Annotated in this window: 54 protein-coding genes, 1 tRNA gene, 1 other RNA gene and 1 pseudogene (1 of these 57 only partly in view); 32 read left to right on the forward strand and 25 right to left on the reverse strand. The window is 66.9% G+C overall.

The window, feature by feature from the left end:
• The 7 genes and pseudogenes from AC1DF4_RS15610 to AC1DF4_RS15640 form a co-directional block, all read left to right on the forward strand.
• Window positions 1–149: pseudogene (locus AC1DF4_RS15610) on the forward strand (bifunctional D-altronate/D-mannonate dehydratase); the annotation flags it as partial.
• Window positions 150–216: 67 nt separating this feature from the next.
• Window positions 217–2,502 (forward strand): gluconokinase, GntK/IdnK-type, encoded by a 2,286-nt coding sequence (locus AC1DF4_RS15615; RefSeq protein WP_476913825.1) that lies wholly within the window; start codon window positions 217–219, stop codon window positions 2,500–2,502.
• A gap of 166 nt (window positions 2,503–2,668) precedes the next feature.
• Window positions 2,669–3,910 (forward strand): FAD-dependent oxidoreductase, encoded by a 1,242-nt coding sequence (locus tag AC1DF4_RS15620; protein WP_476913737.1) that lies wholly within the window; start codon window positions 2,669–2,671, stop codon window positions 3,908–3,910.
• A 73-nt stretch (window positions 3,911–3,983) separates the two neighbouring features.
• Window positions 3,984–4,568, forward strand: a complete 585-nt coding sequence (pyrE, locus tag AC1DF4_RS15625; RefSeq protein WP_476913738.1) for an orotate phosphoribosyltransferase — start codon at window positions 3,984–3,986, stop codon at window positions 4,566–4,568.
• Window positions 4,569–4,663: 95 nt separating this feature from the next.
• Window positions 4,664–5,437 carry a GAF and ANTAR domain-containing protein gene (locus AC1DF4_RS15630; RefSeq protein WP_476913739.1) on the forward strand — a complete coding sequence of 258 codons (774 nt, stop codon included), beginning with the start codon at window positions 4,664–4,666 and terminating at the stop codon, window positions 5,435–5,437.
• 97 nt (window positions 5,438–5,534) lie between these two features.
• Window positions 5,535–6,086 (forward strand): hypothetical protein, encoded by a 552-nt coding sequence (locus AC1DF4_RS15635; protein ID WP_476913740.1) that lies wholly within the window; start codon window positions 5,535–5,537, stop codon window positions 6,084–6,086.
• Between the two features lie 82 nt (window positions 6,087–6,168).
• The gene (locus tag AC1DF4_RS15640) at window positions 6,169–7,209 is read left to right on the forward strand and encodes a thioesterase domain-containing protein (RefSeq protein ID WP_476913741.1); all 1,041 of its coding nucleotides are present in this window, start codon (window positions 6,169–6,171) and stop codon (window positions 7,207–7,209) included.
• Between the two features lie 16 nt (window positions 7,210–7,225).
• Here the strand turns inward: AC1DF4_RS15640 and AC1DF4_RS15645 are convergent, their stop codons facing one another.
• Window positions 7,226–8,080: an HAD-IIA family hydrolase gene (locus tag AC1DF4_RS15645; RefSeq protein ID WP_476913742.1), complete on the reverse strand. Its 855-nt coding sequence runs from the start codon at window positions 8,078–8,080 to the stop codon at window positions 7,226–7,228.
• 172 nt (window positions 8,081–8,252) lie between these two features.
• Here AC1DF4_RS15645 and AC1DF4_RS15650 point away from each other — a divergent pair, with 172 nt between their 5' ends.
• The 3 genes from AC1DF4_RS15650 (at window position 8,253) to AC1DF4_RS15660 (ending at window position 10,435) form a co-directional block, all read left to right on the forward strand.
• Complete coding sequence (locus AC1DF4_RS15650; RefSeq protein WP_476913826.1) at window positions 8,253–8,831, forward strand: TrmH family RNA methyltransferase; 579 nt, start codon at window positions 8,253–8,255, stop codon at window positions 8,829–8,831.
• Between the two features lie 153 nt (window positions 8,832–8,984).
• Complete coding sequence (gene fbaA, locus AC1DF4_RS15655; protein ID WP_224048407.1) at window positions 8,985–10,004, forward strand: class II fructose-bisphosphate aldolase; 1,020 nt, start codon at window positions 8,985–8,987, stop codon at window positions 10,002–10,004.
• A gap of 2 nt (window positions 10,005–10,006) precedes the next feature.
• The gene (locus AC1DF4_RS15660) at window positions 10,007–10,435 is read left to right on the forward strand and encodes a DUF3151 domain-containing protein (protein WP_476913743.1); all 429 of its coding nucleotides are present in this window, start codon (window positions 10,007–10,009) and stop codon (window positions 10,433–10,435) included.
• Window positions 10,436–10,568: 133 nt separating this feature from the next.
• Here AC1DF4_RS15660 and AC1DF4_RS15665 read toward each other — a convergent pair whose 3' ends face one another.
• Complete coding sequence (locus AC1DF4_RS15665) at window positions 10,569–11,201, reverse strand: uracil-DNA glycosylase family protein (RefSeq protein ID WP_441406982.1); 633 nt, start codon at window positions 11,199–11,201, stop codon at window positions 10,569–10,571.
• A gap of 492 nt (window positions 11,202–11,693) precedes the next feature.
• Here AC1DF4_RS15665 and AC1DF4_RS15670 point away from each other — a divergent pair, with 492 nt between their 5' ends.
• Window positions 11,694–12,983, forward strand: a complete 1,290-nt coding sequence (locus AC1DF4_RS15670) for an adenylosuccinate synthase (protein WP_224048410.1) — start codon at window positions 11,694–11,696, stop codon at window positions 12,981–12,983.
• An 85-nt stretch (window positions 12,984–13,068) separates the two neighbouring features.
• Here the strand turns inward: AC1DF4_RS15670 and AC1DF4_RS15675 are convergent, their stop codons facing one another.
• Complete coding sequence (locus AC1DF4_RS15675; protein ID WP_476913744.1) at window positions 13,069–13,323, reverse strand: FCD domain-containing protein; 255 nt, start codon at window positions 13,321–13,323, stop codon at window positions 13,069–13,071.
• Between the two features lie 46 nt (window positions 13,324–13,369).
• Between AC1DF4_RS15675 and AC1DF4_RS15680 the strand changes: the two genes are divergently transcribed.
• The 4 genes from AC1DF4_RS15680 to AC1DF4_RS15695 all read left to right on the forward strand — a co-directional run bounded on the left by AC1DF4_RS15680 (window position 13,370) and on the right by AC1DF4_RS15695 (window position 16,609).
• The gene (locus tag AC1DF4_RS15680; RefSeq protein WP_476913745.1) at window positions 13,370–14,380 is read left to right on the forward strand and encodes a 1-aminocyclopropane-1-carboxylate deaminase; all 1,011 of its coding nucleotides are present in this window, start codon (window positions 13,370–13,372) and stop codon (window positions 14,378–14,380) included.
• A 325-nt stretch (window positions 14,381–14,705) separates the two neighbouring features.
• Window positions 14,706–15,191, forward strand: a complete 486-nt coding sequence (locus tag AC1DF4_RS15685) for a hypothetical protein (RefSeq protein WP_476913746.1) — start codon at window positions 14,706–14,708, stop codon at window positions 15,189–15,191.
• A gap of 87 nt (window positions 15,192–15,278) precedes the next feature.
• Window positions 15,279–15,827 carry an RNA polymerase sigma factor gene (locus tag AC1DF4_RS15690; protein ID WP_476913747.1) on the forward strand — a complete coding sequence of 183 codons (549 nt, stop codon included), beginning with the start codon at window positions 15,279–15,281 and terminating at the stop codon, window positions 15,825–15,827.
• Entirely contained in the window at window positions 15,824–16,609 is a 786-nt protein-coding gene (locus AC1DF4_RS15695) for a hypothetical protein (protein WP_476913748.1), read from the forward strand. Before AC1DF4_RS15690 ends, AC1DF4_RS15695 begins: the two co-directional genes overlap by 4 nt.
• Before the next feature lie 82 nt (window positions 16,610–16,691).
• Here the strand turns inward: AC1DF4_RS15695 and AC1DF4_RS15700 are convergent, their stop codons facing one another.
• The 7 genes from AC1DF4_RS15700 to AC1DF4_RS15730 all read right to left on the reverse strand — a co-directional run bounded on the left by AC1DF4_RS15700 (window position 16,692) and on the right by AC1DF4_RS15730 (window position 24,655).
• The gene (locus AC1DF4_RS15700) at window positions 16,692–17,189 is read right to left on the reverse strand and encodes a CoA-binding protein (protein ID WP_476913749.1); all 498 of its coding nucleotides are present in this window, start codon (window positions 17,187–17,189) and stop codon (window positions 16,692–16,694) included.
• A complete protein-coding gene (locus tag AC1DF4_RS15705; RefSeq protein WP_476913750.1) occupies window positions 17,186–18,550 on the reverse strand; it encodes an O-acetylhomoserine aminocarboxypropyltransferase/cysteine synthase family protein in 1,365 nt (454 codons plus the stop codon). Before AC1DF4_RS15705 ends, AC1DF4_RS15700 begins: the two co-directional genes overlap by 4 nt.
• On the reverse strand, window positions 18,550–19,743 hold the full coding sequence (sfnG, locus tag AC1DF4_RS15710) for a dimethylsulfone monooxygenase SfnG (protein ID WP_476913751.1): 1,194 nt from the start codon (window positions 19,741–19,743) through the stop codon (window positions 18,550–18,552). Before sfnG ends, AC1DF4_RS15705 begins: the two co-directional genes overlap by 1 nt.
• Window positions 19,744–19,752: 9 nt before the next feature.
• Window positions 19,753–21,717: an acetate--CoA ligase gene (gene acs, locus AC1DF4_RS15715; RefSeq protein ID WP_476913752.1), complete on the reverse strand. Its 1,965-nt coding sequence runs from the start codon at window positions 21,715–21,717 to the stop codon at window positions 19,753–19,755.
• Window positions 21,708–22,619 (reverse strand): ABC transporter permease, encoded by a 912-nt coding sequence (locus tag AC1DF4_RS15720; RefSeq protein WP_476913753.1) that lies wholly within the window; start codon window positions 22,617–22,619, stop codon window positions 21,708–21,710. Before AC1DF4_RS15720 ends, acs begins: the two co-directional genes overlap by 10 nt.
• Window positions 22,619–23,662 carry an aliphatic sulfonate ABC transporter substrate-binding protein gene (locus tag AC1DF4_RS15725; RefSeq protein WP_476913754.1) on the reverse strand — a complete coding sequence of 348 codons (1,044 nt, stop codon included), beginning with the start codon at window positions 23,660–23,662 and terminating at the stop codon, window positions 22,619–22,621. The genes AC1DF4_RS15720 and AC1DF4_RS15725 overlap by 1 nt, the downstream gene beginning before the upstream one ends.
• 132 nt (window positions 23,663–23,794) lie before the next feature.
• Window positions 23,795–24,655 carry an ABC transporter ATP-binding protein gene (locus AC1DF4_RS15730; RefSeq protein WP_476913755.1) on the reverse strand — a complete coding sequence of 287 codons (861 nt, stop codon included), beginning with the start codon at window positions 24,653–24,655 and terminating at the stop codon, window positions 23,795–23,797.
• Between the two features lie 387 nt (window positions 24,656–25,042).
• Between AC1DF4_RS15730 and AC1DF4_RS15735 the strand changes: the two genes are divergently transcribed.
• The 6 genes from AC1DF4_RS15735 (at window position 25,043) to AC1DF4_RS15760 (ending at window position 27,899) form a co-directional block, all read left to right on the forward strand.
• On the forward strand, window positions 25,043–25,468 hold the full coding sequence (locus AC1DF4_RS15735) for a CoA-binding protein (RefSeq protein WP_476913756.1): 426 nt from the start codon (window positions 25,043–25,045) through the stop codon (window positions 25,466–25,468).
• Window positions 25,469–25,532: 64 nt separating this feature from the next.
• Window positions 25,533–25,940: an MmcQ/YjbR family DNA-binding protein gene (locus tag AC1DF4_RS15740; RefSeq protein WP_476913757.1), complete on the forward strand. Its 408-nt coding sequence runs from the start codon at window positions 25,533–25,535 to the stop codon at window positions 25,938–25,940.
• Complete coding sequence (locus tag AC1DF4_RS15745) at window positions 25,937–26,482, forward strand: DUF1990 family protein (protein ID WP_476913758.1); 546 nt, start codon at window positions 25,937–25,939, stop codon at window positions 26,480–26,482. Before AC1DF4_RS15740 ends, AC1DF4_RS15745 begins: the two co-directional genes overlap by 4 nt.
• 11 nt (window positions 26,483–26,493) lie before the next feature.
• Complete coding sequence (locus tag AC1DF4_RS15750; RefSeq protein WP_476913759.1) at window positions 26,494–27,096, forward strand: hypothetical protein; 603 nt, start codon at window positions 26,494–26,496, stop codon at window positions 27,094–27,096.
• Window positions 27,097–27,147: 51 nt separating this feature from the next.
• On the forward strand, window positions 27,148–27,465 hold the full coding sequence (locus tag AC1DF4_RS15755) for a putative quinol monooxygenase (RefSeq protein ID WP_476913760.1): 318 nt from the start codon (window positions 27,148–27,150) through the stop codon (window positions 27,463–27,465).
• A 140-nt stretch (window positions 27,466–27,605) separates the two neighbouring features.
• Window positions 27,606–27,899 (forward strand): DUF503 domain-containing protein, encoded by a 294-nt coding sequence (locus AC1DF4_RS15760; protein WP_224048425.1) that lies wholly within the window; start codon window positions 27,606–27,608, stop codon window positions 27,897–27,899.
• Window positions 27,900–28,235: 336 nt separating this feature from the next.
• On the opposite strand, the gene purL is transcribed toward AC1DF4_RS15760, so the two are convergent.
• The 3 genes from purL to purS are packed head-to-tail and all read right to left on the reverse strand — an operon-like array spanning window position 28,236 to window position 31,583.
• Window positions 28,236–30,575, reverse strand: coding sequence for a phosphoribosylformylglycinamidine synthase subunit PurL (gene purL, locus AC1DF4_RS15765; protein ID WP_476913761.1), 2,340 nt, complete (start codon window positions 30,573–30,575; stop codon window positions 28,236–28,238).
• A complete protein-coding gene (purQ, locus tag AC1DF4_RS15770; protein ID WP_476913762.1) occupies window positions 30,572–31,330 on the reverse strand; it encodes a phosphoribosylformylglycinamidine synthase subunit PurQ in 759 nt (252 codons plus the stop codon). Before purQ ends, purL begins: the two co-directional genes overlap by 4 nt.
• A gap of 1 nt (window position 31,331) precedes the next feature.
• Window positions 31,332–31,583, reverse strand: a complete 252-nt coding sequence (purS, locus tag AC1DF4_RS15775) for a phosphoribosylformylglycinamidine synthase subunit PurS (RefSeq protein ID WP_056427643.1) — start codon at window positions 31,581–31,583, stop codon at window positions 31,332–31,334.
• A 299-nt stretch (window positions 31,584–31,882) separates the two neighbouring features.
• Here purS and AC1DF4_RS15780 point away from each other — a divergent pair, with 299 nt between their 5' ends.
• Together AC1DF4_RS15780 and AC1DF4_RS15785 are read left to right on the forward strand one after the other, a co-directional pair.
• The gene (locus tag AC1DF4_RS15780; protein WP_476913763.1) at window positions 31,883–32,068 is read left to right on the forward strand and encodes a hypothetical protein; all 186 of its coding nucleotides are present in this window, start codon (window positions 31,883–31,885) and stop codon (window positions 32,066–32,068) included.
• Between the two features lie 350 nt (window positions 32,069–32,418).
• Entirely contained in the window at window positions 32,419–35,616 is a 3,198-nt protein-coding gene (locus AC1DF4_RS15785) for a S8 family serine peptidase (RefSeq protein WP_476913764.1), read from the forward strand.
• Between the two features lie 97 nt (window positions 35,617–35,713).
• Here AC1DF4_RS15785 and AC1DF4_RS15790 read toward each other — a convergent pair whose 3' ends face one another.
• From AC1DF4_RS15790 to AC1DF4_RS15805, 4 genes are read right to left on the reverse strand one after another with little or no spacing between them, the layout of a single operon-like run.
• The gene (locus AC1DF4_RS15790; protein ID WP_476913765.1) at window positions 35,714–36,094 is read right to left on the reverse strand and encodes a serine protease inhibitor; all 381 of its coding nucleotides are present in this window, start codon (window positions 36,092–36,094) and stop codon (window positions 35,714–35,716) included.
• Entirely contained in the window at window positions 36,091–37,071 is a 981-nt protein-coding gene (locus AC1DF4_RS15795) for a 3-methyladenine DNA glycosylase (RefSeq protein ID WP_476913766.1), read from the reverse strand. Before AC1DF4_RS15795 ends, AC1DF4_RS15790 begins: the two co-directional genes overlap by 4 nt.
• Entirely contained in the window at window positions 37,046–37,597 is a 552-nt protein-coding gene (locus AC1DF4_RS15800; protein WP_476913767.1) for an SSI family serine proteinase inhibitor, read from the reverse strand. Before AC1DF4_RS15800 ends, AC1DF4_RS15795 begins: the two co-directional genes overlap by 26 nt.
• Before the next feature lie 27 nt (window positions 37,598–37,624).
• The gene (locus AC1DF4_RS15805) at window positions 37,625–38,098 is read right to left on the reverse strand and encodes a MarR family winged helix-turn-helix transcriptional regulator (protein WP_476913768.1); all 474 of its coding nucleotides are present in this window, start codon (window positions 38,096–38,098) and stop codon (window positions 37,625–37,627) included.
• 80 nt (window positions 38,099–38,178) lie between these two features.
• On the opposite strand from AC1DF4_RS15805, the gene AC1DF4_RS15810 reads away from it, so the two are divergent.
• Both AC1DF4_RS15810 and AC1DF4_RS15815 read left to right on the forward strand, forming a co-directional pair.
• Window positions 38,179–38,412 (forward strand): hypothetical protein, encoded by a 234-nt coding sequence (locus AC1DF4_RS15810; RefSeq protein ID WP_441405693.1) that lies wholly within the window; start codon window positions 38,179–38,181, stop codon window positions 38,410–38,412.
• Between the two features lie 240 nt (window positions 38,413–38,652).
• Window positions 38,653–38,778: a hypothetical protein gene (locus AC1DF4_RS15815; RefSeq protein ID WP_476913769.1), complete on the forward strand. Its 126-nt coding sequence runs from the start codon at window positions 38,653–38,655 to the stop codon at window positions 38,776–38,778.
• 118 nt (window positions 38,779–38,896) lie between these two features.
• Here AC1DF4_RS15815 and AC1DF4_RS15820 read toward each other — a convergent pair whose 3' ends face one another.
• The 5 genes from AC1DF4_RS15820 to ffs form a co-directional block, all read right to left on the reverse strand.
• Complete coding sequence (locus AC1DF4_RS15820) at window positions 38,897–40,255, reverse strand: aspartate kinase (RefSeq protein ID WP_476913770.1); 1,359 nt, start codon at window positions 40,253–40,255, stop codon at window positions 38,897–38,899.
• Between the two features lie 284 nt (window positions 40,256–40,539).
• On the reverse strand, window positions 40,540–41,154 hold the full coding sequence (locus tag AC1DF4_RS15825) for a GNAT family N-acetyltransferase (RefSeq protein WP_476913771.1): 615 nt from the start codon (window positions 41,152–41,154) through the stop codon (window positions 40,540–40,542).
• Window positions 41,155–41,171: 17 nt separating this feature from the next.
• Window positions 41,172–41,771, reverse strand: a complete 600-nt coding sequence (recR, locus tag AC1DF4_RS15830) for a recombination mediator RecR (protein ID WP_069950546.1) — start codon at window positions 41,769–41,771, stop codon at window positions 41,172–41,174.
• Between the two features lie 51 nt (window positions 41,772–41,822).
• Window positions 41,823–44,948, reverse strand: coding sequence for a DNA polymerase III subunit gamma and tau (locus AC1DF4_RS15835; protein ID WP_476913772.1), 3,126 nt, complete (start codon window positions 44,946–44,948; stop codon window positions 41,823–41,825).
• A gap of 27 nt (window positions 44,949–44,975) precedes the next feature.
• An RNA gene (ffs, locus tag AC1DF4_RS15840) (signal recognition particle sRNA small type) lies at window positions 44,976–45,072 on the reverse strand.
• A gap of 225 nt (window positions 45,073–45,297) precedes the next feature.
• Between ffs and AC1DF4_RS15845 the strand changes: the two genes are divergently transcribed.
• Window positions 45,298–45,382, forward strand: a tRNA-Ser gene (locus AC1DF4_RS15845).
• Between the two features lie 135 nt (window positions 45,383–45,517).
• Here the strand turns inward: AC1DF4_RS15845 and AC1DF4_RS15850 are convergent.
• Window positions 45,518–46,429, reverse strand: a complete 912-nt coding sequence (locus tag AC1DF4_RS15850) for an oxygenase MpaB family protein (RefSeq protein WP_476913773.1) — start codon at window positions 46,427–46,429, stop codon at window positions 45,518–45,520.
• A 357-nt stretch (window positions 46,430–46,786) separates the two neighbouring features.
• On the opposite strand from AC1DF4_RS15850, the gene AC1DF4_RS15855 reads away from it, so the two are divergent.
• The 4 genes from AC1DF4_RS15855 to AC1DF4_RS15870 all read left to right on the forward strand — a co-directional run bounded on the left by AC1DF4_RS15855 (window position 46,787) and on the right by AC1DF4_RS15870 (window position 51,316).
• Window positions 46,787–48,148, forward strand: a complete 1,362-nt coding sequence (locus tag AC1DF4_RS15855) for a M23 family metallopeptidase (RefSeq protein WP_476913774.1) — start codon at window positions 46,787–46,789, stop codon at window positions 48,146–48,148.
• A gap of 108 nt (window positions 48,149–48,256) precedes the next feature.
• Window positions 48,257–48,742: a glutathione peroxidase gene (locus tag AC1DF4_RS15860; RefSeq protein ID WP_476913775.1), complete on the forward strand. Its 486-nt coding sequence runs from the start codon at window positions 48,257–48,259 to the stop codon at window positions 48,740–48,742.
• Between the two features lie 224 nt (window positions 48,743–48,966).
• The gene (gene fdhA, locus AC1DF4_RS15865) at window positions 48,967–50,178 is read left to right on the forward strand and encodes a formaldehyde dehydrogenase, glutathione-independent (protein WP_476913776.1); all 1,212 of its coding nucleotides are present in this window, start codon (window positions 48,967–48,969) and stop codon (window positions 50,176–50,178) included.
• Between the two features lie 196 nt (window positions 50,179–50,374).
• A complete protein-coding gene (locus AC1DF4_RS15870) occupies window positions 50,375–51,316 on the forward strand; it encodes a phosphodiesterase (protein ID WP_476913777.1) in 942 nt (313 codons plus the stop codon).
• 31 nt (window positions 51,317–51,347) lie between these two features.
• On the opposite strand, the gene AC1DF4_RS15875 is transcribed toward AC1DF4_RS15870, so the two are convergent.
• Entirely contained in the window at window positions 51,348–52,982 is a 1,635-nt protein-coding gene (locus tag AC1DF4_RS15875) for a stealth family protein (protein WP_476913778.1), read from the reverse strand.
• Between the two features lie 123 nt (window positions 52,983–53,105).
• Window positions 53,106–54,020 (reverse strand): hypothetical protein, encoded by a 915-nt coding sequence (locus tag AC1DF4_RS15880; RefSeq protein WP_476913779.1) that lies wholly within the window; start codon window positions 54,018–54,020, stop codon window positions 53,106–53,108.
• Window positions 54,021–54,199: 179 nt separating this feature from the next.
• On the opposite strand from AC1DF4_RS15880, the gene AC1DF4_RS15885 reads away from it, so the two are divergent.
• Window positions 54,200–54,499, forward strand: a complete 300-nt coding sequence (locus AC1DF4_RS15885) for a type II toxin-antitoxin system VapB family antitoxin (protein ID WP_120954228.1) — start codon at window positions 54,200–54,202, stop codon at window positions 54,497–54,499.
• Window positions 54,492–54,930: the 5' portion of a LytR C-terminal domain-containing protein gene (locus tag AC1DF4_RS15890; protein WP_476913780.1), read on the forward strand. 242 nt of this gene lie beyond the right edge of the window; only the first 439 of its 681 coding nucleotides appear in the window; it begins with the start codon at window positions 54,492–54,494; its stop codon lies beyond the right edge, outside the window. Before AC1DF4_RS15885 ends, AC1DF4_RS15890 begins: the two co-directional genes overlap by 8 nt.

Here is a 54,930-nt window from a genome sequence, read left to right on the forward strand (position 1 = left end):
CCATGACGTTCGTGGACGGGTACCTGCACCCGGGCGACAAGCCCGGCATCGGCGTCGAATTCAACGAGGAAGCGGCCGCGGCGTTCCCGTACCAGCAGGCCTACCTGCCCTACAACCGCCTCGTCGACGGCACCGTCCATGACTGGTGAGCGGGCACAACCGGTGACCCCCATCGAACCCTTCCCGGCAGGCCAGGCCGCACCACGCATTGTTGTTATGGGCGTCTCCGGGTGCGGCAAGACGACCATCGGCGACCTCGTCGCCCGCGGACTCGGCGCACCCTTCCTCGACGGCGACTCCCTCCACCCCGTGGAGAACGTCGCCAAGATGGCGGCCGGCACCCCGCTGACGGACGAGGACCGCTGGCCCTGGCTCGCCACCGTGGGCACCGAGCTCGCCAACGCCGGAGACGGCGGTCTGGTGCTCGCATGCTCCGCGCTCAAACGCTGCTACCGGGACGCCATCCGGGCCCTGGCGCCCGGCACCGTGTTCCTGCACCTGCACGGCAGCAAAGAGGTCCTGGGGTCCCGGCTCGAAGGACGCTCCGGCCACTTCATGCCGGCCGCGCTGCTTGACTCCCAGCTGGCAACGCTGGAACCGCTCGAGGCCGACGAAACCGGGATCCTGGTGGACATCGCCGGCCCGGTCAGCCAGGTGGTGACCGAAGCGCTGGCCGCCATTGCCGCCGTCGCCGGCTCCGCCGCGGCAGCCGAGACGGGCGGCGCTGACGCGTCCGGTGCCGCGGGCACCCAGCCGCGCCAGTTCGACGTCGACCTTCAGGCCGCGCCGTTCAACCTCGACGACGACGCCGTGGCGTGGGTGGATTCAACCATCGCCGGGATGAGCCTCGAGGAAAAAATCGGGCAGCTGTTCATCAACCACAACAACGACTACGCCCCGGAGTACCTCGACGGTGTGCTGGAGAACTTCCACGTCGGCGGCATGCGCTACCGGCCCGGACCCTCCGCCGCGGTGCAGGAACACATCCGCTACGCGCAGTCCAGGACCCGCATCCCGCTCCTGGTGGCCTCCAACCCGGAAATGGGCGGAGCCGGAAGCTGCGACGACGGAACGTTTGTGTCGACGCACCTGCAGGCCGGCTCGCACCCGGACAAGGCCATCGCCCGGCAGATGGGGCAGGTCGCCGGAGTGGAAACCGCGGCGCTGGGCTGCAACTGGGCGTTCGCGCCGATTATTGACATCCACTACAACTGGCGGAACACCGTCATCTCCACCCGCGCCTTCGGCAACACCCCGGAAATCGTGGTGGAGCGCGCCAAGGAATACTTCGACGGCATCAGCGAGTCACCCACTGCCTGCGCCATGAAACACTTCCCCGGCGACGGCATGGACGAACGCGACCAGCACGTGGTCACCTCCTACAACACCCTCGGTTACGAGGAGTGGAACCGGAGCTACGGGCACGTGTACCGCGAGATGATCGGGCACGGCGTGCAGTCCATCATGATCGGGCACATCGGGGCGCCTGAGCTGTCCCGGCACTTCCGCCCCGGCCTGGCGGACAAGGACATCCTGCCCGCGACCCTGGCGCCGGAACTGCTCCAGGACCTGCTCCGCGGCGAGCTCGGCTTCAACGGGCTGGTCCTCACGGACGCGTCGCAGATGATCGGGCTGACCCAGGCAATGCGGCGCAAGGACCTGGTTCCGGCCACCATCGCCGCCGGCTGCGACATGTTCCTGTTCTTCCGCAACCCGGCGGAGGATTTCCAGTACATGCTGGAGGGCTACACGTCAGGCGTCATCACCGAACAGCGCCTGCATGATGCGCTGCGCCGGATCCTGGCCCTCAAAGCAAGCCTGGGGCTGCACCGGAAGGCGCGCACCGAGCTGGTCCCGCCGGTCGAGGCTCTGCAGCTCATCGGCAGCGAAGCCCACCGTGCCGTGGCGGCGGCGGTCGCGGACAAGACCGTCACCCTGGTCAAGGACACCGCCAGCAACCTGCCCATCACCCCGGAGACGCACAAACGGATCCGGCTGTACGGCATCTCCGGAGGCTCGGACTTCACCCGCGCCGACCCGCTGGCGTACCTGGACACCGTCAAGGCCGAACTGGAGCGCGCCGGCTTCGAGGTGCACCTGTTCAAGACGGCGGACCAGCGGGAGGCGGCAGGGGAGACCGGCGTGAATTTCATGTCGGTCATCTCCGAGGAAGCCACCGGCGACTACGCGGAGAAGTACGATGCCGCCTTCGTGTTCGCCAATGTCAAGGGCTTCGCCCAGGAGGCTGCCATCCGGATCAAATGGTCCACGCCGATGGCCGCGGAAATCCCCTGGTACGTCACCGAGGTCCCCACCGTGTTCGTCTCGCTCAACCAGCCCAACCACCTGATTGACGTGCCGATGGTGAAGACCGCCATTCACGCCCACGCCGGATCCCGGGAGGCCATCCGGGCAACCATCGAGAAGATCCAGGGCAAGTCGGAATTCCAGGGCACGTTCAACGAGAACGTCTTCTGCGATTCCTTCGACACCAGGCTCTGAGCCGGCGGCGCCAGGGATGCCCGGCGCTGCGGTTTCGGACCGACGCCTCGGTTTCGGGCCGGCGCTACACGGATCCCCGCCGCGCCGGTCCGGAACGGCCGCGGGTGTCCGAAACGTGCGCATCCAAACCCTCCCGCGCCGCCGCGTGCAGGCGTAGCGTATGGCCATGGAGACGACCGGATGTGCGGTGGTGGGCGGTGGACCTGCGGGGATGATGCTCGGCTTGCTCCTGGCGCGGGCCGGGGTACGGGTGACGGTTTTGGAGAAGCACGCGGACTTCTTGCGCGACTTCCGCGGCGACACTGTGCATCCGTCCACCATCCGGCTCATTGACGAACTCGGGCTCGGCCAGGAATTCCGCCGGCTGCCGCAGAGCCGCCTGAAGAATGTCGTATTCCCGGTCCCGGGCGGGCCGCCGGTGACCATGGGCGATTTTGATGCCCTGCCGCCGCCCTACAACTACATCGCCATGATGCCGCAATGGGACTTCCTGAGCTTCCTCGCCGACGCCGCCGCCCAGGAACCTGGGTTCACGCTGCTCATGAGCCATACGGCCACCGGGCTGGTCCGAAACGGGGGCCGGGTCCGCGGAGTCCGCTTCCGGACCCCCGACGGCAGGCCGGACGAACTCCTGGCGGACCTCGTGGTTGCCACAGACGGCCGCCATTCCGCGCTGCGCACCGCCGCCGGGCTGGCCCCACAAGAGTTCCCGGTGCCCTTCGACACCTGGTGGTTCCGGTTGCCCCGCTATCCCTCCGAAACGGGTGAGGTGGCGGGGCTCGTCCCGGCGTTCGGCCCCGGCGAGGCGCTGCTGGCCCTGTTCCGCACCGACTATTACCAAATGGGCTACCTCGCTGCCAAGGGCGCCGACGCTCGGATCCGGGCGGAAGGCGTCGAGGGCTTCCGGCGGCGGGTCGCGGCGCTCCGCCCGGACCTTGCGGACCGTGTTGACGCCATCGCGTCCCTCGATGACCTCCACTGGCTGGACGTGCGCCTCAACCGGCTGCGCACCTGGCACATCAACGGGCTGCTGTGCATCGGGGACGCGGCGCATGCGATGTCCCCGGCCGGCGGCGTCGGAATCAACCTCGCCATCCAGGACGCTGCGGCCGCCGCCGAGTACCTGGCCCCCGCACTGCTCCGGGGCCAGGTGACCACCGCGGACCTGGAGAAAGTCGAACGACGGCGGCGGCTGCCCACCGTCGTCGTGCAGACCGTCCAAAGGATCATGCAACGCGCGATCTTCGGTCCGATCATGTCCGGGAAACGGACAAAGTTTCCGTCCGCGGCACTCTTCGTCGCCCGGCACGTTCCGGCATTCCGCACCATCATTCCCCGCTTCATTGCCTTCGGGCCGCGGCCCGAACACGCACCGGCCTTCGCCCGGCGTGCGCCGCAGCGTTCGTAGCCGTCCGGCCTCCCGCCGACATGTGGGGCGCCGGCGGGGAATCCTGTGCCGCCCAGCCACTAAACTGGGTCCCATGACTGCCACCAGTGCCCCTGCAGCCGACGCCGCTGCCGCCCGTGCCCGCCTGCTTGAACTGATCAAGGAGCTGGCCGTTGTCCGCGGCAAGGTCATCCTCTCCAGCGGCGCGGAAGCCGACTACTACATCGACCTTCGCCGGATCACGCTGCACCACGAGGCCTCCAAGCTGGTCGGCCAGGTCATGCTCTCATTGCTGGACGACGCCGGGATCGACTTTGAGTGTGCGGGCGGGCTCACCATGGGCGCCGACCCCGTGGGAACCGCCGTGATGCATTCCGCCGTCGACGCCGGACGTCCCGTGGACGCCTTCGTGGTCCGCAAGGCGCAGAAATCCTACGGCATGGGCCGCCAGGTGGAAGGCCCCTCCGTCGAAGGCCGCAAGGTGCTGGTGCTTGAAGACACGTCCACCACCGGCGGTTCCGCGCTGACCGCCGTCGAGGGCGTCCGCAAGGCGGGCGGCAACGTCGTCGCCGTCGCCGTGATCGTGGACCGCGACACCGGTGCCAAGGAAAAGATCGAGGCCGCGGCCGGCGTTCCCTACCTCTTCGCCTTCGGCAAGGACGAGCTCGGCCTCGCCTAGGGAGTTCATCCCTCAGCGGACACGTGTAGACGGTGCATTGGGCGTGTTTTATCATTCATAAATACCCACCAGAACAGGCCCCGGAGACCACGCGCATGCTCCTTCCCGAAGAACTTCTCGGAACTGAACCCCTCAGCACCGTCGACCAGATCCAGAACCTCATCCTGGACAGCGCCGATTTCGAGGACTTCCTCAATGAACTCGCCCGGTTCTCCGCCCACCAAGTGGCGGGAGCCGGCGACGATGCGTTGTGCGGGATCACCCTGTTGCGCGACCGGAAGGCCGCGACCATCGGCTGGAGCAGCGACTCCGCCCGCGAGGTGGACGAAATCCAATACCGGCTCTCGCAGGGCCCGTGCCTGACGGCGGCGCAGGAAGAGCGCGAAGTCTACGTTCCGGACCTGTTTGAAGAGGACAGGTGGGGTCCGGATTACGCCACTGCCGTCGCCTCCCACGGGCTGCGCTCGGTGCTCTCCGTGCCGTTCCACCTGCAAGGCGAGGCCCAGGCGGCGCTTAACCTCTACTCCGATGTGCCGCACAAGTTCGACGGCGATGTTGCCGCCCGGGCCCGCGGCTACACCCGCGAAATCTCCCAGGCGCTGCGACTGGCCGTCCGCTTCTCCCTGCACACGGACAGCGCCACGAACCTCCGCGCCACCCTTGAATCCCGCACCGTGATCGACATGGCCATCGGGATCGTTATGGCACAAAACCGCTGCAACCAGGAGAAGGCCGTCAGGATCCTCACGGACGCGTCGAGCAACGGCAACGTCAAGCTCCGTGACATCGCCACCTCCCTGGTCCAATCCGTGGGTGGCACCGCGTCCCGTACCCACTTCGAGGAGCCGGGCCGGCAAGAGGCCGGCTGAACCGGTAGCGGGATATGACTTGTGCGCCCCGCTGTTGGCCTATACGCTGGGTGAGGTTGAGCCGTCGGCCATAGATTCCTTTATTTTTGGAGTACCTATGGACCAGTCTCTTAATGCCCACGTCAAGATCGATACCGTCTCAGACACCGTCCGGATCGACGTTCTTGGCAGCCTGACGCAGGCCTCCCGCCCCTCCCTCATGCAGACCATCCAGCGCATCCGCCAGATGGGCATCACCTCACACATCCGTGTTGAACTGGGGCGTGCCTCCTTTGTCGAGTCAGCGGCGCTGGCCGGACTCCGCAACGACCTTAACTCGATCGACACCGGCGCCATCGCCGGCGACGTGGCGGGCGCGCTGGGAACCGGAAAGGGTGTTTCGCTGGAGCTTTCCGCGCATGTTTTTGATCCGACCGCCGCGCTGCAGCCCCTGGATCTGGCCGGGGAATTCACGGCCTCCATCGATGCCTCCGGTACGCGCCCGCTCGCAGGCTTCTCGGACGATGAACTGCTGGCCGCCAGCGATTCCGTGTTTGGCCTTCTGGACAACCCCGCCGATATGGCCCGTGCGGGACTTCTGGCCACCTACGACGACATTGGCCTCGAGATCAGCCGCCGCGAAGTGGGCCGCGAACCCGAACCCGTGTAGGCAGGACCGGCCGCCGGACTGTGGCTGAGCTGTTATCCGGCGCCGTTTCTGATCGGCCTGCCCCGGTGGCTACGGTAGAGATGTGCCGCATGTGCCTGAAGTTGAGGATGTAGGCGGGGCCGGCGACGTCGACGCCCGCGTGCTTCGGCACGCCGCCGAACTCACGAGGTTCTCCCGGCGGGGCTTCCTGATCGGCACGGGGGCTGCCTCCGTACTGGCGGCCGATATGTTGTTCACCCGGCGGGTGCAGGCCGAACGCCGGGTCCACAAAATCCTCACCGTGCCGGACGAGACCGCCGAGAAGTACTTCCCCCACGCCAGCTGGTTCCTCTTTCCCGGCTACAAAACGAGCTGGGAGGAAGCCCTGTGGATCCTGAACGCGCTGCGCGGGGCGCTGAACAAGCGCGGCCAGCTCGCCGCCGTCGGATACTCCAACGTGGGCCTGGACATCGACGAAATCGTGATCGCGGTGGTGGAGCACGCCCGGGCCCACCAGCTGGACCAGCTCTACTTCTACGGGCACAGCTTCGGCGGCATGGTGGCCACCCAGGTCGCCGCCCGGCTAAGGGAGCTGCACGGCATTGAGGTGGCGTTCATCCTGCTGGATTCCAGCCCGTACAGCAAGTACGACGTGCTGGACCAAAGCTGGTTTGAGGGGGTCGTGTTCCTCTACGAGAGCGGCTTCCGGTTCCCCACGGTGGTGCGCGGCGGCTATGAACTGGGCGAGCGGATGCTGCACAAGGACGAGCGCAGCTGGGGGCAGATCCTGGACCAGACACTGGAACAGCTCTCGCCGATTGCGCCGTCCAGCGTCCTGATCCAGTCCGAGTCCGCCTACATCTACCATTTTGATGCCACCCGCTTCGCGGGCAAGCTCGGCGGGACGAAGATGGCTTTTATTGGCAATCCCCGCGACCAGACCGTGGACTACGGCGCGGCCCGCGACTCCTGGTCCCTGACCTTCAAGGACAACATGGCCTCCGACTCGCAACGGACCGACGGCGCCCGGCCGGCGCACGCCAGCCCGGGCTGGAATCCGTTCGTCTACCGGCCGGTCATCGAGGGGCTGGAGGACGAACTCTTCCCGCTGCCCTCCGGCGGAGGCAAAAAGATCGCGTTCTAGGGTTCCAGTGGCGTGCCTAGATCTGGTTCTTCAGGTCCGCGACCGAGTTCAGGACCTGGTTAGGCCGGAACGGGTAGGCGGCAATGTCGTCCTTGTGGGTGATCCCGCTGAGCACCAGCACCGTGTGCAGCCCCGCTTCCATGCCGGCGATGATGTCGGTGTCCATCCGGTCACCGATCATGGCGGTGGTTTCCGAATGCGCGTCGATCTGGTTCATGGCCGAGCGGAACATCATCGGGTTCGGCTTGCCCACAATGTAGGGCTCCCGGCCGGTCGCCTTGGTGATGAGCGCCGCGATCGCGCCGGTGGCAGGCATCGGGCCGTCCTTCGACGGCCCGGTGGCGTCCGGGTTGGTGGCGATGAACCTGGCACCGCCCAGGATCAGCCGGATGGCCATGGTGATGGCCTCAAAGGAGTAGGTCCGGGTTTCGCCGAGGACCACGAAGTCCGGGTCCTGGTCGGTGAGGATAAAACCTGCCTCGTGCAGCGCCGTCGTGAGGCCCGCCTCGCCGATCGTGTAGGCGCGGTTGCCGGAATCCGAGCCCCGCACCTGGTCCTTGAGGAACTGGGCAGTGGCCAGGGCCGAGGTCCAGATGTTCTCCTCGGGGATTTCCAGGCCCGAACTCTTCAACCGTGCGGCGAGGTCCCGGGGCGTGAAGATGGAATTGTTGGTCAGGACGAGGAAGCGCTTCGAGGTGTCCACCCAGCGCTGGATGAGTTCCGAGGCGCCCGGTATGGGCTGGTTTTCGTGGACCAGGACCCCGTCCATGTCGGTCAGCCAGCACTCGATCTCCTGGCCGCTGCGGTACAGCGAATTTGAAGAATGCACGTGCTCCGAGCCGTCCCTGTGGTCTGCCTGCTGCTCCGCCATGCTGTCCTCCGCCGATAATGTGCCGATGCCAGTCCCAGTCTAATGTTGAGTCGTGACTGAACCAGAGGTACCCAGCGAAACCCTTTCCGGCTCCCCGGCCGGAAACGCCAGTGAGGCGGCGGCCGACGCCGAGCCCAAGGCGGAGGTCGGCGTCGGCCCCTGGGAAGGCGATATGCCGGAAGGCGAGCACTGGGATCCGGACCTATTGGCGGACGGGGACCGCCGCAACGTGCTGGACAAATACCGCTACTGGAAGCACGAGGCGATCGTGGCCGAGCTGGATTCGCGGCGCCACAACTTCCATATCGCGATCGAGAACTGGCAGCACGATATGAACATCGGCACCGTCGTGCGCAGCGCCAACGCGTTCCTGGCCAAGGAAGTGCACATCATCGGACGACGCCGCTGGAACCGCCGTGGCGCCATGGTCACCGACCGGTACCAGCACGTCCGCCACCACCCCACGGTCGCGGACTTCGTGAGCTGGGCGCAGGGGGAGGGCCTGGCGATCATCGGCATCGACATCTTCCCGGACTCCGTCCCGCTGGAAACTTATGAACTGCCCCGCGATTGTGTGCTGGTGTTCGGGCAGGAGGGGCCCGGGCTGAGCCCCGAGGTCCACGAAGCGGCGGTGGACACCCTTTCGATCGAGCAGTTCGGCTCCACCCGCTCCATCAACGCTGCCTCGGCCGCGGCCATCGCGATGCATGCCTGGATCCGCCGGCACGTGTTCAACCAGATCCCGGGGTAGTACAGGGCTCCGGACCCGCCAGGGGGCGAGTATGACAGGCCCGAGTGACCGGAACCACTGCCACCGGCGCGGGAATGGCTAGGATGGTTCCTAGCCGACGAGGTTCACTCCAGGGTCACCAGCCCGCAGACGAAATTCACTTTAGGAGTCAGCATGCCCATTGCAACCCCAGAGATCTACTCCGAGATGATCGACCGCGCAAAGACGGGCGGCTTCGCGTTCCCCGCCGTCAACGTCACCTCCTCCCAGACCCTCAACGCAGCCCTCCGCGGCTTCGCCGAGGCCGAGTCCGACGGGATCGTCCAGGTCTCCACCGGCGGCGCGGCCTACTGGTCCGGCGCGTCCACCAAGGACATGGTGGCCGGCTCGCTCGGCTTCGCCGCGTTCGCCCGCGAAGTCGCCAAGAACTACGGCGTCAACATCGCCCTGCACACCGACCACTGCCCCAAGGACAAGCTCGAGGGCTTCGTCCTCCCGCTGCTGGCAGCCTCCGAGGCCGAGGTCAAGGCCGGCCGCAACCCGCTCTTCAACTCGCACATGTGGGACGGTTCCGCCGAGACCCTGCAGGAAAACCTGCGCATCGCCCGTGAACTGCTGGAGCGCACCGCCGCCGCCAAGATGATCCTCGAAGTCGAGATCGGCACCGTCGGCGGCGAGGAGGACGGCGTCGAGAACGCCATCAACGACAAGCTCTACACCACCGTCGAAGACGCCCTGGCCACGATCGACGCGCTCGGCTCCGGCGAAAACGGCCGCTACATCACGGCGCTGACCTTCGGCAACGTGCACGGTGTCTACAAGCCCGGCGGCGTCAAGCTCCGCCCGGAAATCCTCAAGGACATCCAGGAGCAGGTGGGCGCCAAGATCGGCAAGGCCAACCCGTTCGACCTCGTCTTCCACGGCGGCTCCGGCTCCTCCGAGAAGGAAATCGCCGACGCCGTCTCCTACGGCGTGATCAAGATGAACATCGACACCGACACCCAGTACGCCTACACCCGCCCGGTGGTGGACCACATGTTCCGCAACTACGACGGCGTCCTGAAAGTCGACGGCGAGGTCGGCAACAAGAAGCTGTACGACCCCCGCGTCTGGGGCGCCTCCGCCGAGGCCGGCCTCGCGGCCCGTGTCGTCGAAGCTGCCCAGCAGCTCGGTTCCACCGGCAAGACGTTCTAGGCATGTCGGACGAGTTTCGCAAGAACCTGATGGGCCCCGAGCCCACGCTCCTGCCTGCCGAGACCGAGGTCTACCAGCACCTGGCGCTCGGCCAGGAGGCCCTGGACCTCGTGGCGAAGCACCCGACGTCGTCGCTGCTCTGGGCCGTGCTGGCCGAGGAAGCATGGGCTGAGGGCCGGACCATCGATTCCTACGCCTACTCGCGCGTCGGCTACCACCGTGGCCTGGATTCGCTGCGCCGCAACGGCTGGCGCGGCGTGGGGCCAATCCCGTGGGAGCACGAACCCAACCGCGGCTTCCTGCGCGCCCTGTATTCGCTGGGCCGCGCGTCCGCTGCGATCGGCGAGGCCGAGGAACCGGAGCGGATCGAGAAGTTCCTCAAGGACTCCGACCCCGCCGCCAAGGCAGCCATCGAAGCCGAGAAGCGCTAACCACAACGCGGGGTCACGTCCGGTCCATGCCACCCCTTGGGATGGGCCGGAAGTGACCCCGCGTTGCTTTCTTAAAGCACGACGGCGGGCGTCCACCGAAAGGTGGGCGCCCGCCGTCGTCGTTGCGGAATCGTCAGCTGGTCTTGGCCAGGCCCGTGCGGGCCATCGCGTCCGCGTAGACGGTGCCCATTTCATCGAGGTACTGCTCCTGGCGGGCCGGGGTGCCGGCGAAGGCGCGGCCGCTGAGCGAGCGGACCTTGTAGGTCTTGAGGCCGCGGCGCCAGATCATGGGCACCTCGGTCTTGAGGAGCAGGTTCGCGAGGCGGTTGGCTTCGGTGCCGTGGGCCACAATCACCGAGGCGCGGGGCACCAGGGCGAGGAACTTCAGCAGCGGCTTCAGGCCCGCCGAGATCTGGTCCGGCGTGAACTTGCCGTTGGGCTCGCCCGGGACGTGCCAGGGGTGGACGTTCCACGGCATCACGTACTCGGGGCGCAGGCCCAGCTTCCACTGGACGCCGAGCAGGCGGACGGCGGCTTCGTCGTCGCCAGCGGTGATGAAACCCGATTCGTCCTCGGTTCCGATGTTGGAGAAGAGGCTGATGATGCGGCACTCGTCGACGTCGTGCATCGGATCCACGTAGGGGACATTCGTGCCAGCTTTGGTTGCCTGCAGCGTGTCGCACAGCTCGTTGACGGCCGCGACGCTAGGTTCGTAGCGGCGGCTCAGAAGCTGTTCGCGGGAATTTTCAGTGGCCAAGGCTGTCATATATTGCTGAGTCTCCTGCGGGATTGGTAAAGCTGCCAGACCGTACGCGGGCACGCCCGGGCACCGGGCACGCCAAGTACGGTGTGGTTTGAAAATGTGGTGAGGACCGATTCCTGATCGATCCTTATTAGTCTATCAAGCCCTGCGAAACGAGATGTCTGCCGGAGACCCGGATCCCGGAGGAGCGCGGTGCCGCGGCGTGCGCCTCCTGCCTGGAAATCCTGCTGGGGTCAGGCGATGTGCGGGCGAGTGCGGCCGCCGGGGCCGCAGTCTGTGCAGGCAATCACATTTCTCCCGGCGATGAGTCCATTGGATGGTCAAATGACCCGCCGCCACCGCAATCGGCTAAACTTGGGTGGTAAGAGCCCCGGAACTCTGGCGTTGGGTAAGAGCACAGCGGTAGATTCGGGGCATTCTCATGAACGGCGCTGAGCTGCGGCGGCCACCTGGTGGTCAAAGGCAGTCCGGCCCGAACGAATGGGGGAGGATCCCATGCCAGCAATCGTGATCGTCGGAGCCCAATGGGGCGACGAAGGCAAAGGCAAGGCCACTGACCTGCTTGGTGGCCGCGTCGACTACGTCGTCAAGCCCAATGGCGGCAACAACGCCGGGCACACCGTCGTCGTAGGCGGTGAGAAGTATGAGCTCAAGCTCCTTCCTGCCGGCATCCTGAGCCCCAACGCGGTTCCGATTATCGGCAACGGCTGCGTGGTGAACCTCGAAGCGCTGTTCCAGGAAATCGACGGCCTCGAAGCCCGCGGCGCCGACACCTCGAAGCTGCGCGTCTCCGCCAACGCGCACCTCGTGGCGCCCTACCACCAGGTCCTGGACAAGGTCACGGAGCGTTTCCTCGGCAGCCGCGCCATCGGCACCACCGGCCGCGGCATCGGCCCTGCCTACATGGACAAGGTGGCCCGCCTCGGCATCCGCGTGCAGGACGTCTTTGACGCGTCCATCCTGCGCCAGAAGGTCGAAGGCTCGCTGCGGCAGAAGAACGAACTCTTGGTCAAGGTCTACAACCGCCGCGACATCGAGGTGGACGAGATCGTGGAGTACTTCCTGTCCTTCGCCGAGCGCCTTCGCCCGCTGGTCATCGACAGCACCTTCGTCCTGAACACGGCGCTGGATGAGGGCAAGGTGGTCCTCATGGAGGGTGGCCAGGCCACGTTCCTGGACGTCGACCACGGCACCTACCCGTTCGTGACCTCCTCGAACCCGACGGCGGGCGGCGCCTCCGTGGGCTCGGGCATCGGCCCCACCCGCATCTCGCGCTCCATCGGCATCATCAAGGCGTACACCACCCGTGTGGGCGCAGGCCCCTTCCCCACGGAACTGTTCGATGAGATGGGCCTGTACCTGCAGAAGACCGGCGGTGAGTTCGGCGTCAACACCGGCCGGCCGCGCCGCTGCGGCTGGTACGACGCCGTGCTGGCCCGTCACGCTTCCCGCGTCAACGGGTTCACGGACTACTTCGTGACCAAGCTGGACGTTCTCACCGGCATCGAGCAGATCCCGGTCTGCGTGGCCTACGACGTCGACGGCGTCCGGCACGACGAAATGCCGATGACCCAGACCGAGTTCCACCACGCCAAGCCGATCTTTGAGTTCTTCGAGGGCTGGACCGAGGACATCACCGGCGCCCGGACCCTGGACGATCTCCCGGAAAATGCCAAGAACTACGTGCTGGCGCTCGAGAAGCTCTCCGGGACACGCTTCTCGGCGATCGGCGTCGGCCCGGACCGCGACCAGACCATCGTGATCAACGACCTGATCAACGACTGACGCAAAAACTGACGCACGACGGCGGCGGGTCACCTGGAAAGGTGGCCCGCCGCCGTCGTGGTAAAAAGTAGCGGTGAGTCCGGACCTACTCCGCCGACACGAAACGCAGCGAAAGCCAGTTCTCCCGGCACGCCCTGGCGGCAGCGTCGGCGTCGCCGAGACGGGCGAGCCTGATGATTTCGGCGTGCTGGGCCACGGATCCGCGGGCGGCAAAAGAGCCGAAGCGCATCCGCTCCACGCGGCGCAGGACGGGGGTGGTCTGCTCCAGGAGGTCCCGGAGGACTGGGTTGCCGCTGACCGTGACGAAGACGGCGTTGTCGGACAATGCAATATATTGCATGTTGCCAGTGCAGAAGCAGTTTCCCACCGCGAGCAAAGGACCGTCGATGGCCATCACCGATTTTGAGCGCTACCCGCTGATGTTTGGGCCGAGTCCCATCCACCCGCTGCCGCGGCTCAGCGCGCACCTGGGCGGCGCCCGGATCTGGGCAAAGCGGGAGGACGTCAACAGCGGACTCGCCTTCGGCGGCAACAAGACCCGCAAGCTGGAGTACTTCGTCCCGGACGCCCTGGCCCAGGGCGCGGACACCCTCGTCTCCATCGGCGGCTACCAGTCCAACCACACCCGCCAGGTCGCAGCCGTGGCCGCGAAACTCGGCCTGAAGGCCCGCCTGGTCCAGGAAAACTGGGTCGACTGGCCGGACCCTCTATCTGACCGCGTGGGCAACATCCTGCTCTCGCGGATTATGGGAGCCGACGTCCGGCTGGACAGCGCAGGCTTCGACATCGGTGTCCGCAGCAGCTGGGAGAACGCCATCGAAGAAGTAAAGGCCGCCGGCGGCAAGCCCTACGCCATCCCGGCCGGCGGCTCCGACCACCGGCTGGGCGGGCTGGGCTTCGCCAACTGGGCCTACGAGGTGGAACAGCAGGAGCGCGAGCTCGGCGTCTTCTTCGACACCATCATCGTCTGCACCGTCACCGGGTCCACCCACGCCGGGATGGTCGCGGGCTTTGCCGGCCAGGACAAACCGCGCCGGGTGATCGGCATCGATGCCTCGGCCACGCTGCAAAAGACCCGCGACCAGGTGGAACGCATTGCCCGCAACACCGCCGAGCTGATCGGCCTGGGCCGGGAGCTCCGGGATGACGAAATCAACGTCATGGAGGGCTGGGCCGGGGACCTCTACGGAATTCCCGTCGAGTCCACCCTCGAAGCCATCCGCCTCGGCGCCTCGCTCGAAGCGATGATCACGGACCCTGTCTATGAGGGCAAGTCCCTCGCCGGACTGATCGACCTCGTGAAAAGCCGGGAGATCCCGGCCGGCAGCAATGTCCTCTACGCCCACCTCGGCGGCCAGATCGCCCTCAACGCCTACAGCGGACTCTTCCGATCCTGACACAGCTCCTGACGCAGCCGACGACGGCGGCGGGTCACCTGAAAAGGCGGCCCGCCGCCGTCGTCGTTAACTCGCGGAACGCGGTCCCGAAAAAACTTTTGATTGGTGCGTAACCTTTTGGCGTGCCCCGGCGATTACTCCTTTGTAAGCGCCGCCGGAGGATGGACCCCCCACCAGGAATCCGGCTGGCCTTCCACTGCAAGTGCAGGCCGGCGCCCGCCCCCATCGGGCGCTGGCCAGCCTTCCAATTGAACGAGCGGGCTGTTGACTGCCCCCATCAGGCTTCAGCCAGCCTTCACACAAAAACAAAGGATGTACGTTTCTTATGAAGAGTGTTAGCAAGACCACCAAGATTGCTGTCGGCGCCGCGATTCTCGCTGTTGGAGGATTCTCCGGCATCGGCCTGGCCAACGCGGCCCAGGTTTCGAACACCCAGCAGGCTGAAGTGAACCACGCTACGCCCGCCGTCCCGGCAACCCCCGAGGTTCCGGCGACTCCTGAACTTCCCGCAGCGCCGGCTGTTCCGGCCGTCCCCGCCGTTCCGGCTTCCCCGTCCGCTGACGGCTCGGCCGAGGGTGACGCCAGCGTTGAGGGTACCGAGGGCTCCGCAGAGGGCTCCGTCGAAGCTGATAAGGACGGTGTCTCTGTCGAGGGTGCCGCCAACGCCAAGGGCGCTGCCGAGGCCAAGGCCCACGCCGGCGTGACCGTCGCCGTTCCCGCCGTGCCGGGTGCCAAGGGCGTGCCCGCTGTTCCGGCCACGCCGGCCGTTCCGGCCCTGCCGTCGGACGAACTGCCTGAGCTCAACAAGTAGGCATTGAACGCCTCTTTGGAGGCACCGGGGGTGCGGCCGCTAGACTTGCCGGGGCCGCACCCCAGCAGTAACCGGAAGGACAGCCTCTTGGCAGAACAGCTAAGCGATGACGAATTGTCAGCAGCCTTAGCTGGCGACCCATCAGGCTTCAGCGCTGTCTATACCGTCATTTCACCCGCGGTGCTCGGATACTTCCGGGCGCGCGGCGTGGACGACGCCGAGGCGCTCACCCAGGACGTGTTCGTCGATGTCCTGCCGAAACTGGCCAAGGTCACCGGCGGCCACAGCGGCTTGCGGACCTTCATCTTCTCCATCGCCCACGCCAGGCTGGTCGATCACCACCGGCGGTCCGAACGCAGGCCCTACCTGGCCGAATACGATCCCCGGGACGACACCCGTTACGCCGCGTCCGCCGAGGACGAGGCCCTGGGTTCCTTGGGCGGCATTTCCGATTCCCTCTCCCAACTCAATGACGAGCAACGGGAAGTCCTGCTTCTGCGGATCGTCGCGGACCTCTCCATCGACCAGGTGGCCCGCATCATGGACAAGACGCCCGGGGCAATCAAACAGCTTCAACGACGCGGGCTCAGCGCCTTGCGCGAACTCGTCACCGAAAAGGACCACGCAGCATCATGACCGGAACACACGAACCCCAGCAGGATGGCAGCATCCAGGCGATGCTCCGTGATTCCGGACTCGAAGGATCCACCGAGCTCCGCAGCTCGCTGGAGGAGCTCCGCGCACTGGTGCCGGACCGGGCGCCCGCGCCCCGCGCCGACCTCGCAGGGCTGCTGTCCGCCGGCGCCCCCGGCTTCAGCGCCTCCACCTCTTCCGCCGCAGGTTCCCCCGCAACGACGACGACGGCGATGCCCACTGTCGCGTCCGCTCTGGACCACACCGACGAGGCGCTGCCGGCCGGCGTCACGAGCCTCGCCGAGCGTCGCGGCCGGAAGCGCAGGCTGGCAATCGTCGGCGGCGCCGTCGTGGGTGCCATGACCCTCGGGGCCGGCGCTGTGGCGGCCGCCAGCGGGGACTTCCGCGAAAGTATCAACCACACGGTGGGCATCATCTTCCAGCCTTCCGGCAAGACCCCCGATGTGGCCCCGGAGCCCGCCAAGCCCTCGCCGGCGGACATTCCGGCGGCTCCCGTGCCGTCGAAGCCTTCGGGCGCCACCACAACACCGACGGAAGATGGTGTCCCGCAGGCTCCCGAATCCGACGCAGCAGTTCCCGCGAAGCCCGGCGCCGCCACACCGCCTGCCGTGGGCCGCGGCGGAGTCCTTCCGGCGCCGCCGAAGCGTCCGGTCACGCCGGGGATCCCCGGGCTCCCCGGACCGGGCGGGGACCGGGGGCTTCCTTCGAATCCGCTGCCGGAGCCGACCCTTCCCGGCGTGCTTCCCACACTCCCCGCCAGCTAGTCCGTCCGGATCGCCGGTACCGTGCGGGCTCGCCGTTTCGTTACGGCGAGCCCGCACGTTTCCCGCGAGTTCGGCAGACGAACTAGGCCAGGACCTGCCGCTTGGACGAAATGACGCCGGTGTCGAAACCGGCCAGGTGCAGGCCGCCGTGGAATCGGGCATGCTCAATCTTCACGCAGCGGTCCATCACGACGTCGAGCCCGGCGGCTTCCGCTTCCTTCGCGACATCCTCATGCCACGAACCGAGCTGCAGCCACAGCGTCTTGGCGCCGGCCGCGACGGCCTCGTCCAGGACGCCCGGCAGGTCGTCGTGCCTGCGGAACACGTCCACGATGTCCGGGCTCTCCGGCAGGTCAGCGAGCGAGGCGTACGTCGGCTCGCCCAGGATCTCCTTGACCACCGGGTTCACGAAGTACACCTTGTACCGCGTGGAGGACTGCAGGTAGGTCGCCACGAAGTAGCTGGCGCGGGACGGCTTGTCAGAGGCGCCCACAATCGCGATGGACTTCGCCTGCCGCAGCAGGTTCAGCCGATCCGGCGCCGAGGGCCCGGTCCAGGTCCTGGTTTCTTCGCTGCTCATGCGTTTGCTCCGATCGTGCAGGCGGCTGCTTCATCCGACCCGGCCGGAAGTGCCTCCGCGTCGGGTTCCACGGTCTCCAGTGACGCGGCGTCCAGCGCCTGGTCGAGGTCCCAGAGGATGTCCTCGATGTCTTCGAGACCGATCGAGATGCGGACCAGGTCCTCGGGGACTCCGGCGGACTCGAGCTGTTCGGGGCTGAGCTGCTGGTGGGTGGTGGAGCCGGGGTGGATCACGAGGGTGCGTGAGTCGCCGACATTGGCCAGATGCGAGGCCAGCTGCAGTGACTCGATGAACTTCTGGCCCGCGGTACGGCCGCCCTTCACACCGAAGGAGAAGACGGATCCGGGACCCAGTGGCAGGTACTTTTGCGCCCGTTCGAAGTGCGGGTGCGAGGGCAGACCGGAGAAGTTCACATAGGCGACGCGCTCGTCCGCCTCCAGCCATTCGGCCACGGCCTGGGCATTCCGGAGGTGTTCGTCGAGGCGCTGCGGGAGGGTCTCGACGCCCTGCAGCAGCTGGAAGGCCGACTGCGGGGACAGTGCGGGGCCGATGTCGCGCAGCTGCTCGCAACGGAGCTTGGTGAGGAAGCCGTACTCGCCGAAGTTGCCCCACCAGGAGACGTTGCCGTAGGAGGCCACCGGTTCGGTCATGGTGGGGAACTTGCCGTTGCCCCAGTTGAAGCGGCCGCTTTCGACGATCACGCCGCCGAGGGTGGTGCCGTGCCCGCCGAGGAACTTGGTGGCGGAGTGGATCACAATGTCCGCCCCGTGCTCGATCGGCCGCACGAGGTACGGCGTGCTCAAGGTGGCGTCGACGACGAGCGGGATGCCGGCGTCGTGCGCCACTTTCGCCAGCCCCTCCAAGTCCTGGACTTCCGAGGACGGGTTGGCCACCACCTCGACGAAGATCGCCTTGGTGTTTTCCCGGACCGCGGCGGCGTAATCCGCAGGGTCGGTGCCGGGAACGAACGTGGTGTCCACGCCGAAGCGGCGCAGCGTGACGTCGAGCTGGGTCACCGTGCCGCCGTACAGCTGGGAGGCCGCGACGATGTGGTCGCCGGCCTGGGTGAGCGCGGCGAACGTGATGAATTCCGCGGCCATGCCCGAGGACGTGGCCACCGCGCCGATGCCGCCCTCGAGGGAGGCGATGCGCTCCTCGAACGCGGCCACCGTGGGGTTGCCGATCCGGGAGTAGATGTTGCCGTACTTCTGCAACGCGAAGAGGTTGGCGGCGTCCTGGGTGTCCTTGAACACGAAGGACGTCGTCTGGTAGATCGGCACGGCGCGGGCGCCGTGCTCGGCGTCGGGAGTGCCGCCGGCGTGCAGGGCGCGGGTGCGGAAACCGAACTTGCGGTCAGCCATTATGCCGCCACCCCTACGTTTGCCGCCGGCGTGCCGGACAGGTCAAGTTCTGTGCCGTGTTTGCGGGCCAGGTCCCCTTCGAGTTCGCGGACGATCGGCAGGATGTCCTGGCCGAACGCGGCGACCTCCTCCTGGAAGTGCAGGTAGCCGGTGAGGAACAGGTTCACGCCGATCTTCTTGTACTCCACGATCCGCTCGGCGATCTGCTCCGGGGTGCCGATCAGTTGGGTCTTGAAACCGTCGTTGTACTGGACCAGGTCCTCGAAACTCGAATCGGCCCACATGCCCTTGCCGTCCTTCGTTGCTGCCCCGGCCTCCTGGACCGCGGCGCGGAACCCCTCGACGGCGGGTTTGTGCGCCTTCTCGACGATCTCACGGAGGGTGTCGCGGGCTTCCTTCTCGGAATCGCGGGCGATGACGAAGCCGTTCAACCCGAACCTGGGGGCGGGGAGGGCGCCATCGGTGCCACGCGTGGTCTCGCCGGACGCGGCCACAACACCGGCGATGTTCTCCTTGAACCCTTCGAGGTCCTTGCCGTTGGAGAAGTACCAGTCGGCCACGCGGCCGGCGGTGGCCTGCGCCGCGGTGGAGTTGCCGCCGAAGAAGATCTCGGGGTGCGCCCGGCCCGGCACGTCCACCGGGGCAGGCTGCAGGGTGAAGTTGTTGATGTTGTAGTACTTGCCGGACTGGCTGTAGTCCTGCTCGGTCCAGAGCCCGCGGAGGACCTTGATGAATTCCTCGGTGCGGACGTAGCGCTCGTCGTGTTCAAGCCATTCGAGGCCGAAGTTGGTGAACTCGTCCTTGAGCCAGCCGGAGACGATGTTCACGGCGGCGCGGCCGTTGGAGATGTGGTCCGCGGTGATGATGAATTTCGCCAGGACGCCGGGGTGCCACATGCCCGGGTGCACGGCGGAAATCACCTTCAGCCGCTCGGTGGCGGCCAGCAGCGCGAGGCTGAACGAGGTGGCCTCGTGCTGCTTGTCCGCGCCGTAGGAGGCGGCGTAGCGGGTCTGGGTGAGGGCGTATTCGAAGCCGGAGTTTTCCGCGATCCGGGCGAGTTTCTTGTTGTAGTCGAAGTCCCAGCCGGTGCGCTGTTCGATGGTGGAAACCACCAGGCCGCCGGAAACATTCGGAACCCAATAGGCGAACTTGAGCGGTTCGGAGAGACGGGCGACGTTGCTGATGTCAGTCATGGGAGTTCCTTACTTCGGGGTGTTGCGGATCCGCAGGACATCCTGGATGCCCGCGATGGATGGTTCGTTCTGGAGTGAGGTGGTGTCACCGAGCCCGGTGCCCTCGAACAGTTGGGTCAGCAGCCGGCGCATGATCTTGCCGCTGCGCGTCTTCGGCACATCAGGAACGACGACGACGTCGCGCGGCTTGGCGATCGGACCGATCTGCGTCGCGACGTGGGCCTTCAGTTCGAACGCGATGTCCTCGGTTGCCGCCGAATCCTTCAACACTACGAAGGCGACGATCGCGTGGCCGGTCTTCGGGTCCGCGACCGGGCACACACCGGCCTCCACGACGTCCGGGTGGGAGACGAGGGCCGATTCGATCTCGATCGTGGAGAGCAGGTGTCCCGAGACGTTGAGGGTGTCATCCACGCGCCCGAGGATCCAGATGTCGCCGTCGTCGTCGTACTTGGCGCCGTCCCCGGCGAGGAACCAGCCCCGGTCCGCGTACTGGCGCCAGTAGGAGTCGAAGTAGCGCTGCGGGTTGCCCCAGACGGTGCGGGCGATGGCGGGGCCGGGGGCGTCCACCACGATGAAGCCCTGGACGCCGGGCGGGACCGTGTTGCCGGCCTCGTCCACGATCCGGGTGCCGACGCCGGGCAGCGGCCGGGCGGCGCAGCCGGGCTTGAAGTCCGTGTCCGTGGGTGCAGGGGAGAGGATGGTGGCGCCGGTTTCGGACTGCCACCAGGTGTCGACCACCGGGGCGGTGCCGGCCCCCACGTTCGCCCGGAACCAGCGCCACGCCTCCGGGTTCACGGCCTCGCCCACGGTGCCGAGCAGGCGGATGGAGGAGAGGTCGTACGTGTCCGGAACGCCGTCCGGGAACCAGCCCATCAGCGAGCGGACCAGGGTGGGCGCGGTGTAGTACTGCGTCACGCCGTAGCGTTCGATGATCTCGAAGTGCCGGCCCGGGTGCGGGGTGTTGGGCGTGCCCTCGAAGATCACCTGCGTGGCGCCGTTGGAGAGCGGGCCGTAGAGCTCATAAGTGTGCGCGGTGACCCAGGCGAGGTCCGCCGTGCACCAGTGGACGTCCCGGTCGCGGAGCGCGGGGTCCGGGTTGCTGAAGAGGTGCTCGAAGCTCCAGGACGCCTGTGTGAGGTAGCCGCCGGAGGTGTGGACCAGGCCCTTGGGCTTCCCGGTGGTGCCGGAGGTGTACATGATGAACAGCGGCGTCTCGGCGTCGAACGCTTCGGCGTCGTGGACGTCGGCGGCGGTCCCGACGGCGTCATGCCACCAGACGTCGCGGCCGGCGGTCATCGGGACCGTGTCCAGGAGCTCCGGTGCTGTGGTGCGGTTGACCACCAGGACGTGCTCGATGGCGTTGTCCCCGGACACGGCGGCATCCGCGTTGTCCTTGACCGGCACGGCCGCGCCGCGGCGGAACTGGCCGTCGGTGGTGACCAGCAGTTTGGCGCCGGTGTCCTCCACCCGGAACTTGAGCGCCTCGGCGGAGAAGCCCCCGAAGACCAGCGAGTGGATGGCGCCGATGCGGGCCACGGCAAGGGTGATGATCACGGTTTCGGGGATGACCGGGAGGTAGACGACCACCCGGTCGCCCCTGGTGATGCCGAGGCCCAGCAGCGCGTTGGCGGCCTTGGAGACCTCGCGCTGCAGTTCGGCATAGCTGATGGTGCGGCGGTCGCCCGGCTCGCCCTCGAAGTGCAGGGCCACCTTGTCCCCGCGTCCCGCCGCTACATGGCGGTCGACGCAGTTGTGGGCGACGTTGAGCTTTCCGCCTTCAAACCAGGTGATGTCCGGGCCGATGCCGGCGCCGACGTCGGCCGGGACGCGGCGGTGCGCGGTGCTCCACGGTTTGTCCTGCCCGGGCACGTCCTCCCAGTCGAGGCGGAGGGCGGCCGCCTCCCAGAAGGCGAGGCGCTCCTCTTCTGTGACAGGAACGCTGGCCGGGGCGGTTTGGATGGCTACGCCCATCGTTTCACCGCCCATTTCTCGGCCAGGCCCAGCAGGGCGTCGGTGGTTTTTCCGATCACGGCGAGGAGCACGATGGCCAGCAGGAGCCGGTCGGTGCGGCCGTTGTTCTGCGAGTCCGTGAGCAGGAACCCGAGTCCCATCGAGGAGGCGATGAGTTCGGCGGCCACCAGGAACAGCCACGCCTGGGCCAGCGCGAGCCGGAGGCCGGAGAAGACGGCCGGCACCACGGCCGGAAGCTGCACCGTGGTCAGCAGCTTGACGCCTTTGAGCCCGAACGCGCGCGCGGCTTCCACCAGGTTCCGGTCCACGTGGCGCAGCGCCAAGGAGACGGTGGTGAACACGGGGAAGAAGGCGCCGATCAGGATCAGCGTGATCTTGGAATCCTCGCCGATCTTCATCCAGAGTATGAGCAGCGGCACCCACGCCAGGGACGGTACCGCGCGGAGGGCGCCGACAGTCGGCGCGAGCAGGGCGTCCGCGAACCTGGACAGGCCCACCAGGGATCCGAGAACCAGCCCGAGGCTCGCTCCGGCGGCGAAACCAATCAGCACACGCTGGGTGGAGATCGCGATGTGCTGGCCGAGCTGCCCCCGCTGCAGGAGGTCGAGTCCGGCCTCCAGCACCATGGCCGGCGGCGGGAGCTGGACAATGCTGAACACCCCGGCAGCCGTCGAGAGCTGCCAGGCGGCCAGCACCGCGCCGGGAATGATCAGTCCAAGGAGCAGACGCGCCCAGCCGGTGGCCAGGATCCCGGCGGGGGACCATCCGTTCGCCGGGGAGCCACCCGCACCCATAACGGGGGAGCTCGGCTGGGCGGCGTCTGCTGGAGTTGCGGGGACGGCTGCAGCGCGCCCGTCCGCAACACTGTTGCCGGTGACGGCGGAATTCCTGGGCGGTGCCATCAGGAATCCTTGATGGCGGACGCGTCCGCCTTCTTCACCAGCGAGTCATCGAGAAGGGAGGCGACGGCGTCGTCGATCTGCTGCTGGCTCGCGACGTCGCCGGTCTCCACAAATGTGGGGCCGATCTTCTCCAGGACCTTGCGCTGCGCCTCGCCCGGTGCCGGGTCGACGTTGAGGTTGCTGCGCTCCAGCACCACGGTCTTCGCGACGGCGAGGTCCAGGCCAGCAGCTTCGGCGAGGATCTGAGCAGTCTCGTCCGGGTTGGCCGCGGCCCACGCACGGGCCTTCTCGTAGGCGTTGACGACGGCCTGCGCCAGCTTCGGCTTGTCCTTCAGGAAGGATTCCGTGGCGTTCAGGAAGCCATAGGTGTTGAAGGAGAGGTTCCGGTAGAAGAGCTTGGCACCCTTCTGCTCCGCACCGGCCATGATCGGGTCCAGGCCCGACCAGGCATCCACCGAGCCGTTTTCCAGCGCGGCACGGCCGTCGGCGTGCTGCAGGTTCTGAACTGTGACGTCCGTGGCGGAGATCCCGGCTTCGGAGAGCGACTGAAGCAGGAAGAAGTACGGGTCCGTTCCTTTAGTCGCGGCCACCGACTTGCCCTTGAGGTCAGCCACGGTGGTGATGCCGGAGGACCCTTTCGCCACCAGCGCCGCCCATTCCGGCTGGGAGTAGATGTCGATGGTCTTGATCGGGGAACCGTTGGCGCGGGCCAGCAGTGCCGCCGAACCGGCCGTGGAACCGACGTCGATCGCGCCGGAGCGCAGCGCCTCATTGGCCTTGTTGGACCCGGCGGACTGGACCCAATTGACGGTGACGCCCTGGTCCTTCAGGGCGGCTTCAAGCCAGCCCTTCTTCTTGATGACCAGGCTCAGCGGGTTGTACGTGGCGAAATCGATGTTGAGCGTGCCGCTCTCGACGCCGGCGCTTGCCGCGGCCGACCCGCCTGAACCCTCACCTGCGACGCAGCCCGTGAGGACGAGGACGGCGGAGAAGGCGGCGGCGCCGATGACGGACCGGCGGGTGGCTTTGCGGGCGAATGACATGGGACTCCTCTGAGGAATGAAGCGATTGACGCGAAAGGCGGACGGACGTGGCGGGTGGAAAGGCGGGCGGCCGCAGCCGCGGCTGCGGCGCTCCTGGCGGGGGAACGCGGAGGGACCCGGCCGGCGTGGCGGCTAATGGCCGTCGACGCCGAGGGTCTCCAGGAGCGACGCCCGCAACCGGGCGAGTTCCACTGAACCGCGGTCCCGGGGGCGCTCGCCGGGCACGCTCACAGTGCGGACGATCGTCGCCCCGGGCAACGCGGCGGCTGAATCCGCACCGGCGTCGGCCTCCTTGCCCAGGACGATGATGCGGTCGGCAAGCTGGAGGGCCTCGTCGACGTCGTGGGTCACCAGCAGCACCGTGGTGGGTTCGGCGCGGTGGATGTCCAGCAGCAGGTCCTGCATCTTGATCCGCGTCAGCGCGTCCAGCGCGCCGAACGGTTCATCGAGGAGCAGGACGCCGGGGTTGCGCGCGAGTGCCCTCGCCAGGGAGGCGCGCTGTGCCATGCCTCCCGAGACTTCGCGGGGACGGTGCCCGGCGAAGTCGGTCAGCCCCACGAGGTCGAGCAACCGGGCCACTTTTGCCTTGCCGTCCCTGGCACTGACCCCCTTCGGCAGTCCGATCGCGATATTGGCCTGCAGGGTGTGCCACGGCAGGAGGCGCGGTTCCTGGAAGGCGAAGGCGCAGCGGGAGTCGATCCCTTGGACGGGCATGCCGTCGATATCGACGCTGCCGGCACTGGGGGAGTCCAGCCCGGCGGTGGCCCGGAGCAGCGTGGACTTGCCACAGCCCGAGGTGCCGAGAATCGCCAGAACCTCGCCAGCACGGATCTCGAAGTCCACGTCGCGCAGGACGGTGTGGGAGTCTGCCCCGCTACCGAAGGCTCGGCGCAGGGAACGGAAGGCAACCGGCAGGGCCGGTGTGCGGGTGGCGGCAACGGCGGAGGCAGCCAGGGGCGCCTCGGCAGCGGAGGAGGACAGGACAGCAGTCATAGGAATACTCCATCGGTCCTGGCAGTAGCACCCTACGGAATGAGCCTTTGGTCCGGGTGGTCAGTCCGGTGGTTCCCTTGGCTCCATACCTTGCTATCGCCGGTATCCAGGGAGGGATGACGGCGACCAGGGTTGCTGCGGCTTCATCGATCCAGGTCTCTCGGCCGCTCGGGATGGTCGTTCCCCACTAAATCGGAATCGGCACTTTTTCCCAAATGGGAAGGTTTTCCTGCGTAATATTCGGACTCGCCGCCCCATTGGAGCAGGCGCCAGTCACTTGTTCGACAGTTGGATCTCCACCGAGGGCCCGACGTCGGGAAAATGCCGCGGCGGGCCGCGCGCAGGCTCTTCCCGCCCCGCCGGAAGCGCGGCGGATAGGCTGTCCACATGGCCCACGTCAACGATCCGGCAGTCCTGGAAAAACTCATGCGCACCAAGGGGCGGTGGGCCATTGTCGGCCTGTCCACGAATCAATGGCGTGCCGCCTACGATACGTCCCTGTTCATCCGGGACCGGCTCGGGATGGAGATCATCCCGGTGAATCTGCTCGCTGATCCCGTGCATGGGGAGGCCGGCTACGCCACCTTGGCCGATATCCCGGCTGAGAAGCAGCCGATCGACGTCGTCGACTGTTTTGTGAATTCCCAGAAAGTGGGGGCCGTGGTGGATCAGGCGATTGCCGTCGGCGCTAAGGCGGTCTGGATGCAGCTGGGTGTCATCGATGAAGCGGCGGCCGCCCGCGCGAAGGCCGCCGGCCTCGACGTCATCATGAACGCCTGCCCGGCGCAGGACGCCCGGCGCTTCGGCCTCTGACGGCTCTTCCGGTGGAGCAGGACGAGCCCTGCAAAATGTCCGGGCCGGCCAGTAGGCTCGGACCATGGATGTAGTTGCACTCCGGGGAATTTGCCTTGGCTTTCCCGGCGCCTTCGAGGACTTCCCGTTCGGACCGGAGACGTCCGTCTTCAAGGTGCGGGCCGCAGTTTCCGGCAGTGCCGGCCACGCAGCCAAGATGTTCGCACTGTCCGCGATGGACCACCACGATTTCGCCGTGAGCCTGAAATGCGAGCCTGCCCTGGCCGAGCAGCTGCGCGCCGCCCACCCGGAAATCACCGGGGCGTGGCACATGAACAAAAAACATTGGAACGGAGTCCGCCTGGACGGGTCCCTGCCCGATTCGATGGTGCGCGACATGGTCGAGGACTCGTACGACCTCGTGGTGGCTTCGCTGAGCCGGCGCCAACAGGAACAGCTGGGCTGGGCGCGGCTGGCCGGCGGCCAGGGGTGAACGCGCGGATCGCGGCCGGGGAGCTGAACTATGAAGGGATCGGGTCCACCGAGCATGGCCCGCCGCCCGCAGACGCCGACTGCCTGGTCACCCACGCCTTTGTCGGCGAGGGCATGGCCACGTATCGCCGCGTGGTCCAGGGCATGCTGACCTGGCAGTTGCAGAAACTTGCAGGGCTGCGGGTCCGCGCGGAGTCCGACGTCGTGGTCCCCGGCACGCGCGTGGTGAGCGGCTTCGGCGTCGGGCCGTTCCGGCTCAATGCTCCCTGCGAGGTCGTCTGGGTCCGCCGGCCGGTGCCCGGCGGCGCCCCGCAGTCCGCCGGGTTCGGTTACGGGACCCTCCCCGGGCATCCGGTCCGGGGTGAGGAAGCGTTCGAGATTTCCATCGATGCAACGGGCCGGGTCCTGATCCACATCACGGCCTTCGGCGGGCCGTCCAACTGGTTCTACGCGGCAGGCGGCGCCCTGACGAAGCGGGCTCGGGGCCACATCACTTCCCGATACATTAGGAGTGCACAGGAACTGGCCGCAGGTGTGGACTGAGAGCAGGCACAATGCTGAATCAACAGACCCTTGACCAACTATGGAACTTCGATGACCCCGCCGTTTCGGAAGCCCGCTTCCGCGCGGCAGTATCCGAGGACCGCTACGACGCCGACGAACGGGCCGAACTCACCACCCAGCTGGGGCGGGCCATCGGGCTGCAGGGCCGGTACGAGGAAGCCGACGCGCTGCTGGACGCGATCGACGGCGACGAGCCCACCGTGGCCGTCCGGGTGCTCCTTGAACGCGGGCGGGTGCTGAACTCCAGCGGCCACGCGGAAATGGCCGTACCGCTTTTTGAACAGGCCGCCGAACTCGCGGACCATCTGGGCGAGGAATTCCTGGCCGTGGATGCCCTGCACATGCTGGCCATCGCCGACTCAGCCCACGCCGAAATCTGGACCCGCAGCGCCCTGGAGTACGCCTCGACCGTGCACGACGAGCGGACCAAGCGGTGGCTCGTGGCCTTGCACAACAACCTAGGCTGGACCCTGCACGACGCAGGCCGCTGCACGGAGGCGATGGTCGAATTCCAGCTCGCGGAGCAGTGGGCCGAACGCGTCGGCACCCTGCGGCAGCAGGAACTGGCCAGGGAGGCGGTCCAGGCCTGCTGAGCCTCCTGCAAGAATGGAACACCGTCCCCCCGCACCGAAAGGCACTTTCCCGTGATCTTCATTGTCGTCAAATTCAAGGTCAAGCCCGACTGGTCAGAGCGCTGGCTCGGCCTCGTGGAGGACTTCACCCAGGCCACCCGCCGGGAGCCCGGCAACCTCTGGTTCGACTGGTCCCGCAGTGTGGAGGACCCCAACGAGTTCGTCCTGGTCGAGGCTTTCAAGGACGACGCCGCCGGGGACCACGTCAACAGCGCCCACTTCAAGCAGGCCATGGCGGACATGCCGCAGGCCCTGCTGGAGACACCCCGGATCATCAGCCGCCAGTTCGACGGGGACGGCTGGGACCGGATGGGCGAACTCACCATCTAACCCCGATCGACTGCTCCCCACCGGTTCCCTCGCCTCGCAAGCTCGGCCAGGGAACCCTGCCGGCGTGGGCCCAGCCGCCCTTTTGAGCCCTCAAAACGGCGCCTGGGCCGGTGGGGAGCAACCGATGTAAAAATTGAGGCATGTGGATCGGTTGGATTGAATTCGATGTCCTCCTCGGCGATGTCCACAGCCTGAAGGAGAAACGCTCCGTGGTGCGCCCGGTGCTGGCCGAGCTCAAGCGCCGCTTCGACGTCTCCGTGACCGAGGCCGGCCTGCAGGACCAGTACCGGCGCGCCCTGATTGGCGTGGGGCTGGTCGCGGCGGACCGGGCGCACCTCGTCGAGGTGCTGGCCGCCGTCGAACGCTTCGTGGCGGCGCGGCCGGAACTGGAACTGCTCAGCGCCCGCCAGCGAGAACTCCGCAGCGACGACTAACTAACCCCCATCGAGTGCTCCCCACCGGCTCCCTCGCCTCGCAAGCTCGGCCAGGGAACCCTGCCGGCGTGGGCCCAACGCCCTCTTGACGCCTCAAAACGGCACTTATGGAGCAGCGGATGGCAAGGTGTGGATAACTTCTGCGGGGCTGGCGCGGTTCTGGTCTCATGAAGCCATGAAAACCGCGCGCACGCTGCCGGACGATTTCCACGGACGACCCTTCACCGTTGCCGAAGCGCTTCCGGGCCGTTAAACCACAACGACTGCTCCGCAACTGCCGTTCTGAGGGTTCAAAAGGGCGGTTGCGGAGCAGTCGATGGTGCGGTGGGTGGGACGTTACCCGAAGTACTTCGGCAGGGTGGCCTCGTGGGCTTCGCGGAGGGACTCGAGGTTCATGGTCTCGACGCCGTTGATCTCCAGCGTGCCGCCCTCGGCGTCCACCACGCCGATCCGGATGTGTGCGAAACCGCGCGCGGTGCACATGTCCTTGAAGCGGATCTCCTCGGAGCGGGGCACGGCCACGATGGCTCGGCCCTGCGTCTCGGAGAACAGTGCGGTGAACAGGTCCACGCCGTCGCGGTCCAGGACGTCCTGCAGGGCGATCCGGGCACCGACGCCGTAGCGCAGCGAGGACTCCACGAGGGCAGCCGCGAGGCCGCCTTCGGAGAGGTCGTGGGCGGCGTCCACCATGCCGTCGCGGGAGGCGTTGATCAGGATCTCGCCCAGTTCGCGTTCGGCCGCGAGGTCAACCTTGGGCGGCAGCCCGCCGAGGTGTCCGCGCATGTTGGACCATTCCGAACCGTCCAGTTCCGCCGCCGTCGTGCCCAGCAGGTAGATGGCCTGGCCGTCTTCCTTCCAGCCCGACGGCGTGCGGCGCGCGACGTCGTCGAACTTGCCGAGCACGGCCACGACGGGGGAGGGGTGGATGGGGGTGGTGCCGGTCTGGTTGTACAGCGAGACGTTGCCGCCGGTGACCGGGATGCCCAGGACCATGCAGGCGTCGGACAGGCCGCGGATGGCTTCGGCGAGCTGCCACATGACGTCGGGATCCTCGGGGGAGCCGAAGTTCAGGCAGTCGCTGACGGCCATGGGCACGGCGCCGGAGGTGGCGACGTTGCGGTACGCCTCGGCCAGGGCCAGCTGCGCGCCGTGGTACGGATCGAGGTAGGTGTAGCGGCCGTTGGCGTCAGTGGCCAGGGCCACGCCCAGGCCGGTTTCCTCGTCCACCCGGACCACGCCGGCGTCGTCCGGGAACGCCATCGCCGTGTTGCCGCCGACGTAGCGGTCGTACTGGTTGGTGATCCAGGACTTGCTGCACATGTTCGGCGAGGCCACGAGCTCGGTGACGGCTGCGGCCAGTTCCGCGGGGGCGGAAGGGCGGCCGGCGTCCTGCACGGAGCCGGTGAACGCGTCGGCCTGGACTGCGTCCTGCCACTCGGGGCGGGCGTACGGACGGTCGTAGACCGGGCCGTCGTGCGCCACGGTGCGCGGGTCGACGTCGACGATGACTTCGCCTTCCCACGTGATGATGAGGCGGCCGGTGTCGGTCACCTCGCCCAGCCAGGAGTACTCCACGGCCCACTTGTCCATGACCGCTTCAAACGCGGCGATGTTCTCGGGGGTGACGACGGCCATCATGCGTTCCTGCGACTCCGACATCAGGATTTCGCCCGGGGTCAGGGTGGGGTCGCGCAGCAGGACGGAGGTCAGTTCGACTTCCATGCCGCCGTCGCCGTTGGAGGCGAGCTCGGACGTGGCGCAGGAGATGCCTGCGGCGCCGAGGTCCTGGATGCCCTCAACCAGTGAGCCCTTGAACAGCTCGAGGCAGCACTCGATCAGGACCTTCTCCGCGAAGGGGTCGCCCACCTGGACGGCGGGGCGCTTGGACGGTTTGGTGTCGTCGAAGGATTCCGAGGCCAGCACGGAGGCGCCGCCGATGCCGTCGCCGCCGGTGCGGGCGCCGAAGAGCACCACCTTGTTGCCCTTGCCGGAGGCGTTGGCGAGGCGGATGTCCTCGTGCCGCATGACGCCGACGGCCAGGGCGTTGACCAGCGGGTTGCCCTGGTACACCGCGTCGAAGACCATTTCGCCGCCGATGTTCGGCAGGCCAAGGGAGTTCCCGTAGCCGCCGATGCCGGCCACGGCGCCGTGCATGACGCGGGCCGTGTCCGGGTGGTCAATGGCCCCGAAGCGCAGCGGGTCCATCACCGCGACCGGGCGTGCGCCCATGGAGATGATGTCGCGGACAATGCCGCCGATGCCGGTCGCGGCGCCCTGGTAGGGCTCCACGAACGACGGCGAGTTGTGGGACTCGATCTTGAACGTCACGGCCCAGCCGTCGCCCAGGTTGGTGACACCGGCGTTTTCGCCGATGCCCACGAGCATGTCCTTCTTCATCTCCTCGGTCACCTTTTCGCCGAACTGGCGCAGGTGGTTCTTCGAGGATTTGTAGGAGCAGTGCTCGCTCCACATCACGGAGTACATGGCGAGCTCGGCGCCGGTCGGGCGGCGGCCCAGGACCTTGACGACCTCGTCGAATTCGTTCTGCTTCAGGCCCAGCTCGGCCCAGGGGAGCTCCACGTCCGGGGTCTTGGCCGCGTTCTCGACGGTGTCGATATTGAACTTCTTGGTCTCGGTGGCGGTGCCTGCCGTCCGGCCGGTCGACGTCTCCGTCATTTGTTGTCTCCCACGATTTTGTTCAGGACAGAGGTGAAGAAGCCGAGGCCCTCGGTGCCGGAGCCCTCTTCGGGGCCGAACCCGGCCTCCACGGCGTGCTCCGGGTGCGGCATGAGGCCCACCACGTTGCCCGCGGCGTTGGAGATGCCGGCGATGTCGCGGCGCGAGCCGTTCGGGTTCCAGCCGACGTAGCGGAACACCACACGGCCCTCCGCCTCCAGGGCGTCCAGGGTCTTCTCGTCCGCGATGTACTGGCCGTCCTGGTTTTTCAGCGGCACGGTGATTTCCTGGCCGACGGCGTAGTCCCCGGTCCACGCGGTGGAGTTGTTCTCCACGCGCAGGACCTGGTCGCGGCACATGAACTTCAGGTGATCGTTCTTGATCATCGAGCCGGGGAGCAGGTGCGATTCGGTGAGGATCTGGAAGCCGTTGCAGATGCCCAGGACAGGCAGCCTGGCGTCCGAGTTGGCGGCGTCGATGATCCTGGACATCAGCGGCGCGAACCGGGAGATGGCGCCGGCGCGGAGGTAGTCGCCGTAGGAAAAACCGCCGGGAATGACGACGGCGTCGACGTCACTGAGGGTGGTGTCTGCGTGCCAGAGGGCCACGGGGGTGGCGCCGGCCAGGCGGACGGCACGGACGGCGTCGCGGTCGTCCAGGGTGCCGGGGAAGGTGACGACGCCGATCTTGGCACCAGCGAGCTGCGGGTGCGCCGCGACGGCGATGGCCTCGCCGATCAGGGGGAGTTCAGTCATCTCAGGCCTCGACGACCTCGACGTTGACGACGTCCTCGATGACCGGGTTGGACAGCAGGGTCTCTGCCGCGTTCCGGGCCTGGGCCAGGATTTCCTCGGTCACCTCGCCGTCGACCGTGAGTTCAAAACGCTTTCCCTGACGGACCGCGCTGAAAGCGGTGAAGCCCAGCCGGGGGAGTGCTCCCACGATGGCCTTCCCCTGCGGGTCGAGAATCTCGGGCTTGGGCATGACGTCGACAACGATCCGGGGCATCCGGCAACTCCTGTGCGTGAGCATTGGGTAAGGGCGCAGCGGAGGGTGCCGTCTCACGCCGATCCGCTGTGTGTGAGGACAGTGTGTTAAATACAGCGTGAAAGGGCGCTCCGCGAGCTTGCATCCCCATTCTACCGGCCGCGGTGCGTCCGGCCGCATTCGGCCGGGAGTGTGAACGGTGCCCGCCCCGATGCCGGGGGCGGCAGGCCGGGCGCGATCCCCTGCGGACGGCCTCATCACGCGGTGTGACCTGCGACGACGCTATGGCCACCCCGGTGCCCCGTCAGTAGCATGTGCTTATGTCTGAGAAATCGAAATCCGTGCTGTTGCCCGTTGTTGCCGCCGCCGTCTTCGCGGGTCTCGGACGGATGGTCCTGCAGAAGATCAAAGCGGACCGCAAGGCCCGGGCGAGTAACGTGGCCGGGCCGCTCGATGAGAAGACCCGCGCCTGGATCAGCGAAGTTGTCCGGACGCCCCGGCAGTAAGCGGCAGCAGGCGGCCCGGAGCGGCCCGGCGCCGTCTGTGGGTGGCCGTGGGGTTGTGCGCGGAGACTCCACGTGGCTTCACCACCCGCTTTCGGCCGTCAACCGCGGGGGTTTTGTCGAGTTGCGTGACAAATTTTTATTTCCTCTTTGTGTTCTATGTCATATCTCACTCTCAGTCTGTACTGTATGAATCGGCTGGTATCCGTCGGGGCCCTGAGAGTCTCAGCTCTTTCTGTCCCGCCAGTCCTTTGACCCGGCAGCAACGTCGGGACCGTTCCTTATGAAAGGTTCAACCACACGTGAATACACCAGGAAAGAGCTTCCTTCGAAGCGGGGGACTCCGGAGGGCCGTGGCACTGACCCTGGGCTTGCCGGTGCTCTTGTCAACAGTTGCGATCTCGCCCGCCACCGCGGCCCCAGCACATGGCTCCACCGCAGCGTCGGTTGCCCAGAAGAATCTGGATCCCAACAGCTACAAGGACGGCCGTTACATCGTCGTCCTGGCCGAGAAGCCGGCGGCCACCTACGACGGCGGGACGCCCGGACTTGCGGCAACGAAGCCGCAGTCGGGCAAGAAGCTCGACACGAACAAGGCCGAAGTCAAGAAGTACGAGGCGCACCTCGAAAAGAAGCAGGCAGAAGTTGCCGGCCAGCAGAACGTCCAGATGAAGCGGCAGTTCACCGCGGCCGTCAACGGCTTCAGCGCGAACCTGACGGCCGATCAGGCCATCAAACTGGCCAAGAACCCCGGCGTGCTGGTCGTTGCCCCGGACGCGGAAAACGCTCCGGACTACTCCAGCACCGACTTCCTGAAGCTCAGCGGCCCCAACGGCACCTGGAACACGAAGTTCGGCGGCCAGGATGCCGCCGGCAAGGGTGTCGTCGTCGGCGTCATCGACACTGGCTACACCCCCTCCAGCCCCTTCTTTGCCGGCGAACAGGTCCAGTCCCTCGTCGGCGACCCTGTCGTGGGCGTGCCCTACCGCACCGACGACGGCAAGATTGCAATGCTCAAGTCCGACGGCGACACGTTCGTCGGTGAGTGCCAGAAGGGTGAAGGCACAGGCGCCGACTTCGACGGCTCCGCCTGTAACTCCAAGGTCCTGGCTGCGCACTACTTCGCCGAGGACTTCCTCAAGTACGTGACCCCTGACAAGCGCTCCCCGATCGAGAAGATCTCGCCGGTCGACGTCGCCAGCCACGGCACGCACACGGGCAGCACGGCCGTCGGCAACGCCAATGTCGAGACCTTCGTCGACGGCCGCAGCTTCGGCCTCACGAGTGGCATCGCCCCCGCGGCCAAGCTCGCCGTCTACAAGGTCTGCTGGGAAGATACCGACCCGAACACCGGCGGTTGCTACAGCTCCTCGTCGGTTGCCGCAATCGACCAGGCCATCTACGACGGCGTCGATGTCCTGAACTACTCGATCTCCGGCTCCACGACCACCACCACGGATCCGGTAGCCATGGCGTTCCTGTCCGCAGCCTCCGCCGGAATCTTCGTCGCGGCCTCTGCCGGCAACTCCGGCCCCACCGCCAGCACCGTCAACCACGGTGCACCGTGGGTCACCACGGTCGCCGCCAGCAGCTTTTCCCAGGAGCTGCAGGGCACCGTTGAATTCTCGGACGGCAGCAAGTTCCGTGGCGCCAGCATCATGAACCGCGAAGTCAAGGGTGCCGGCGTCGTGCTGGCTGCCAATGCGGCCATCACGGCCGGAAACGCGAATGCGGCCCTCTGCGGTCCGGACACTCTGGACCCCGCCAAGGTCGCCGGCAAGGTCGTGGTCTGTGACCGCGGCGTCTTTGACCGTGTCGCCAAGAGCGCCGAAGTCCAGCGTGGCGGCGGCGTCGGCATGATCCTGGTGAACCTCAGCAACTCCTCGCTGGACACGGACAAGCACTCCGTCCCCACCGTCCACGTGAACCCGCCGGCTACCGAGACCATCAAGGCCAAGGTCACGGCCAACCCGGCCATCACCGTGTCCCTGGTCAACAAGGACACCACCGGCCTGGCGCTTGAGGCCCAGCCGCAGATCGCAGGATTCTCTTCCCGCGGCCCGCTGCTGGCAACCGGATCCGACCTGCTGAAGCCCGACGTTTCCGCTCCCGGCGTGGCGGTTCTGGCCGGCGTATCGCCGATCGGCACGGGCGGGGACAACTTCGGATTCATGTCCGGCACCTCCATGGCCGCCCCTCATGTGGCCGGCTTCGGCGCCCTGATCCTGGGCAAGAACCCGAACTGGTCCCCTGCGACGGTCAAGTCCGCGATGATGACCACCGCTGGTGATGTCAAGAATGCCGACGGCAGCAAGAACACGGATGTCCTCGCCACCGGTGCGGGCCAGGTCGACCCGGCCCGCGTGCTGGATCCGGGCCTGGTCTACGACGCCAACAGCGACGACTACCTGAAGTTCATCCAGGGCACCGGAGTCGATCTCGGCATGCCGGGTCTGGGCTCCACGAAGGCCCGCGACATGAACGTCCCGTCCTTCTCGCTGGGCAACCTGACCGGCAAGATCGAGGTCACGCGCACCCTGACGGCGCTGACCCCGGGCACCTACCGGGTCAAAACCGACGTCCCGGGCGTCAAGGTCACCGTGACCCCGTCCATCCTGACCTTCGGCACGGCCGGTGAGAAGAAGTCGTTCAAGGTGTCCTTCGAAAACCAGAATGCAGCCCTGGGCAAGTTCGCCATGGGTTCGCTGACCTGGCAGGGTGCCAACAAGAACGTCACGTCCCCGATTGCGGTCCGCCCGCAGTCGGTGGTCACGTCCAAGGATGTTGCCTTCACCTCCGAGGGCGGCACCGGCTCCGGTGACCTTAATGTTGTCTCCGGCACCAACAACCCGATCAGCATGACCCTCGACGGCCTGTCCAAGGCGGACTCCTCCGCTATTGAACTGGTTCCCGGCCCGGGAGTCCTGGGGGCGACCAATGCCTCGAACTTCGCCAAGGATGTCAAGGTTCCGGCGGGCAGCCCGCTGGCCAAGCTCTCGGTCTACTCCGCGGACCCGAACGCCGACTACGACATGTACGTGGTAAACCCGGCCAACCAGCTGATCCAGGTGGCAACCTCGTCCGCGAGCGAGTCACTCTCCATCCCCAACCCGGCCCCGGGAACCTACCGGATCTTCGTGCACCTGTACGACAGCCCCAACGGCCAGGCCACCAAGGCAAGCGTTGATGCGGCGATCCTGGGCGCCAACGTCGGCAATGCGACGCTGACGCCCAGCCCGCTGCGGCTCGCCAACGGCAAGTCCGGCGTCGTCACGATGAACTGGAAGAATCTGGCGGCCGGTTCGTACATCGGACGGGTGACCTTCGCCGGTGCCAGTGAGCCGACCTTTGTCAGCGTGCTGGTCAATTCGTCCGGCGCAGTCGTCGTTCCGCCGACATCCGAGGACCAGGACAGCAACGACGGTCCCGGTGACAGCGGCGACGACGGCAAGAAGGACAAGAAAGAAAAGAAGGAAAAGGGCAAGAAGGTGAAGCAGGAGAAGGGCAAGATCCAGTACGAGGAGCTTGCCGGTCCGAACAACGCCATCTAGGCGCGGTTCCAGCCTGACAGCAACGGCAATGGCCGGCGGTTCCCACCGCCGGCCATTGCCGTTTAACGTCCCGGGCCGCCAGTTGGCGGCTGTCGTCCTAGATTGCTCCGGTGGAACCGGCAATCCCGCCCAGCAACGGCGCCATGGCACGCCACCGGGCAATCTCGCAGCCGTCGGTGCGGCTGAACTGGCTGGCGACCTCCCGGCCCAGGAACCAGCCGGTCACCACAGCCACCTGCGGGCCTCCGTACTGTTGGGTGCACATCTTCGGCGGACCGGGCTTGGGGAAGAAGATGTCCTCCCCGTGCTGCTCCACTGCCGCGAGGGCGGCCGCGGAATCCGGCAGCGTGCACTCCTCGGCGAGGGCGCCGCCGCTGGCCGCCAGCCGGAACACGTATTCCGGGGCCTCCGGCGCCTCCGTCAGGCGGACGGTCAGGTCGATCTCGTGGCGGCGGTGACTGTCGTGAGCGGCTGTCATAGCGGTCCTTCCGTTCTTTCGGGGGCGGGGTTCCGTCCGGAGCCCGTCAACTGGAGCGCGGGCGACAGCTCCCGCAGGAGACGCTGCCGCAGCTCCTGCGATTCGGCGGAAAAAGCCCGCTGGTGCTCGACGTACTCGGCCTTGCCTTCGGGGGTCTCGATCAGGATGGCGGGATAGCCCCACGCGTTCAAGTCGTACGGGGACGCCTGCATGTCCATGGCCCGGATCCGCCAGGAGAGCTCGAAGCAGTCCATCACCAGCTCGCTGGGGAGCAGCGGCGCCAGTTTGTAGGCCCACTTGTACAGGTCCATGTTGGCGTGCAGGCAGCCCGGCTGTTCCATGGTCCGTTGGTTCTCCCGGCTCGGCTCCAGGCTGTTCAGCGGGACGGCGTCCGGGGTGTAGAAGCGGAAGGCGTCGAAGTGCGAGCAGCGGATCCGGTTGTCCTCGACCACCTGATCGGTCCGTTCGGAGCCGAGCCGCAGCCGGAGGTATTCGTGCCGGAGCTCGAACTTGTCCTGCCGGTAGACCATCGCCCATTCGTGCAGCCCGAAGCAGCCGAACTGGGCCGGCCTCGCGGCCGTCCCGGCCAGGATGATCCCGGCGAACTGCAGGGCGTCCCGCCGGTCCCGCGCGAACGCTTCGACGTCGACCGTGGCGGCGGGGGTGCCCGCGGGCAGCCCGGCGGCGGCGAGTTCGCCGTCGTCGGGCACGCGGTAGTACTTCCAGCCCCCGCGCTCTGCCGCGGCAGGACCGGAGAGCACGATGCCGGCGCCCGCGTGCCAGCGCAGCAGCTGGCCCGGTTTCTGCGTGTAGTAAGTGAAGAGGAAGTCCTCGACCGGGTGTTTCTGGCCCGCCGACCTCCGGGCGAGGTAGGGGTCGGCATAGCGCCGGACGCGCGCCTGATGGGCGGCCTGGCGGGTCGACCAGTCGTCCTGCCGGAGGTGTTGCAGCTTAGACAGCTCCGCCGGTGGTGCCAAGGACGTCCTTGGCGGCGTTCCAGGTGGCGATCTCGCAGCCGTCGCGCAGGCTGAAGTTAGCTTCGACAGGCTGGCCGTCCACGACGCCCGTCACTGTTGCCACTTGCGGGCCGCCGTACTGCATGGTGCACGCCTGGTCCGTGGGCCGGGGCGCGGGGCTGAGGATCGCCGCGTTGGTTTTCAGGGCGAGGCAGGCGGCGGCAGCGTCGGGATGCTGGCTTTCAGCTGAAGGGACGCCGTCCACGCACACGAGGGTGAAGTTCTCCGGGGTGCCGGTCTCGGAAGGCTTGACCATGATCGCGAGTTCGGCGTCGCCTTGCCCGGGCCCGGAGGTTACGGGTGCGGCGGACGGCGAGGGGGCAGGAGTCTTGGTTTCGGTGTCCGGTGACGGGGTGACCGTCGCGGACGGGCTCGCCGTGCCAGTGGGGGCGGTGGCTGTTGGAGCGGGACCGCCGCCTGGTGAGCAGGCTGCCAGTCCGGCCGCCACCATCAGAACCAAGGCCGCGTGTCTCACTTGCTTGCGCATTAGCTGTCCTCCTGTGTTTTGCCCAGTCTACCGCCGGGGCGGGCCCCCGGGGACGGTGTTCGTGGCCGCAATCAGATCCATCATGGCGGCATGCAGATGGGTGACCTGTTCGCGGGTCAGGCCCAGCCGGTCCATCATGGTTCCCGGCACGGCCGTGGCCTGTTGCCGGAGCGCTGCGCCCTGCGGGGTCAGGCCCACGGCAAGGGTCCGTTCGTCGCTGGGGACACGCTGGCGGGTGATGAACCCGGCCGTCTCCAGGCGGCGCAGCAGGGGCGAGATGGTCGCCGGTTCCTGGGCGAGGGCGTCGCTGATGTCTCGAACGGAACGTGGACTGGATTCCCAGAGGCACAGCATCACGAGGTACTGGGGATGGGTCAGTCCGAGCTTGTCCAGCACGGGTTTGTACGCGCCGACGACGCTGCGCGAGGCCACAGTGAGGGCGAAGCAGAGTTGGTGTTCCAGCAGGAGGTCGTCCTGGGTTTCTTCGGTCACATCTGTCATGTGGGCCCTCCCTAGATAGTTAGTGCACTAATCATTAGCGTACACTGAATGGAACGTCCCGTTCAGAGGAGTGGATAGTGATGGCAGAGGAAAGCACCGCAAACGCCTCCCAGAGGTTCATGCACAGGATGGGCAAGCTCCGGATGATTTTCGGACCGGCCAACCGCAGCGCCCTTGGGCACGAGATGACCGAGCAGAACCGGCAGCTGCTGGCCCAGCGCGAAGCCGAAACCCTGCAGTGGGAAACACTCCGCCGCCCCGACGGCAGCACATATGTTGTGCCCCGCGACCCGGGGGACAAGTCGCTGCGGTAGATGTACACGGCCCGGCCCAGGCTGGGATTCCCACCCGCCGGCGGCCATTCCTTTTCCCGCCGTCGGGCGTAAAATGAGGGCACTGGCACAGCCGTTCCGTATGACTCGAAGGCTGGAGAGGGGGTGGGAATTGTGGCACTTGCTCTGAGAAAAGCTGCACTGAGACAGCACCTGCACCCGTCCTCATGGGCACGCTTCCTTTTCGGCCCTGCCTCGAGGGGAGATACCGCCGCGCCGGTCGTGCACAAACATGACGACTACGAGCACGCCTCCGAAACGGACCTTGCCGGTTTCGAAGTGGAGACCGACGCGCAGGGACATCGCTACGCGGTCCGGAAGGAAGACCTCCCCAAAGAGGAAGTCTGAACCGGGCCCGCAGGGACATAAAACGCGCGGGTCCCAACAAGAGCGGACATGGCAAAGGGAGCGGCGGACGCCGCTCCCTTTGCCAGTTGAGCCTTGGTGCTACACCAGGCGGGGCGGCTCAGCGGCCGGTGCCGCCATAAACCGTGGCCTCGTCTTCACTGTCCAGGTCGAAGGCCCGGTGAATCGCACGCACGGCGTCGTCCAGAAGGTCAGCGTGCGTGACGACGGAAATCCGGATCTCAGACGTGGAAATCATGTTGATGTTGATCCCGGCCTCCGAAAGTGCCGCGAAGAACCGCGCCGAGACGCCCGGGTGGGAGCGCATGCCGGCGCCGATCAGCGACAGCTTGCCGATCTGCTCGTTGTACTCGATGCTCTCGAAGCCGATCCGGTCCTGCGCGGCATGCAGGGCGGCCAGGGCGTCGGCGCCTTCCACGATCGGCAGCGTGAACGAAATGTCGGTCCGGCCGGTGCCGTGGGTGGAGACGTTCTGGACGATCATGTCGATGTTCGAGTGCGCATCGGCGATGACCTGGAAGATCGCGGCGGCCTTGCCGGGGATATCGGGAACCCCGACAACGGTGACCTTGGCCTCGGAACGGTCGTGTGCAACTCCGGAGATGATTGGCTGCTCCAAGGCGACTCCCTCTTGCGTTGTGATCTTGTCGTCGGCGCCGGGCAGGACCCAGGTGCCTTCGTTCTGGCTGAATGAGGAACGGACGTGCAGGGGCACACCGAAACGGCGCGCGTACTCGACGCAGCGCAGGTGCAGGATCTTGGCGCCGGACGCCGCAAGCTCGAGCATTTCCTCGCTGGAGATCCGGTCAATCTTACGGGCGGACGGCACAACGCGCGGATCGGCGGTGTAGATCCCGTCGACGTCGGTGAAGATCTCGCACACATCGGCGTCGAGGGCGGCGGCCAGCGCCACCGCCGTCGTGTCCGAGCCGCCGCGGCCCAGGGTCGTAACTTCGTTGGTGGTCCGGCTCATGCCTTGGAATCCCGCGACGATCGCAACATGCCCCTTGTCCAGGGCGGTGCGGATGCGGTGCGGGTCGACGTCGATGATCCGGGCCTTGCCGTGGATGCCGTCGGTGATCATGCCGGCCTGGGATCCGGTGAAGGACTGGGCCGAGGCGCCGAACTTATTGATGGCCATGGCGAGCAGTGCCATGGAAATACGTTCCCCGGCGGAAAGGAGCATGTCCATTTCTCGGGCCGGGGCAGAATCGGTGACCTGCGATGCGAGGTCCAGGAGCTCATCGGTGGTGTCGCCCATGGCAGACACAACCACGACCACCTCGTCGCCGGCGTTCTGGGCATCCACGATCCGCCGGGCCACGCGCTTAATACCCTCCGCATCCGCCACGGAGGAACCGCCGAACTTCTTCACCACAAGGTGCTTCGTGGTGGTGGCAGAGACGGGCAGCTCCTGTGGCTGCGGTCCGGGGTGGACTTCGGTAGTGGGCAAACTCATGCGCGCACCCTCACTGGATCGGGGTTATGGGCCAAGCAACCAAACGGCGCGACGGCGTAACTTCTCCGGCCAGTTTATCGCCGTGGGGACCCGGTTGCTGAATTGTGACCGCATGCCAGACACCTGGGCTCCGGCTCCACGGGACATGCCCTCCGTCGCGGGCCACGACCGGACATGCGCTCCCGCCCGATTGCACATGCCCTCCGCCAGGACCGGGGGATGGACATGTTGGCACTATGTCCATCCCTGGGCGCGGGAGCTGGGCATGTCGAGTGCGGGAAGCGTCAGGGCAGTGGAGCGCCCGATTCGGTGGCCGTCCGGGGGCTGGTCGGACACGAGTCCCGGTCCAGTCTGTAGCGCCAGGACGCAAGGTTCTTGCCCGTTGTGTCCTGCTCGGAGGTGAAATGGCGGTCCTGCCGGAAGCCCATGCCCGCCAAGAGCCGTCTGGAGGGGAGATTGGGTTCATACACGCCGGCGAACACCGTTTGTGTTCCGCGTCGCTCGAACAGCCAGCTGACCAGGGCACTCGCTGCTTCGCGGCCCAGGCCGCGGCCGTGGTGGTCGGGATGGAGGACATACCCGAGGCTCCCGCAGTCGGCGGGGATCCTGCCCGACGCCGGCGGCTCAGCGGAGTTCCATGTCCTGCCGTCACCAATGACCTCGCCCGTCTCGCGGAGCTCAATGGCCCAGCCGAAGTTGAACCAATCCACACTGGACGATTCGGCGGCATCGACCAGTTGGACCAGTCTGACGAAGTTCTCCTCGGGACTCAGGGGACCGTGGGACAGATACTGCGTGGTCAGGGGATCGCCGCGGAACCGGAGGATCGCCGCGGCATCTTCGGCGGTCAGCGGCCGCAGCACCAGGCGTTCCGTGCGGATCGGGGCAGGCAGGGACATGGGTGGCCGGTCTCCGCTCAGCTCAGGGCGTTGCGGCGGCCTTCGAACGCGCGGCCCAGGGTGACCTCGTCGGCGTACTCGAGGTCTCCTCCCACGGGCAGGCCCGATGCCAGCCGGGTGACGGCGATGCCAATCGACTTGAGCATCCGCGCGAGGTAGGTCGCCGTGGCCTCACCCTCAAGGTTGGGGTCGGTGGCGATGATGATTTCCTGGATGGCGCCGTCGTTGAGCCGGGTGAGCAGTTCGCGGATCCGGAGCTGCTCCGGGCCTATGCCCGCAATGGGATTGATGGCCCCGCCCAGCACGTGGTAACGGCCGCGGAACGACCGGGTGCGTTCGACGGCGAGGACGTCCTTGGATTCCTCGACGACGCAGATGATCGAGGGGTCCCGGCGCGGGTCGCGGCAGATGTTGCAGAGTTCCTGCTCGGTCACGTTGCCGCACACCGTGCAGAATTTGACCCGTTCCTTGACCGTGGTGATGGCGTCCACGAGCCTTTTCATGTCCTGCGGGTCGGCCTCAAGGATGTGGAAGGCCAGCCGCTGGGCGGACTTGGGACCGACTCCGGGAAGGCGTCCGAGCTCGTCAATCAGCTCTTGAACTGCACCTTCGTACACAATGTCCTCGTTCGTTGGTGGTGGTGCCGGGCCGAGGGCCCGGCGGGGCGGCTAGAAGCGCGGCGGGAGCGGGCTTCCGTCCAGTGACCGCTCTTCCACGAGTTTTCCGCCCAGGATTCGTTCGACGGCGGCCCGTCCGAAGACGCCAGATTCCTCGATGGTTTCGTCGTCCGCGCTGGGGATGTCCTGGACATACGTGGTGGTGGTGGCAGCGGCGCGGGCCGGCGCCTTGGCACGTCCGGCTTCGGCTTCGGGGCTGTTGGACAGCCGTTGGTAGAGGCTTTGCCGGCCCGCAGGGGTTGGCGCAGCCGGAGATGCAGGGGCCGCAATTGTCGAAGGTGCTGCTGTGGCGAGTGCAGCGCTTGCTGAGGCTGAAGCCGGCGCGGCGCCGGCCGGGACCAACTCGGCGGAGTCTCCCCAGCCGTTCGACGAGGACTCCACTGGCTCATATGCGGCGGACGCCGACACTGCTGCGGCGTAGTGCGGGACCTGAGCCGCCGCGGGTTCGTAGTGCGGCGGTTCCGGCTCAGGGGTGGGCTCGGGCGTCGCAGACTCCTCCGGCCGGTGGCTCCCGACGTTGGAATCCGTGCCGATCGCCCAGATCCCTGGGGCCTCTTCAACAGCGCGGGCCCACGGGTCGTCGGCGGTGTCCGGCGCCTGGGGGGCAGGATCATTGGCCGGGGCCGGCTTTGACGCGGTGCGGGAGCGAGTCGGCGCGGCCTTCTTTTGGCCGACGGTGGTCGCGGGCGCAGCGGCCGGCTGGACGGACCGCACCACGGCAGGCGCCGACGGATCCCAGTCCATGGGCGGCTCCTCGTCCAGGGGCGGTGCGTCCTCGTCGCGCGGCGGGCCCCAGTCATCGTCCGGGTAGGCGTAGGATCCGGCGGCCTCAGACGACGCGTCTTGCCGTTCGTTTGCCGGAGCGGGGACGGGGGTTTCCGCGGGGGCAACAGTCCCCGGAGCGGGGGACGGCACCTGGGTAGCGGGTGCCCGGGGCGGGGCGACCGGAGAAGCGGGAGCCTGGGCGTCCGGGGAGGTCGCTGCAGCTGGAGGAGCCGGGGTGACGGGCGCGGTCGCTGCAGCCGGAGCCGACGGCGGCTGGGCGGCAGGCGCCGACTGCGGTGCCTCGGTGAGCGACGGGGTGGCTTGAACCGGGACATCGGCCGGGGGCAGACCCCAGTCAGCATCGGTGGGCGTGGCCGGGACATCCCGGCTAACGGGTGCTTTTGGGTTTGGCTCAGAGCTCGCTGAGCTGTTGCTTCCACTGGCCACTGCGGTGATTTGGCATTCGATGCCGATGGTCTTGTGGATCGCCTGCCGCAGGTTCTCGGAGTGGTCCGCCCGGCCGAACGCCCCGGCCAGCCCGGAGGTGGTGAAGGCGAGCGTCAGGACGTGGTCCTCGAAGTGGCCCACCTGGGCATTCGGTTCGACGAGGGCCCAGGTGCTCCGTTTGATCTTGGTCAGCGTCTGCAGGATCTCCGGCCAGGCGCGGCGGAGGACCTCGACGTCGGGACCGGACCCGGCGCCGGACACCGCGGCGGGCGCCGCCGCAGGAGCCGAAGGGGCCGGCTGGTTCTGGATCGGTGCTGCAGGCGCCGGGGCGGACGGGGCGGGCGCGGACGGGGCAGGTGCCGCCGGCGCCGTGCCGGAGGGCGCCGTGCTGGAGGGTGACGCAACGGGCGCCGGAGCCGGCCGCACGGGCGCGGAAGCCTGGGGAGCCGTGGCCCGCCCGGAAGTCGCACGGTTGGCTGCGGCGGGCACATCGACAGGCCAGTCGCCGGTGCTGACGCGCGGCGGGGTGAGCGTTTCCCGGGCCGGTTCGGCGTCGCGCTCCGGTGCCAAGTCAGGGGTGGCGGCAACCGGAGCGGCCGCTGCCGGAACCGAAGCCGCCGGGGCGGCCGCTGCCGGAATCGAAGCCGCCGGGGCTGCCGCCGCCGGAACCGGAGCCGGAGCTGCCGGAGCTGCCGGAGCAGACGGTGCCGCAGCGGGAGCACCGACGTCGTTGCCGGCGTAATTCAGGCGGCGTTCCACACGGTCGATGCGGGCGGCAATGCCCCGCTCGGTCTGCTCGGAGGACGGCAGCAGAATGCGGGCGCACAGCAGTTCGAGGTGCAGCCGTGGCGAGGTTGCGCCGGTCATCTCGGTCAGGGCGGTGTTGGTGACATCCGCTGCCCGGGACAGCTCTGCCGCACCAAGGTTGTGGGCCTGGTTTTGCATGCGCGCGATCTGGTCCGCGGGCATGCCGCGGAGGATCGACTGGGCGCTTTCCGGCATGGCCTGGACGATGATGAGATCCCGGAAGCGCTCAAGCAGGTCCTCCACGAAACGGCGGGGGTCATGTCCGGTCTGGATGACGCGGTCCACCGCGCGGAACACGGTGGCGGCGTCGGAGGCAGCCACGGCCTCCACGACGTCGTCGAGGAGGGAGGCGTGGGTGTAGCCCAGCAGGGCGACGGCGAGTTCGTAGTCCAGGCCGTTTGGTCCGGCGCCGGCCATGAGCTGGTCCAGGACGGAGAGCGAGTCACGGACGGAACCGCCGCCGGCGCGGATGACGAGCGAGAGCACGCCGGGCGCCACGGGGACGTTCTCCTGCGTGCAGAGCAGCTCGAGGTAGGCCATGAGCGGCTCCGGCGGCACCAGCCGGAACGGGTAGTGGTGCGTGCGGGAGCGGATGGTTCCGATGACCTTGTCCGGCTCCGTGGTGGCGAAGATGAACTTGATGTGTTCCGGCGGTTCTTCGACGATCTTGAGCAGGGCGTTGAAGCCGGCGGACGTGACCATGTGGGCCTCGTCAATGATGAAGATTTTGTAGCGGTCCCGGACAGGGGCGTAGGTGGCGCGTTCGCGGAGATCGCGGGCGTCGTCCACGCCGCCGTGGCTGGCGGCGTCGATTTCGATGACGTCCAGGGATCCGGAGCCGCCGCGGGCGAGCTCGACGCAGCTGGGGCACTTGCCGCAGGGGGTGTCCGTGGGGCCCTCGGCACAGTTCAAGCAGCGGGCGAGGATGCGGGCCGAGGTGGTTTTTCCGCAACCGCGCGGGCCCGAAAAGAGGTAGGCGTGGTTCACGCGGTTCTTGCGCAGGGCCGTCATCAACGGCTCGGTGACGTGTTCCTGCCCGATAACGTCCGCGAACGAATCGGGGCGGTATCTACGGTAAAGAGCGGTAGTAACAGTCACAGCTAAACCCTACCAATCGGCACAGACATAAAAGACCCCTCATGCACCCGCCAGAGCCCATTTACCCTTGCTACCTTCCGGTCCTGGGGGAGTTCAACAGGATGACGCCACATGAGGGGCCGTCAGCAAGTTTACCCGACGATCGAGTGTGCCCCGAATCGTGCACTTTTGGCCCCGGAATTCCCGGCGGACATGCCCATTTTTGCCTGCCGGGAGTGGGCATGGCAGGAGTATGTCCATCGGTCGCGTTGGGGGCGGGGCATGTCCCGTGGTGCGGGGGCTGAGGGCCAATTGGGCGATGCCGGGAAGTTCAGGTAGTCTAGTATCTGCTTTTGATTCAGAAGCTACTGGAGAATTCGCCTAGCGGCCTATGGCGCACGCCTGGAACGCGTGTTGGGTTAACGCCCTCGGGGGTTCAAATCCCCCATTCTCCGCGGTTGGCCCCGGTCCCTTGGACCGGGGCCTTTTTGCATCCCGAACAGGTCCCGGGATGGGGGTTATAGGACAAAATGTGTGTTTGCCCCGGGATTGCCGGCCCGTCCCGACCCCGGACCCGGACCGGTCAGTCCTCAGGCCCGGTAGCCCAGCCTGCGGAGCCGGGCCCGGGCAGCCTGCTCGCTCGGTCCCATCCGGCCCAGGGCAAGATGGACGACGCCGAGCGTCACCCTGGTGGCCAGGCGCACAGGCAAGGGAAGAGGGCCCAGCCGCGCGGTCCGGAGGCCCAGCAGCTCGCGGTATTTGGGCTCGAGGCTCAACACGGCCGCCGCGAACAGTACCCGGTAGCCCGGCCTAAGCGCGGGGTGGAGCGGCGGATTACGGATGAACGCCACCGTCTCGGCGACTCTTTCGTCGGAACGGAGCTCGCCGGCGTCGTACCACTGGTCCAGCTGACGTCGCATGGCCTCCTCACTGCGCGGCGGGGACTCCACGCCCATCAGCTCGCCGGCTTGCGCCCACTCACGCACGTAGGCATCGGGTCCGCCCGGGATCGTCCGGCCCCAGATCTTGTGCGCCGAGAGGAACGCGTCGGTGAATGCGATATGGACCCAGCGGAGCAGTTCCGGATCATTCGCCGTGTAGCTCCGGGGAACCCCGTGCCCGTCCACATAGTCCCCGCGCACCGATTCGTGCAGCCGGAGCACCCAGTCGGAGGCTGCCCGGGCCGCGGCAGTTGATCCATAGGACACCGTGAAGATCCAGCGGATGGTTCCCGCAAGCCGCCCCAGCGGATCCTCGCGGAATCGGGAGTGGTCATGGACGCCGGCCAGAGCGCCGGGATGGAGCGCCTGCATCAGTAGGGCCCGAATGCCCGCCACAATCGTCGGCATGTCCCCATGCACGGCCCAGACCGCGGAACCTGGCCGGTGGTAGCCAGGGTCGTCGCCTTCCGCCAGCCGCGGCACCCAATCCGGGACGGCGTCCCGGGTCCCGGTAAACGCATGCTTGAGTTCGGCCTGCCATTCCCTAAGGAAGTTACGCATACTCCATTCTCGCCCACCGCTGCCATGCCCGGTACTTGCCACGATACCCAGTACTACTGGGCCACCACTTGAGTTTGAAAGGGGTAGCTTTTACGGTTCCCAGTGCCACCCGATTGTGGTCCCATAGGAACGTGAGTCCGCGAAATGGGGGACTGGCGGACAGAATGCAGGAGTCACGTCGTGGGAAAACACTGGGGAAACTCATCGAGTGAGCAGGCAGTCAGAGCGCGCATCGTTGCTGTGCGCTGTTTGTCCGGGAGCTTCTGCCTTTCGCTGGCGGTTCTGACCTTTGGAGTTCAGGGCCTGTCCGGCATAGGACCGGCTGTTGCGCCGTCCCCGTCACTGGCCTCCGGCGTTGTGGGACCGGGCGTCCTGGACCCGGGAACCACCGGCGCTCCCACCGGCCCGGGCGTTGAGGCCGTGGCCCCGTCAACTTTCACGGCAGACGCCCTGGCGCTCGTGGCCTACACCCGGTCCACGGTCGAGACGACCTCCAAAGACGGCGTTCCAGGTGAACTCAACGTAGCGTCCGCCGGGCTGAGGCGGCCGGCAGAGGGCTTTCTCATGGCGCCCCTCGAATTCCTTTCGGAGTCCTCGCCTTTCGGGCTGCGGACCAGCCCCATCACAGGGTCATCGGGTGAATTTCACTGGGGGCAGGACTACGCCGCGGCCTGTGGCACCCGGGTTTATTCAGCAGACTCCGGAGTTGTGCGCGCAGTCGGCTGGCACCCGTGGGGTGGCGGAAACCGCGTAGAAATCGACCACGGCAACGGGCTCATCACCACCTACAACCACCTGGAAGCGATCGCCGTCAAGAAAGGGGACTCGGTTCGGGTGGGCGAGGTCATTGCCCGGGTGGGGACCACGGGATCGTCCACCGGCTGCCACCTGCATTTTGAGACCATCCTGAACGGCTCCCACAAGAACCCCCACGACTGGACGCTGTTGCCGATCACGCAGACTGACCAGTTGGGCACCATCGACATGACCAGCTACGCACCCGAGGCCGGCAAGCCATCCAACACTTCCCTCGGCTGGGCCATTCCGGTGTCCGAAGACGGGACGCACGTGGTGGCCGGCGGAGCCCACGAATCACCCGCCTCGGCGTGGCCGAGCACGCCGCCCTCCGAGTCGACCACGCCCACTCCGCCTTCAGGGGACGCCCTGTCGCCGACGAAGACGCGGTCGGACACGCCAACGCCTGAACCCAGCCAGCCGCCGAGCGGATCCCCAGGGGGAACCACGGCGCCGGGAGATTTCCTGCTGCCGAGTGACACCCCGTCCCCAAGCGACCCCCCGCCGCCCGGCACTACATCGCCGCCACCTGCGGAAACCCCGACGTCGACTCCGTCACCGGAGCCCACCGCGCCGCCAGTGCCGCCCCCGTCCGTTGTGGAACCTGCGCCGCCGCCTCCCGTTGAGGAACCTGTGCTGCCACCGCCACCACCCACGTTGGCGCCCACCGGAGATCCCGCGCCGCCGCCCCCGCCTCCGCCGCCGCCGCCTCCGCCCGTCGTGGAACCTGCGCCGCCCCCGCCCGTCGTGGAACCTGCGCCGCCACCTCCGCCCGTCGTGGAACCTGCGCCGCCACCTCCGCCCGTCGTGATACCTGCGCCGCCACCACCGCCGGCGCCGGAGCCCACGTTGGCACCGGCACCGCCCACCCAGTCCACTGAACCGTCGGCGCCCATTGACCCGTCGTTGACGCCCGGACCGTAGCAGGCATAAACCCATACACTCGCGCGTTGGTCTCGAATGACTATCGGAACTAATCCCGGACACCGTTCCGGACACGATCTTCACTCCGACTTCGCGAGGAACCCACCCATGACCTCTCTCCACGGCATTCCCCTCACTTTGATAGATGGAACGGACACCGACTTTGGCCGCTTCAAGGGCGAAGTGGTGTTGGTGGTGAACGTTGCGTCCCAGTGTGGGTTCACACCGCAGTACGCAGGACTTGAGGCACTGCACAACAAGTTCCGCGATCAGGGCTTTCAGGTCCTGGGCGTCCCGTGCAACCAGTTCGCAGGCCAGGAGCCTGCCGCAGACCCCGAGATCGCCGAATTCTGCGAACGGAACTTCGGCGTCACTTTCCCGCTTACCACCAAGGCGAATGTCCGCGGCAGGAAGCAGCACCCGCTCTACGCCGAGCTCACCAAGTTCAGGAACGGCGTCCTGCCGGGATTGGTGAAATGGAACTTTGAGAAGTTCCTGGTGAACCGCGACGGCGTCGTAGTGGCCCGTTTCGCGCCGACTGTGGAGCCGGACGCGCCGGACGTGATTGAGGCGGTTCAGTCGGCTCTCAGCTGAGAGCCGGCTCCCAGACCGCAAGGGGACAAGGGCCCCTATCCCTAAGCATGCTTCCCGCCTAGACTGGCCGGACCTTCCAAGAAAATGGGGCACGCCCACGTCCCCGACGCGCGTCTGCGCGCCGGCCGGACTGCCGTCGAACGCCCGGGGAAGGTACATCAGCACGCTTCGGAAATCACAACTGGACACTCTTATTGGGGGTCCGTGTAACCAGGAGGAAAGTGATGACAGGGAACAAAGCCGTTGCCTACAAAGGGCCGGGCAAGGTCGAACTGATCGACATTGACTACCCCACCTTCGAACTTAAAGACGGCCCCGGGGTCAACCCCGCGAACGTAGGGCGCCCGGTGCGCCATGGAGTGATCCTCAAAACCGTCGCCACTAACATTTGCGGCTCGGACCAGCACATGGTCCGTGGCCGCACCACCGCGCCTTCCGACTTGGTACTTGGCCACGAAATCACCGGCGAGGTGGTGGAGGTCGGGCCCGACGTCGAGTTCATCAAGGTGGGGGACATCTGTTCCGTACCCTTCAACATCGCCTGCGGACGCTGCCGGAACTGCAAGGAGCGCAAGACCGGCATTTGCCTGAACGTCAACCCGGCCCGCCCCGGTGCGGCCTACGGGTATGTGGACATGGGCGGCTGGGTCGGCGGCCAGGCCAACTACGTCCTCGTGCCGTACGCGGACTGGAACCTGCTGAAGTTCCCGGACAAGGACCAGGCCCTCGAGAAGATGATGGACCTGACGATGCTGTCAGATATCTTTCCGACCGGCTTCCATGGCGCCGTCACCGCCGGCGTCGGAGTCGGCTCCACGGTCTACATCGCGGGAGCGGGCCCGGTCGGGCTGGCCGCGGCGACCAGTGCCCAGCTGCTGGGCGCCGCCGTCGTGATTGTCGGGGACCTGAATGCGGACCGGCTGAAGCAGGCGCGGAGCTTCGGCTGTGAAACCGTCGACCTGTCCCAGGGCGGGCCCGCCGAGCAGATCGAGCAGCTCCTGGGCGTCCCGGAAGTCGATTGCGGCGTCGACGCCGTCGGGTTCGAGGCCAAGGGTCACGGCCATGACGCCAAGGAAGCTCCGGCAACGGTGCTCAACTCGCTGATGGAGATCACGGCGGCTGGCGGAGCGCTCGGCATCCCCGGGCTCTACGTCACCGGGGATCCGGGCGGCATCGATGAGGCGGCCAAGAAGGGTGCACTCTCACTCAGCCTGGGCACCGGCTGGGCCAAGTCGCTGAGCTTCACCACGGGCCAGTGTCCGGTGATGAAGTACAACCGCCAGCTGATGATGGCGATCCTGCATGACAAGGTCCAAATCGCCAAGAACGTCAACGCGAAGGCGATCGCGCTGGAGGATGCGCCGAAGGGTTACGCGGAGTTCGATGCCGGCGCGGCCACGAAGTACGTGCTGAACCCTAACGGCTACCTGAGCTAGCCGCCAGGTACCTGAGTAAGCAAGGTCGGGCGGACACATACCGGGGCAGGTATGTGTCCGCCCGATTACTCGTTGTTGCCGTTTTTTCAAACATGCCTACTGGAGTTTGCACATTGTTGGCCGAATGTCTGATTGGATAGATATTACTGAGAGGGAAGTTGGGGGCTACCGCCCCCACCCAACCAGGAAGGTAGCAATGGAGCCCATCGAGGCCGAGCACCCCCGGCCACGTCATTTTCTACTCCATCTGAGTGACCCCCATCTGCTGGGAGGTACGGCACCGCTGCATGGTGTGGTCGACAGCGACGCCCTGCTCGAACAACTCTTCGACGAAGTGCTGGCTTCCGGCGCGCGCCCCGAAGTTGTGATCTTCACCGGCGATCTCGCCGATCAGGGGGAGCCCGAGGCCTACGCAAAGCTGCGGGCCATCGTGGAGCCCGCCTGCCAGGCGCTGGGCGCGAAGGTCATCTGGGCGATGGGAAACCACGACAACCGGGAGAACTTCCGCACCGGCCTGCTGGATCTGCCGGCTGACGATGCTCCCGTGGACCACACGTACTTCATCAACGGGTTGCGGATCATCACCCTCGACACCTCTGTCCCGGGCTTCCACCACGGCGAGCTGAGCATTGAACAGCTGGAGTGGCTTGAGGCCGAACTCGCCACCCCCGCGCCGGACGGAACGATCCTTGCCCTGCACCACCCGCCGGTGCCCTCGGTCCTGGACCTCGCCGTCCTGGTGGAGCTGCGGCACCAGGCGGCACTGGCCGGAGTCCTGCGGAACTCCGACGTCCGGGCCATCCTGGGAGGCCACCTGCACTACTCGACGACGGCGACCTTCGCCGGGATCCCGGTCTCCGTCGCGTCAGCCACCTGCTACACGCAGGACCTCAACGTAGAGGTAGGCGGAACCCGCGGACGCGACGGCGGCCAGGCGTTCAACCTCGTCCATGTCTACGAACACACGGTTGTGCATTCCGTGGTTCTCCTCGGCGACACCCCGGCGGTCGGCGAGCTCGTCACCGCAGCGGAGACGCAGCGGAGGATCTCGGCGGCAGGAATCCGGATCCCCCACAAGGCGAAGCTCGAGGACCCGGCCAGGACCCTGGGCAACCGCCGGCTGACCACCAGCAACTGACCGCCGGCCGCTGGCGGCTGCTTCTGTAAGGCTACTTTTCCCAGGGAGCCTTGATCGGGTAGTACTTCTCCAGGAAGTCCGTCACGATTTCGGCCCTTTCCTCGGCCGCGACCTCGGGGAAGCTGCCGTCATTGAGGCAGAAGAAGTCCATGTTCCGCTTGGCGAGCAGCTTGGGCAGGTAGTTGAGCCCTGCCCTGGCGGTGGTGTCCACATAACGCACCTTGGCCGCCGTCTGGGTGACGGCCCGGCCGGTCAGCAGGGCGTAGTAGTGGTAGAACGAGTTGGTCACCGAGATGTTGTCCGCCGCGCGGAACGTGCTGGCTGCCGTCTTGGCGAACTCCGCTGGGAATTCCTGCTCCATTGTGGCCACGACGCTGCGGCGCAGCGGAGCGGCCGTGTGTTCGAGGTGCCGGGTGGTGATCCGGCCGAAGCGGTCCCAGAGCAGTTTGCGGTTCACCCGGGCTGCATTCTCGAAACCGCTGCGCTCGGCGTCGTTGTCCCCGAGCCCGATCCGGGTTTCCGCCTCGATGAACTTCGTGATGCCGCCGGGTGTGAAGAACATGTCCGGTCCGACGGCGCGGCCGAAGAACATGTCGTCGTTCGAGTACAGGAAATGCTCGGACAGGCCGTCGATGTGGTGGAGCTGGCACTCCACGGCCTGCGAGTTGTGGGTGGGCAGTACGGAGGGGTCCGCGAAGAACTCCTCGCTGCGGACTATCGTGACGCCCGGGTGGTCGGCCAGCCAGGAGGGGGCGGGGGAGTCGGTGGCGATGAAGATCCGGCGGATCCAGGGCGCGAACATGTACACCGAGCGCAGCGCGTACTTGAGCTCGTCGATCTGCCGGAACCGGGCTTCGTGGTCGTCGCCTTCACCCACGACGACGCCGGCCATCCGCGCGCGCCGGGCCGCAATGTATTCCGGGGAGCTGCCGTCGACCCAGGAGAACACGAGATCGACATCGAAGCTGATGTCACTGGCGTGGTCCGCGAACATGTTCTCGATGGTGGGCCAGGTGCTACCGTAGCGTTCCACGGTTCCGCGGACGGCGTCCTGGGCCAGGAGCGTGCGGCGGGTCAGCGAGTTCTCGATCGGGAGGATCAGCTGGTCGCCTTCGAAACTCCACAGTTCCAGCTGCACGCCGGCTGAGGCGCCGAACTCAAAGCCGCCCTCCGGCTCGACCCGGGGACGGTACAGCCGGAAGATCCGGGACTGCCGGTTGAGGGAAAGCTCCCCGTCGGCCACGAGCACCGAGGACTTCTTCTTCGCGTCAACGCTCATCGAGTAGAAGGGCTCATCGTGGCAGGCCGCCACGAGCGCATCGCGGAGGTCCTTGCGGTCCTTCCAGTCCACGGCAATGACCGGCCGGTGGTTGTTCCCGCGGACCAGGAGATAGTCGAGGCCGGCGCCGTCAAGCACCGATCGGATGAACATCAGGTCCTCGACCATGGCCTGGTACGGCGTACGGTTCTCATTGATCAGCCCATACCGGCCCCGCCGGCGCACAACGTCCTGACGGGTCCGGAACCTCGCGACAGCAGCCGCGGAGGTGACCTCATCGTGGGCTTCTACCGATGCCTGGCTGCCGTAGTAGATCTCGTCCTGGACCAGTGAGTCTGTAATGTCGGTTCTCCGTGATTCTTTGCGTGAATGTGTCCCTGCTTGCATGATATCGCCCGCCCCAAAATCGCCGTGAGGATCCGCGGCTGAACGCCGCCGGTGTGGGCCGCAAGAGCCCTTCGTCCTGCCCCTGCAACCCTGCGTTCGCAGGGTGCTTCCCGCCCCGCCGGTTCAGCCGGCGAGGGCAGTTCGCCAGCCGCGCAGGAAGGCCGCCCCGGCGTCGTCGTGGATGATGTCCTCACCCAGCCCCAGATCCGCCGCGGTGAGCACCTCGTATGGTTTCACCGGGACACCGTCGGCCGGTCGGACGTCGACGTGTTTCACCGGATGGTCGTTGTGGTGCAGCCAGTCGGCCATGGCGTAGTCGGTGCGGGAGTCGCCCACGGTGCGCCAGGCCTGCGGGGTGACGCCCTGGGCCGCCAGCAGTTCCACGGCCCGGCTCGCGCCGAGGTCCTTGCCGAGCCGGACCGATTCGATGTCGGTGGAGATGATGGTCGGATCCACCCGGTAGTCAATCCGGTCATCGGAATCGGGGGCATGGTGGTCCAGCCGCACCACTCCCAGGCCATGCCGGCCCATCAGTTCCATGGCATCGGCGTCGAATAGTTGTTGCTCGTCCCGGTAGTCGGAGTTCTCGACCGAGATGTGCTGCTCCACGGAGACCATCGCCAGCTTGGTCTCGTCGAAGAACATGTGGCTGGCGTAGTCCTCGGCCACGAGCCGGCGGACGTCGTCGCCGAACGCCCGCGGGATGGCCAGGTCGTGATCGACGTGGACTGCGCCGGGGCCAGCGGAGGTGTAGCTGAACCAGACCGCGCCCTTCTCGCAGATGGCGTGGATGAGGATGTCTTCCGGCATCCCGGCGGCGATCATCGGCTCCATCACCTGCTCGCGGATGAACGCGGCGGAACGGCCGGTGTTGAAAATGACCGGGATTCCCGCCGCGGCCAGCGCCAGGAGGTCCGCGATGATCGCGGGCTGTACCGCGCGGGTGACGGGACTTGCCACGGGACCGTCGACGTCGAGCAGCAGTGCCAGGGGCGGGGCCGACGGCGAGTGGGAAGCTGGGGTCTCGGGAGGTGTCATGGCTCCATTCTCCCAGCCAGTAGGCATCTTTGCATGTGTTGTGGTCCGTGCCGCCGGCAAGGTTTTGACTGTGACAGCAAGGGCCGGACGGTGTGACAAATGGTTACCGTTTGGCTACAACCTCCCGGCGCGGGGAGTCGCGGATTCCTTTGGCAGTCCAAGTTACTTAGGCTTGCAGGGTGATATTCAAAGCCGTGGGCGAGGGACGCCCGTACCCCGACCATGGTTACAACACGCCCAAAGACTGGGCGGCCCTGCCGCCGCGGCCGGTCCGGCTGGACGAACTGGTGACCACCAAGCGCACGCTGGACCTTGAGGCGTTGCTGGCGGAGGACTCGACGTTCTTCGGCGATCTGTTCCCCCACGTCGTGGAGTACCGCGGCGTCCTGTACTTGGAGGACGGACTGCACCGGGCTGTCCGCACCGCGTTGCACCAGCGCACGGCGATCCACGCGCGCGTCCTGGTGATAAATGGCTAGGAAGCCGAAGGACGTCACCGTCCTGCACGGGCACCAGGTCATTTCCGGCGCGGATTTGCGCGCGACCTTCGTGGAGGATGAGGAACCGCGCGACAACCCTGTCAGGATGCGGAGGCGTATCCTGCACGGCGTGGTCCTGGTGCTGCTGCTCGGGCTGGTTGCCGCCGGAATCGTGGTTGCGATGGCAATCATGAACGGCCAGATCAAGATCCCGACGGCGGAGCGCAGCCAGGCTGCCGCGTCCGTCTGCCCGGAGGCGATGTATGACTACACCCCGCCGGAGAAGGTCAATCTCAACGTGTTCAACTCGACGTCCCGTCCGGGCTTGGCCCAATCCGTGGCCGACGAGTTCGCGGCCCGCAAATTCATGGTCGGGAACGTCGCCAACACGACGTCCAGCTACCGGGGAGTGGCGTTGATTGTGTCCGGCG

It is taken from the genome of Arthrobacter sp. 05N429, assembly GCF_056397045.1.

What these genes read in the sequence shown, in the direction of transcription:
- AC1DF4_RS15615 (WP_476913825.1), top strand. Translation starts at nt 217, where the DNA reads ATGGGCGTCTCCGGGTGCGGCAAGACGACCATCGGCGACCTCGTCGCC.
- AC1DF4_RS15620 (WP_476913737.1), top strand. Translation starts at nt 2,669, where the DNA reads ATGGAGACGACCGGATGTGCGGTGGTGGGCGGTGGACCTGCGGGGATG.
- pyrE (WP_476913738.1), top strand. Translation starts at nt 3,984, where the DNA reads ATGACTGCCACCAGTGCCCCTGCAGCCGACGCCGCTGCCGCCCGTGCC.
- AC1DF4_RS15630 (WP_476913739.1), top strand. Translation starts at nt 4,664, where the DNA reads ATGCTCCTTCCCGAAGAACTTCTCGGAACTGAACCCCTCAGCACCGTC.
- AC1DF4_RS15635 (WP_476913740.1), top strand. Translation starts at nt 5,535, where the DNA reads ATGGACCAGTCTCTTAATGCCCACGTCAAGATCGATACCGTCTCAGAC.
- AC1DF4_RS15645 (WP_476913742.1), bottom strand. Translation starts at nt 8,080, where the DNA reads ATGGCGGAGCAGCAGGCAGACCACAGGGACGGCTCGGAGCACGTGCAT.
- AC1DF4_RS15650 (WP_476913826.1), top strand. Translation starts at nt 8,253, where the DNA reads ATGCCGGAAGGCGAGCACTGGGATCCGGACCTATTGGCGGACGGGGAC.
- fbaA (WP_224048407.1), top strand. Translation starts at nt 8,985, where the DNA reads ATGCCCATTGCAACCCCAGAGATCTACTCCGAGATGATCGACCGCGCA.
- AC1DF4_RS15660 (WP_476913743.1), top strand. Translation starts at nt 10,007, where the DNA reads ATGTCGGACGAGTTTCGCAAGAACCTGATGGGCCCCGAGCCCACGCTC.
- AC1DF4_RS15665 (WP_441406982.1), bottom strand. Translation starts at nt 11,201, where the DNA reads ATGACAGCCTTGGCCACTGAAAATTCCCGCGAACAGCTTCTGAGCCGC.
- AC1DF4_RS15670 (WP_224048410.1), top strand. Translation starts at nt 11,694, where the DNA reads ATGCCAGCAATCGTGATCGTCGGAGCCCAATGGGGCGACGAAGGCAAA.
- AC1DF4_RS15675 (WP_476913744.1), bottom strand. Translation starts at nt 13,323, where the DNA reads ATGCAATATATTGCATTGTCCGACAACGCCGTCTTCGTCACGGTCAGC.
- AC1DF4_RS15680 (WP_476913745.1), top strand. Translation starts at nt 13,370, where the DNA reads ATGGCCATCACCGATTTTGAGCGCTACCCGCTGATGTTTGGGCCGAGT.
- AC1DF4_RS15685 (WP_476913746.1), top strand. Translation starts at nt 14,706, where the DNA reads ATGAAGAGTGTTAGCAAGACCACCAAGATTGCTGTCGGCGCCGCGATT.
- AC1DF4_RS15695 (WP_476913748.1), top strand. Translation starts at nt 15,824, where the DNA reads ATGACCGGAACACACGAACCCCAGCAGGATGGCAGCATCCAGGCGATG.
- AC1DF4_RS15700 (WP_476913749.1), bottom strand. Translation starts at nt 17,189, where the DNA reads ATGAGCAGCGAAGAAACCAGGACCTGGACCGGGCCCTCGGCGCCGGAT.
- AC1DF4_RS15705 (WP_476913750.1), bottom strand. Translation starts at nt 18,550, where the DNA reads ATGGCTGACCGCAAGTTCGGTTTCCGCACCCGCGCCCTGCACGCCGGC.
- sfnG (WP_476913751.1), bottom strand. Translation starts at nt 19,743, where the DNA reads ATGACTGACATCAGCAACGTCGCCCGTCTCTCCGAACCGCTCAAGTTC.
- acs (WP_476913752.1), bottom strand. Translation starts at nt 21,717, where the DNA reads ATGGGCGTAGCCATCCAAACCGCCCCGGCCAGCGTTCCTGTCACAGAA.
- AC1DF4_RS15720 (WP_476913753.1), bottom strand. Translation starts at nt 22,619, where the DNA reads ATGGCACCGCCCAGGAATTCCGCCGTCACCGGCAACAGTGTTGCGGAC.
- AC1DF4_RS15725 (WP_476913754.1), bottom strand. Translation starts at nt 23,662, where the DNA reads ATGTCATTCGCCCGCAAAGCCACCCGCCGGTCCGTCATCGGCGCCGCC.
- AC1DF4_RS15730 (WP_476913755.1), bottom strand. Translation starts at nt 24,655, where the DNA reads ATGACTGCTGTCCTGTCCTCCTCCGCTGCCGAGGCGCCCCTGGCTGCC.
- AC1DF4_RS15735 (WP_476913756.1), top strand. Translation starts at nt 25,043, where the DNA reads ATGGCCCACGTCAACGATCCGGCAGTCCTGGAAAAACTCATGCGCACC.
- AC1DF4_RS15740 (WP_476913757.1), top strand. Translation starts at nt 25,533, where the DNA reads ATGGATGTAGTTGCACTCCGGGGAATTTGCCTTGGCTTTCCCGGCGCC.
- AC1DF4_RS15750 (WP_476913759.1), top strand. Translation starts at nt 26,494, where the DNA reads ATGCTGAATCAACAGACCCTTGACCAACTATGGAACTTCGATGACCCC.
- AC1DF4_RS15760 (WP_224048425.1), top strand. Translation starts at nt 27,606, where the DNA reads ATGTGGATCGGTTGGATTGAATTCGATGTCCTCCTCGGCGATGTCCAC.
- purL (WP_476913761.1), bottom strand. Translation starts at nt 30,575, where the DNA reads ATGACGGAGACGTCGACCGGCCGGACGGCAGGCACCGCCACCGAGACC.
- purQ (WP_476913762.1), bottom strand. Translation starts at nt 31,330, where the DNA reads ATGACTGAACTCCCCCTGATCGGCGAGGCCATCGCCGTCGCGGCGCAC.
- purS (WP_056427643.1), bottom strand. Translation starts at nt 31,583, where the DNA reads ATGCCCCGGATCGTTGTCGACGTCATGCCCAAGCCCGAGATTCTCGAC.
- AC1DF4_RS15780 (WP_476913763.1), top strand. Translation starts at nt 31,883, where the DNA reads ATGTCTGAGAAATCGAAATCCGTGCTGTTGCCCGTTGTTGCCGCCGCC.
- AC1DF4_RS15790 (WP_476913765.1), bottom strand. Translation starts at nt 36,094, where the DNA reads ATGACAGCCGCTCACGACAGTCACCGCCGCCACGAGATCGACCTGACC.
- AC1DF4_RS15800 (WP_476913767.1), bottom strand. Translation starts at nt 37,597, where the DNA reads ATGCGCAAGCAAGTGAGACACGCGGCCTTGGTTCTGATGGTGGCGGCC.
- AC1DF4_RS15805 (WP_476913768.1), bottom strand. Translation starts at nt 38,098, where the DNA reads ATGACAGATGTGACCGAAGAAACCCAGGACGACCTCCTGCTGGAACAC.
- AC1DF4_RS15810 (WP_441405693.1), top strand. Translation starts at nt 38,179, where the DNA reads ATGGCAGAGGAAAGCACCGCAAACGCCTCCCAGAGGTTCATGCACAGG.
- AC1DF4_RS15820 (WP_476913770.1), bottom strand. Translation starts at nt 40,255, where the DNA reads ATGAGTTTGCCCACTACCGAAGTCCACCCCGGACCGCAGCCACAGGAG.
- AC1DF4_RS15825 (WP_476913771.1), bottom strand. Translation starts at nt 41,154, where the DNA reads ATGTCCCTGCCTGCCCCGATCCGCACGGAACGCCTGGTGCTGCGGCCG.
- AC1DF4_RS15850 (WP_476913773.1), bottom strand. Translation starts at nt 46,429, where the DNA reads ATGCGTAACTTCCTTAGGGAATGGCAGGCCGAACTCAAGCATGCGTTT.
- AC1DF4_RS15860 (WP_476913775.1), top strand. Translation starts at nt 48,257, where the DNA reads ATGACCTCTCTCCACGGCATTCCCCTCACTTTGATAGATGGAACGGAC.
- fdhA (WP_476913776.1), top strand. Translation starts at nt 48,967, where the DNA reads ATGACAGGGAACAAAGCCGTTGCCTACAAAGGGCCGGGCAAGGTCGAA.
- AC1DF4_RS15870 (WP_476913777.1), top strand. Translation starts at nt 50,375, where the DNA reads ATGGAGCCCATCGAGGCCGAGCACCCCCGGCCACGTCATTTTCTACTC.
- AC1DF4_RS15875 (WP_476913778.1), bottom strand. Translation starts at nt 52,982, where the DNA reads ATGCAAGCAGGGACACATTCACGCAAAGAATCACGGAGAACCGACATT.
- AC1DF4_RS15880 (WP_476913779.1), bottom strand. Translation starts at nt 54,020, where the DNA reads ATGACACCTCCCGAGACCCCAGCTTCCCACTCGCCGTCGGCCCCGCCC.